This window comes from Nonomuraea montanisoli (genome assembly GCF_013363975.1).
GTDB lineage: Bacteria > Actinomycetota > Actinomycetes > Streptosporangiales > Streptosporangiaceae > Nonomuraea > Nonomuraea montanisoli.
In genome coordinates, this window is record NZ_JABWGN010000002.1 from 686040 (window position 1) to 742216 (window position 56177).

Consider the following 56177-nt stretch of genomic DNA (forward strand, 5'->3'; position numbering starts at 1 on the left):
CCGCGGGGCCTGGTCGGGCTGTGGATCCGGGTCCGCGGCTACTGGAAGTCCTGGCCGTTCTCCTACTAGAGAGGGGTGACCCATGAAAGGTCGTTGCGTGGCGGTGGGGGCCGCGTTGATGGTGCTCCTTCCCGCGTGCGGCGTCATCCGGGGCGACGACGACCGGGGCGGCGGCGTCCGCGCGCCGGGGGTCACGGCCGAGCCCTGCCCCTCCGCCGTGGACAGGAAGAAGGGCTGCATCTACCTGGGCACCGTCTCCGACCTCACCTCGGGGCCGTTCGCGGCGCTCGCCGTGCCGATCACCGACGCGCAGAAGGCGTTCTGGGCCCGGGTCAACAAGGCGGGCGGGATCGGCGGGACGTACGAGGTGGACGTCACCACGTACGTGCGCGACAACAAGTACAATCCCGAGGTCCACCGGCAGGTCTACAACGAGATCAAGGACCGGGTGCTCGCGCTGGCCCAGACGCTCGGCTCGCCCACCACGGCGGCGATCCTCGGCGACCTCAAGACCAACGGCATCGTCGCCGCCCCCGCCTCCTGGACCTCGGCCTGGGAGTTCGAGGACGTCATCGTCGAGTCGGGGTCCAACTACTGCGTCGAGGCGATGAACTCCGTCGACTACGCCATGGAGGCCCACAGGCCCAGGAGCGTCATGGCCGTCCACCTGGCCGGCGACTACGGCGCCGACGCCGCCGCCGGGGCGAAGATCGCCGCCGAGCGCAACGGCCTGACCTTCACCGACGTCGAGACGCCCCCGGGCGCCACCGAGCAGGGCCGCGCCATCACCGAGATCACCAAGCGCAGGCCCGACCTCGTCATCCTCACCACCGGGCCCGCCGACGCGGCCACCATCGTCGGCCAGGCCGCCGCGGCCGGCTTCCGCGGCCGCTTCATCGGCACCGGCCCCACCTGGAACCCCGCCCTGCTCAAGTCGCCCGCCGCGCCCGCGCTCAAGGCCCTGTACGAGCAGTCGTCGCCGGGCCGGCCCTGGAACGCCGAGACGCCGGGCCACCGGGCCATGCGGGAGGCGCTGCCCGGCGTCACCCCCAACGACGGCTACACCTCGGGCTGGGCCTGGGCCTACCCCATGAAGGCGGCGCTGGAGGCGATGGTGGCCGGCGGCGACGTCAGCCGCAAGGGCCTGCTCGCGGCCGTCAAGAAGCTCAGGACCGTCGACTACGAGGGCATGCTGCCACCCGAGGCCGGCAACTACGCCGACGATCCGAACACCGCGACCTTCCGCCAGACGATCGTCAACCGGGTCGACGACAAGGCGCCGACCGGCGTGACGATCGTCAAGGACTTCTCCGTCGGTCCCACCGCCAGGGCGTACACCTTCGACGGGCCCTGCTTCGCCAAGCTCTGAACCCCGGCGCCCGCGCGGCGGCCGCGGCGGCGGAGCGTTGGGTAGGGTCACCGATATGCGCCCCTTCACGACCCGGATCTCCGCGCTCGCCGCCGTCGCCGCCCTCGCCGTCACCGCCGTGGGTTGCGCCGAGGTCAACAACACCATCGACAAGACCCAGGCATGTCTGGAGGCGCCCAAGATCGTCGCCGACCTGGGCAGCGAGATCGCCAAGCTCAAGGACGACCCCCAGGCGATGGACAAGGCCCTCGACGACGCCGGCAAGAAGCTGAACGACGTGGCCGACAAGGCGGCCAACACCACGCTCAAGGAGGCCACCGACGACCTCGCGCGCACGCTGCAGGGCATCGACGTCAAGGACGTCAACGACGCGGTGGACGCCGTGCAGAAGGTCGGCACCGACACGGCCGCCTACCTGAAGAAGGTCGCCGAAGCCTGCGGTTGAGCCCAGCCTCAACCCGGCTTCTCTAGGGGAAATGGGGACGAACTAGCTTCACAGGTATGGAGCCGGATCCCCGTTTCACGCTCGCCAACGAGCGCACGTTCCTGACGTGGCTCAGCACCGCGCTGGCCCTCAGCGCGGGCGGGGTCGCCATGGCCGCCGTGCCGGAGGGCGTCTTCGCGCCCTGGGCGCGCACCCTGCTCGCCGTCGTCCTGGTCACGCTGTCGGCGCTGGCCGCCGGCATGGCCTACCCGCGCTGGCGCAACATCCAGCGCGCGCTGCGCAGGCAGGAGCCGCTCCCGCCGCCCGCCCTCGCGGTCGTCTTCGGCGTCGGGGTGACCGCGGTCGCGGTGATCGCGCTGATCTGCATCGTGGTCGCGGCCTGACATGTCCGGGCCGGCGCACGACGACATCTGGGACCCCGGGCTGCAGAGCGAGCGCACCCGGCTGGCCTGGGTGCGCACGGCCGTGGTGCTGTCCACGGGCGGGATCGCCGCCGCCGGGCTGACCCTGCGCCACGGCCTGCCGGCGGTGACCGCGGCCGGGTTCGCGCTGGCCGCGCTGTGCGGGGGCGTGCTGCTGCTGCGCACCGGCCTGCGCTTCCGGCGGGTGCAGGAGGCCCTGCACGGCGGCCGGCCCACCGACAACCGGGTGGACGCCCTGCTGGCCTGGCTCGGCACGCTGTGCGCCGTGGCCGGCGCGTTCGCGTTCGTGCTCACCGCGTGATCATGCCTGGTGAAGGCATTGATGGTGGCTTGCCGGAAACGCCCCGCTGGGATGACACTCGGTCTAGGGGGTGAACCCATGGAAGAGGTACGCAGAGTAGTACCGTTCGAGTGCCGCCGCTGCTGGCACGTGTGGGAAGAGGAGTATCTCGTCAGGTACGGCGAGGACCGTCACGGCAACGAGCGAGTCGTCTGGAGCAAGGACGGGATCACCGTCCCGCCGCCCACCGAGGGCATGATCTGCCCCCGCTGCCACTGCCAGCAGGCCACCACGTTCCCCGACGGCTACCTGAGGCGTCATCCGGAGCTCATTCCGTCTCAGGAGCCGGCCAAGCCGGACGACAAGCCGCTGCTCAGCCCGGTCCCCAAACGGCAGCGCTACCTCTGATCCACCGGGGCCCGGGGTGCGGCGCGACGCCCCGCCCCGGGCCCTCCGAGCACATGACTCCGGCTCATGTAACGTGACAGCCGGTGAGCCTTTTCTAGCCTCAGGTGTCACAAACCACTTCTTGTGGCGTTCCGCGGGCGTGACGGAGACTCGAAACGGCGCCCGCGCTCCTGACGGAACCCGTGGCGGCGGCGCGGCGCGCGCCCGCCGCCAGGCGAGGGCGGCACCGCGGCGCGCGGGCGCCCTCCCCGCCGAGACGCACGCCGGGCCGGACCGGCGCACACGGACCGGCCCGGCGGGTCAGGTCAGCTCAGGCTCTCCAGCCAGGCCCGGTGGAGCCCGGCGAAGCGGCCCGAGGCGGCGACGAGCCGGTCCGGTGACCCGTCCTCGACGATCTCGCCCCGGTCCATCACCAGCACCCGGTCGGCGATCTCGACGGTCGAGAGCCGGTGCGCGATGATCAGTGCCGTCCGGTCGGCCAGGATGGTCCGCAGCGCCCGCTGCACCAGGCGCTCACTCGGCACGTCCAGGCTGGAGGTCGCCTCGTCCAGGATCAGCACCGCCGGGTCGGCCAGGAAGGCGCGGGCGAAGGCGACGAGCTGCCGCTGGCCCGCCGACATCCGGCCGCCCCGTTTGCCCACCTCGGTGTCGTAGCCGTCGGGCAGCGCCGCGATGAAGTCGTGGGCGCCGATGGCCCGCGCCGCCTCGCGCACCTGCCGGTCGGTGGCCTCCGGCCGGCCGAACCGGATGTTGTCGGCGACCGTGCCGCTGAACAGGAAGTTCTCCTGCGTCACCATGACGACGGCCGAGCGCAGCGTGGCCTCGTCCAGGCGGCGCAGGTCCACGCCGTCGAGCAGCACCCGGCCGCCCGTCGGGTCGTAGAAGCGCGAGATCAGCTTGGCCAGCGTCGTCTTGCCCGCGCCGGTCGCGCCGACCAGCGCCACGCTCTGGCCCGCCGGGATGGTCAGGTCGAGCTCCGGCAGGATCGGCATCTCCTCGACGTAGGCGAACCTGACCCGCTCGAAGCGCACCTCGCCGCGCGGCTCGGCCGGCGACTCCGGGTCGCGCGGCTCCGGGACCGACGGCTCCTCCTCCAGCACGCCCGACAGCTTCTCCAGCGCCGCGCCCGCCGACTGGAGCGTGTTGTAGAACTGGCTGATCTCCTGCATCGGCTCGTAGAACTGCCGCAGGTACAGCAGGAACGCGGTCAGCACGCCGACCGTGACCTCGCCGTGCAGCGCCAGCCACCCGCCGTAGAGCAGCACGCCGCCCACGGTGAGGTTGCCGATCAGCTTGATGCCCGGCATGAACAGCGCGACGAGCTGCATGCTGCGGGCGTTGGCGCCGCGGTAGTCGTCGTTGAGCCGGGTGAAGATCTCCTGGTTGCGCGGCTCGCGGCGGAACGCCTGCACCGCCCGGATGCCGGTCATCGACTCCACGAAGTGGACGATCACCAGCGCGACGGTCTCGCGCGTGCGCCGGTACACGATCGCCGACTGGCGGCGGAACCAGCGGGTGAACAGCAGCAGCAGGGGCAGCGGCAGCAGCGCCACCAGGCCGAGGTGCACGTCCAGCACCACCAGCAGCACCGCCGTGCCGAACAGCGTCAGGATCGCGGTGACCAGGCTGTCGAAGCCCGACTGCAGCAGCTCGGCGATGGCCTCGATGTCGGAGGTCAGCCGGGAGATCACCCGGCCGGAGGTGTACTTCTCGTGGAAGCTCAGCGACAGCCGCTGGAAGTGGTCGAACACCCGCCGGCGCAGCTCCAGCAGGATGCCCTGCCCGATCTTGCCGGAGAGCTGCAGGAACGCCTGCCGGGTGAGCGCCTGCGTGACCGCCGCGGCCAGGATCACGCCGATGACGGTGAGCAGCGTGGCCGGCCCGCTGCCCTTGAGCATCGGCGGGATGCCCGCGTCGATGCCGACCTTCACCAGGTACGGGATGGCCAGGCCGGCCGCGTTGGAGACGACGATGATGCCGGTGAGCAGGGCGATCGCCCTGCGGTGGGGCGAGAGCAGGTCGCCGAGCAGCCGCCGCGAGCGGGTCCGCAGCAGCACCGACACCTTCTCGGACAGCTCGTCCTGCTCCTCGGAGGCGACGCCGCGCCAGTCGGTGACCGCGGGCCCCTTGGCGGCCGGGTCGTCGGCGGGCTCGGTGGCCGTGCCGGTGGACGTGTTCGCGTCCGCGGTCAACGCAGGGCTCCTTCCGAGGGGTCGAGGTCGGCGTCCTGGGCGAGCAGCTCGCGGTAGGCGGGCACCTCGGCCAGCAGCTCGTGGTGGCGTCCGACGTGGGTGATCGTGCCGCCGGACAGCAGCGCGACCTTGTCGGCGAGCAGCACCGTCGAGGCGCGGTGCGCGACCACGATGCCGGTGGCGTCGCGCAGCACGTGCCGCAGCGCCTGCTCGACCAGCGCCTCCGTCTCGACGTCCAGCGCCGAGAGGGTGTCGTCGAGCACGAGGATCCGCGGCCGGTTCAGCACGGCCCGGGCCAGCGCGAGCCGCTGCCGCTGCCCGCCGGACAGCGACATGCCCTGCTCGCCGATCCGGGTGTCCAGGCCCCACGGCAGGTCGTGGACGAACATGGCCTGCGCGGTGCGGATGGCGTCCTCGAGCTCCTCCTCGGTGGCGTCGTGGCGGCCGAGGGTGAGGTTCTCGCGCACGCTCATCGAGAACAGCGTCGGCTCCTCGAAGGCCGTGGCCACCACCTGGCGCAGCGCGGGCAGCGTCAGGTCGCGCACGTCGTGGCCGTCGATGGTCACGCGCCCCGCGGTCGGGTCGATGAGCCGGGGCACCATCGCGGTCAGCGTGGTCTTGCCCGACCCGGTGGCGCCGACGATCGCGACGGTCTCGCCGGGCCGCACCTCCAGCCAGACGTCACGCAGCACCGGCTGCTCGGCGCCGGGGAAGCGGAACCCGACGCCCTCGAAGCGCAGGTGACCGCGCGGGGTCTCGATCACCGCGGTGCCGCCCTGGATGGCCGGGGTCGTGTCCATGACCTCCATGACCCGGTCGGCGGAGGTCATCGACTCCTGCGCCATCGCCAGGATGTAGCCGAGGCTGGCGATGGGCCACACGAGCTGGAGCATCATCGTGGTGAAGGCGACCAGCGTGCCCAGGGTCAGCGCGCCCGAGCCCACGGCCAGCGCGCCGAGCAGCAGCACCAGGGCCAGCGTGAAGTTCGGGATCACCTCCAGGAAGGTGAAGAAGCGGGCCGACAGCCGCACCTTGTCCATCGACGTGCCGTACACCTTGAGCGCGGCGTCGTCGTAGCGGTCGTAGACGTGGTGGCGCCGGCCGAACGCCTTGATGGTGCGGATGCCGATCGCCGACTCCTCGACGAGCGTGGCGAGGTCGCCCTGCTCGTCCTGCACCTGCCGGGAGATCTTGATGTAGCGCTTCTCGAAACGCATCGACACCAGCACGATCGGGACGGCGGAGGCGGCCACGAGCAGCCCCAGCGGCCAGTACATGTTCAGCAGCAGCACCGTGACGGTGGTGAGCTGGAGGATGTTCATGACCAGGAAGAGCATGCCGAAGCCGAGGAAGCGGCGGATGGTCGACAGGTCGGTGGTGGCGCGGGACAGGAGCTGGCCCGACTGCCATTCGCCGTGGAAGGCCATCGGCAGGCGCTGCAGGTGCGCGTACAGGTCGTCGCGGATGCGGGTCTCCAGGCCGAGCACGGGACCGACCTGGGTCCAGCGGCGCAGGAAGATCAGCACCGCCTCGGCGGCGCCGACGCCGAGCGCCAGCAGGCCGAGCGGCAGCAGGGCGCCGGAGTCGCCGCTGCGCACGGGACCGTCGACGACGTCCTTGCCGATGAGCGGCAGCGCGATGCTGGCGGCGATGGACAGGACCGCGACGAGCCAGATGAGCACCAGCTTGGCCACGTACGGGCGGAGGTAGGACTTCATCCGCCACAGAGCGTGGGACGAGAGCGCGGGGAGTGAGAAGGGCAGGGGACGGCGAGGTGAACGCGTATCGGGAGGCATCCCTACCAGGCTAATACGTGGGATCAACCCATTTTCGGTCCGCCGCGCTGAGGGTCAGCGGCGCCGTCATGGCCGTCGTGCTCGGCGTTCCCGCCCTTCTCCGCCTAACCGAATTGGAGCTGATATATCGCCCGAGTTAGCTTTTTCGAGCATTTGATGGGCGATTAAGTGGCCACATTTTCTGGCTCAGGAAGCCTCGTGGCTGTAGAGCGCGTTCATGGCCTGCACCAGCGGCGGGGGGTACGTGCCCGTGCCGGCCGTGGTTTTCGACCCGCCCCACTGCGCCTGCCACTGGCCGGTCGCGGTGGTCCGCATCGTCGTGTGGTTCAGCGTCCCGCCGGTGGAGTTCTTGTTGTAGATGGTCCAGTGGTGCGCGCTGTAGCCGTTCGTGGCCGACGCCCTCGCGACCGTGTCGTCGTAGGAGGAGGCGAGGAAGGTGTAGTCCGTCCCCATCTGCGACGGCGGCTGGCCGCCCAGCCACTTCAGGAAGCCGCTGCCGTCACGCATGTCGCTGCACTGCTCGTGGGTGAGGGCGCACACGTCCACCACGGCCGTGTTGATGCCCTTGTGCGGGGTGGCGAGGGTGACGATGTCCTCGATGTACAGGTACGGGGGCCAGCCGCTCGGCCAGGCCGTCGCGCCGACGTCCTGGGCGTCCATCGACACGGCGGTCAGGTCCGGGGCCTCGGAGGCCACGCCGTACCGGTTGACCCCCTCGATGGCGGCCTTGGCGATGAGGCCGCCCATGGAGTGCGCCATGACGTCCACCGGGACGCCCTTGCTGGAGTAGGAGGAGTAGACGGTCCAGGCGAGCTGGCGGCCGATCTCCTGGATGCGGGTGTCGGTCGTGCCGTTGAACTTGATGTCGCAGTTCGTGCTCTTGTTGTAGTAGCCGAACGTGTAGACGTCGGTCCACCCGTTGGCCAGGAGCAGGTCCCTGGCGTTCTGCCAGGAGCTCGCGCAGTTGGTGTCGGCCTCGCGGTCGAACCCGTGCACCAGCAGCGTCACGCGCTGCCCGTCGCCGCGCGAGGGCTCCGCCGAGGCGGGCGTCGCGCCGCCGGCCAGCACCGCGGCGGCGACGACCGACGACATGACCGCGGCCAGGCCGCACCTGAGGAGTCTGTGCATCCGCGCACTCCGTTCCGTGAGATCGCAAGCACGGTAGAGCGCGGACGATCATGCGCGAATCGGCCGTCGCGCCCGCGGGGAGCGGACGGTCCGGCGCCTCGACTAAGTCGGCGGGAACCCGCGAGTAGGTCGGTCGTACTCGGCGAGCAGGTCCAGCCCGGCGAGCTGGCCGCGGGAGGAGACGCCGAGCTTGGGGAACGCCTTGTAGAGGTGGTGTCCGACGGTGCGGGGGCTGAGGAGGAGGCGGACGCCGATCTGCCGGTTCGACAGGCCGGCGGCGGCGAGGAGGACCACCTGCCGCTCCTGCGGGGTCAGCCGCCCGAACGCCGCCGTCCGCGCCTTCTCCGCCGTTCTTGTGGTGGCCGGCTTCGCGCTCCCGGGCGGCCTCGTGTTCGCGGGCGGCCTGGTGTTCTCGGGCGGCCTCGTGTTCTCCCGCGGGGTGGCGGCCTCGCCGGCGGCCTGGAGCTCCCCGTGCGCCCGCCGCGCCCACGGGGCCGCGCCCAGCGCCTCGAACGTCGCGAAGGCCGCGCGCAGGTGCCGCCGCGCCTCCGACCTGCGGTGCGCGCGCCGCAGCCACTCCCCGTACAGCAGCGCCGTACGAGCCTCCTGGTACGGCTGCCCGGCCGGGACGGCGACGGCGCGGGCGTAGTGCCGGCCCGCCTCGTCGCCCTGGGCCAGCAGCCCCTCCAGCCGCGCGGCGACCGCCTGGGCCCAGGGCCGCCCGGAGGCCGCGGCCCAGCGCGCGTACCGGGCCGCCGGCTCCACGGCCAGCTCGCGCAGCCCGGCCCGTACGGCGGCCTCGACGAGGTCGGGCGCGGCGTGCGGCGCGACGAGGGGGTGATGGCAGGAACCGGACCAGACGGCGGCCAGCCGTTCGACCGCCAGGAGCGGCCGGCCGAGCCCCAGCTCGCACAGCCCCAGGGCCCACGCGGCGACGGCCCGGGCGACGCCGCCCGAGCCGGGGAGCTCAGGGGACTGGGCGACCAGGAGGGGGCTGACGCCGCCGCCCGTCGCGGCGAGGAGGGGGCTGACGCCGCCGGCCGCGGGGGGCAGGCGGGGGTCGATGCCGCCGCCCGTGGCGGCCAGGTGGTGGCACCGGGCCTCGTCGCCGCCCACGGCGGCCAGCCAGGCGAGGAGCGCGCGCAGGTGCGCGACCACGTGCCGATGCCCAGTCGCGTGTCGGTGCCCGATCGCGTTCTCGGGCCCGGTCGTGTCCCTGTGCCTGAGCGTGTCCCCGTGCCTGAGCGCGATCCTGTCTCCGATCGCGTTCCCCTGCCCGATCGCGGATGCCGTGCGCAGTCCCTCCGTGGCCGCCGCCTCCGCCTCCGCGTGCCGTCCGCGCAGCAACTCGGCCTCGGCGAGCAGCGTCAGGGCATCCGGGAGCACCCCGAGCAGCCCGCGGCCACGGCACCGCTCGGCCAGCAGCGTGGACAGCTCCCACCCGGCGGCCTCGTCCCCCGCGGCGAGCCCCATCCACGCGGACGTGGCGAGCAGGTCCGGGTGCTCCACGCGGGAGACCCGTACCGACTGGACCGCCGCCCGCACCGGGGAGAAATCCGTGACGTCCTGCCCCGCCACCATCCGCCCCACCACCGCCGCGCCGCCCGCGAACGCCTCCAGAACCGCACGCCCCGCACCCGGCGCCCCCGCGCTTCCCGCGTCGAGGCTGCGCCGAGGGGAGTGGGGCGCACCGCCCCCCCGGCCTTCGGCGGGCCCGGAAGGATCAGCGGAGTCGGAAGGATCAGTGGGCCCGGAAGGGGCAGCGGAGTCGGAAGGATCGGCGGGCGCGGACAGAAGGGCGGCGGCGGTGCCGGCCGCCGCGAGCTCGCCCGCCGAGGACGCCGCCCGCACGGCCCGCGCCGCCATCTCCGTCGCCAAGCGGATGTCATCGGCGAAAGCGTCCCCAGAGCTCGCCTCCCGGAAGCTCATGTCCCCAGAGCTCGCGTCCCCACAGCTCGTGCGCCCATAGCTCGCGCGTCCGGAGCTCGCGTGTTCAGCGCCCGTCAGCAGGAGGCGGGCCGCCCTCTCGGGAAAGCCGTGCGCGATCTCGACGCCCGCGCGCACCGCGGCGAGGCGGGCGCGGATGATCGGCGGCGACGGATGCGCCTCGGCGCGGTCCGCCAGGCCGGCGGCCCGCCTCGTGAGTCCCGCCTGAAGCGCCAGCTCCGCGGCGGCCAGCAGCCTCTCGGCCGCCCGCCGTGGATCCGGACTCAGCTCGCCCGCCCGCTCGTACGCGACCGACGCCTCGACCACCCTGCGCTGGTACGCGGCCGACGCCTCGACCACCCCGCCCGATGACCCCGCCCCCTCACACCGTACGGGCGGAAAGGCGTGGGCGGCGGCTCGGTGGAGGGCGGCGGCCAGGGACTCGTCGGGGGCCGTGGCGACGGCGGCCAGGTGCCAGGCGCCCCCTGACCGCTCCGGCCCGTCCTCCGGTGACAGCGCCTCGGCCAGCGCCCGGTGCGCCGCCATCCGCCGGAAGTACGGCGCGGACCGGTAGACCGCGGCCCGGAACAGCGGATGCCGGAAGGTCAGCCCGGTGGGCGAGAGGTGGACCAGCTCCTCGCGTTCGGCCGGCGCGAGGTCGGCGGGCGTGACGCCGAGCCGGCCGGCGGCGCGCAGGACCAGGTCGAGGTCACCCTTGTCGTCGGCCGCCGCCACCAGCAGCGCGGTCCGGGTCGCCTCCGGGAGGCGGTGCAGGGGCGTCTCGAACGCGCTCCGCGCCCGGCCCGACAGGGGACCGCACGAGCAGGCCAGCGGCAGCGGCCCGAGCCGGCCGGCCCGTTGTTCGGACGTCAGGGCGGCCGCGAGCTCGACCAGCGCCAGCGGGTTGCCCGCGGCCTCCTCGGCCACCCTCCGGCGCACCTGGGGCGCCAGGCCGGGGGCGTGCGCGTCGAGGAGCTCGCGGGCGGCCGCCCCGTCCAGCGCGGCCAGCGGTATCCGGGGGACTCCGGCGGCCTCGCCGAACCCGATCCCGCGCGGCCTGGGATTCCCCGGTACGCCGTCACCCGCGGCGAAGATCATGGCGACCCGCTCGCCGCCGAGCCTTCTGGCCGCGAAGAGCAGCGCGTCCGCCGACGCCCCGTCCAGGCGGTGCGCGTCGTCCACCACGCACAACACCGGCCGCTCGGCCGCCAGGTCCGCCAGCAGGCCCAGCACGGCCGGTCCCGCGAGCCGGGCCCGCGACCGGTCGGGCGCCCGTTCCACCGCCTCACGCAACGCCTCCGCCTGGGCCGCGGGCAGCCGCTCGGCGCGACCCAGGAACGGGCGGAGCAGCGGGTACAGCGCCGCGAACGGCAGCTCGCTCTCCGCCTCGATGCCGAGCGCGCGCAGGACCAGGAAGCCGGCGCGCTCCGGAGGGGCGACGCGGTCCAGCAGGGCGGTCTTGCCGATGCCGGTCTCGCCCGTGACCACGACGGCTCCGCCGCGCCCCGCCCGCGCGGAGGCCAGCAGCGCGTCGATCCGGGCCTGCTCGCCGGCGCGTCCGTACAGCATCCACCCTCCTGACGATCAAGTCAGGAGTCAGTGTGACTCCTCCCTACTCATGAGGTAAATGAGAGGGCTTCTCGCTATGCCGCACCGGCGTCGCGGAGGACCAGCCCGGCCCTCTTGATGTTGCACGCCGCGACCACGTCCGCGTTAGCGGCATACCCACATGCCACACAGGCGAAGTCGCTTTGGACCTTTCGGTTGTCTCTGCTCACCTGCCCGCACCGCGGGCAGGTGCGGGAGGTGTTGGCGGGATTCACCGAGATCAGCTCTCGACCGGCGCTCTCAGCCTTGTGCGCGAGGATGCTCAGGAACACCCCCCAGCCCGCGTCCAGAATGCTGGTATTGAGTTTGGCCTTCGCCGCTGCGCCGTTGGGCAGGAACACACCTGCCTGCTCAAGGGCGGGTTTGGCCTTGGGACTCCTGGTCATGTTCGCGATCCGCAGATCCTCGACCGCGATCACATCCGCGGTCCGGACCAGCGCGAGCGCGATCTTGTGTGCGTGGTCGGCTCGACGCCGGGCCACCGCACGGTGAAGACGGCCGATCTTCTGCGCCGCTTTGCGGCGGCGTCGCGAACCGTGCCTTGTGCCCGCATGGGCGCGCTGCGCGGCGGCCAGTTCTTTTTGCGCGGCCTCGAGGTGGCGCGGGTTGGGGATGTGTCCCTGTTCGTCGCTCACCCCGGCGAGCGGTTCGCTTGCGGTGGCGAAGTGGACCACGCCCATGTCCACGCCGATCTGACGGCCGCTCGCCGGCAGCGGCACCGCGGGCACGTCATCACAGGAGACGATCACATACCAGCGGGCGCTTTCCCGCTTGACCTCGAGCTGCTTGACCCGGCCGCGCACCGCACGATGCTGATGCACCCGGATCTGTCCGATCCCGTGCAGTCTCACGAACGTCGCGCTGGGATGCCTGGGTTGGCAGTCCCACTTCGCGCCGTCCCCCTCGACGAAGGTGATCGTGTCGAACCAGCCTCGCCCTTTGAACCGCGGATAGCCCGGCTTGCGGCCGGCTCTGACGCGGCGGAAGAACGACTCGAACGCCTTGTTCAACCGGCGTAGCGTCTGCTGCTGACTGGTGAACGACCAGCGGCCCTGCCCTGTCGGGTCATCGGCACGGATCTCTTTCAGCTGCGCGGACTGGTCGGCGTACCGGATCGAGATCTTCGCCCGACGGTAGGCTTCCCGGCGCTCTTGCAGCGCCGCGTTGTACAACGCCCGATGGTCGTCCAACATCGCGGTCAACGCGATGCGTTGTTTGACAGTGGGGCGCAGCAAGAACTTGAACGACCTACGCATCAGCGCATGCCTCCGCCCCGGCCGCCCGGCACACAGCGCCGACGAGACACCCGATCACTATAAGTCGCTCGTCGTATGAGCAGGGCGGTTTTCGGGAACGGACACTTTCGCGGTGCGCTGTCAGAGGACGAGCTGCTGCTCGCTCTGGGTGCGCCATTCGACCAGCATGACCGTGGCGTCGTCCTGGAGGCGGTCCTGCTGGTGTTCGAGAAGCGTCTGGATGAGCCGGCGCAGCGTCTCGGGCGGCGGCACGCCGTCGGCCTCGCGGCGGATGACGAAGTCCACGAACCGCTCCAGGCCGAACACCTCACCGTCCGGGCTGCGCGCCTCGATGACCCCGTCGGTGTAGAACAGCAGCCTGTCGCCGGGTTCGAGCTGGTAGCGGGCCGGCGGGTGGACGGCGCCCAGCCTGAAGCCCATGGGCGGGTCCGGCTCGGTCCTGAGGGTGGCCACCAGGCGGCCGTGGCGCAGCACCAGCGGCGGGTGGTGGCCGCGGTTGACCCACCGCAGGACGCCGGTGCGCAGGTCGAGGGCGGCCAGGACCCCGGTGGCGAACTGGGTGCCGCCGAACTGCTCGAAGACGGCCGCGTCCACGGCCTCGCCGATGGCGGTGAGGTCCACGTCCTCACGACGGGTGTTGCGGCAGGCGCCCACCGCGATCGTGGCCGTGAGTCCCGCGGCCGTGTCGTGCCCCATGGCGTCGAACACCGCCAGGTGCAGCAGGTCGCCGGCCACCGCGTAGTCGAAGGCGTCGCCGCCGGCCAGGTAGGCGGGCTCCAGAGCGGCGGTGACCACGACCCGCCCGGTCGCGAACGTCCGCACCGGCAGGAGGGTCCACAGCATCTCCGCCGACAGCTGCATGGGCTGGGCGCGCACGAGCCGCGCGTACGTGTCGCTGGTGCTGCGCTTGTTGGCCAGGACGAGCGCGGTCAGGCCGGCCAGCTGCGCCGCCCGCCACCGTACGCGCTCGTCGTCGCGGGGCACGGTGACGACGAGCACGCCGAGCCGTTCGGTGCCGTCGAGGAGCGGCAGGTACATCCGGCGCGGCTCCTGGGCGGAGGGCGGTTGCGCCGCCTCGGGCTCGTCGGTGGCGGGGCCGCTGGTGGGCCTGGTCTGGACGATGTCCAGCGTGCGGAACGCGCGGCCCGCCACGGTGGAGTCGACGCGGATGCGCTCGAACGGCGTGCCGTCGTCGTGCCGCTGTCCGGGCAGCGGCACGAGGTACTGCTGCTGCAGGTCGGCCACGTAGACGAGCACGTCGGAGAAGCCCACGTGCTCGGCGTGCCGGCTGATCAGCCAGGGCAGCTCTTCGAGCGTGGCGAGGTGATGGGCGGCGACCAGGCCGCCCAGCATGCGCTCACCGTTGTCCCGCACGCGCTCACTCCTCGTAGTCTTCGACGTCCTTTCTACCGGTGTCCTGCGGGTTTGGCACTGATGTACGGGCCGGTCCCGGGCGGTGTCCCCGGGCGAAAGGGGCGCGCCGGAGACACGCCGGTGGGCGCGCCAAAGAAACGGCAAAGGTTGACCGGCCCGCCCTGGCGCCTCATCTGGGCCGCCGGATGATGGAATCCGGGGGTGAATTCGGATGAAAACGATGAAGGAGAGCCACGAACTTCGCTGGGGCGGCATCGCGGGCATCGCGGCCGTCGTAGTGGCGATCATCGCCAGGCTCGTCATGGGCAACGCGCCCAACGTCGCCGAGTCGGCCACGACCATCGCGGGATATCTGATCGAGTACCGCACCGCGGTCATGGCGGCGTCGGTGCTGTACGGGATAGCCGTGATGCTGTTCCTGTGGTTCGGCGTGGCGCTGGCCACGGCGTTCCGGCGCGCGGACGACGCGAGTGACACGCCCACGCTGGTGCTGGCGGGTTACGTGCTCGTCTCCACGGTCATGTTCATCGGGGTGGGGATCTTCGCCGGGCTGACCTACGCCATCACCACGCACCGCGGCGCCCTGATGGCCCTGGCCGCCGGCCCGTACACCGCGCTGACCGTGATGAACATGATCTCCGGCATCGCGGTGGCGGCGACGTTCGCCGTGACGGCCGCCGCGATCATGCACACCAAGGTGTTCCCCACGTGGATGGCCTGGTTCGCGATCGTCGTGGCGGCGCTCAAGCTGCTGACCGCGCTGGGCACGGGCAGCACGGCACGGGCTCTCGCACCGGACGCGCCGCTGATGGTGGTGGTGCCGGCGGTGTTCATGGCGGTCTGGGTGCTGGTGGCCAGCTACATGCTGATCCGTGAGCACCTGCCCATGCCCGCGGCGGGCGCGCGACCGGTCATGGGGCACTAGACGAAAAACGCGGCGCCGCGCACCGGCGACGCGCCGAAGGTCCCTGACATCGCGGACGAAGGTCACCACAGCGCTCGCGGGACCGGTTTCCGGGGCATCCGGCTATTACCGTGAGCCGAGGGAAGACATCCCGTCGTGGAGATGGAGAGCGATATGTCGGATCTCGGGAGCTTCGGACGCAGGGTCGCCGAGCGGCGCGCATCGCTGGGCCTCACCCGTGAGCAACTGGCGGGCCAGGCCGGCGTCGACGCCGGGTACGTCCGGTACCTGGAGGAGCAGTCGGACTCGTCCGCGCGGGAGGTGGCCGACCGGCTGGCCGGCGCGCTGGGCACGACCGTGGCCGAGCTGCTGGACGAGACGCCGGTCGGCGCGGGCGAGGCGGCTCCGGGCGCGGACCTGGCCGAGCTGGACGAGAAGGAGTGCCTGCGCCTGATCGCGCCGGGCGGGGTCGGGCGCATCGCCTTCGAGGGCCGCTACGGCCTGACGGTCCTGCCGGTGAACTACCGGCTGTCCGACGGCGGCGCGATCGTGTTCCGGACGACGCCCGGCGGCGCGACGGACGCCGACCTGCGCACCGGCATGCGCGGCGTCGAGTACAAGGTGGCCTTCGAGGTCGACCGCGTCCACGAGCTGACCGGCGGCGGCTGGAGCGTGCTCGTGCAGGGCTCGCTGCACCACGTCACGGACGAGGAGGAGGCCGCCGCGGCGGCGACGGGCGTCGAGCCCTGGGCGGGCGGCGACCGCCGGCAGTACCTCCAGATCAGGCCGTCGCGCGTGACGGGCCGCCGCATCCTCACCGGCTGACGAGCACACCGGCTGACGACAACACCGGCTGACGGGGGACACCGGCTGACGAGAACTTCTCAGTGCCTGACCGGAACCTGGTGACCGGGGCCGAGCCGTTCGGGTACGGATCGGGGGACCAAAGACCCTAACCGGGGCGGATGCGGCTGAAGGAGGCTGGCAGGACTCGTCATTGGTTGGCCCAGTTTTCCGGAAGGTGTCGATGGCCGCCGTTCCACCAGTCGCGCCCCGTGCTACGACGGCTGAGCGCGACCGCGGTGGTGCCGGGCATGGCCGCCGCCGCGCGGCTGCGCGTCACGCGGGAGCCGGCCGGGATGTACGCGCTGACCTTCGGCGGGTTCGTCGCCTTCGGCGTCTACCTGCCGCTGTACCTCAAGGCCCTCTACGGGCTGACGGTCGCCGACGCGGCGGCCCGGACGGCCGGGTTCGTGGTGCTGGCCACGCTGGCCCGCCCGGTGGGCGGCTGGCTGTCGGACCGGCTGGGCGGCGAGCGGGTGCTGTGCTGGGTGCTGGCCGCGGTGTTCGCCTGCGCGATCGTCGTCTCGTTCGCGCCCGGCATGCCGCTCGCCACGGCCGGGTTCCTGGCCCTGGCGGCGGCGCTCGGGCTGGGCAACGGCGCGGTGTTCGCGATCCTCGGCCGGGCCGTGCCCGCCACGTCCGTGGGCAGCGCGACGGGCGTCGTCGGCGCCGCCGGCGGGCTGGGCGGATTCCTGCCGCCCATCGTCATGGGGCTGATCTACCAGGCCACCGGCTCGTACGCCATCGGCCTGATGCTGCTCGCGGCCATGGCGTTCGGCGCGTTCGTCTACTGCTGGGCCGTCCTGCGCCCGGCCGCCCGCCTCAGGACCTCGGACCCGAGGACGTCCGAGACGTGAGAGAGAACGAGACGTGAGAGAGAAAGAGACACCGCCCTGGTCGGCCCGGCCGGCCGGGCCGGCCGCATCGTCCGTGTGAACCTGCTCAAGGAGGACTCGTGAGCGATCGCGCCATCCACATGACCGCGTCGGTGCTGCTCGGCCACCCGGACGAGCGGCTGGTCGAGGCGCTGCCCCTGCTGACCATGACGGTGGACCGGCTGCCGGCCGGCGAGGCGGCCTCCCGCCTGCGCGCCTTCCTCAAGCACCTGGCCACGACCCCGCTGCCGCGGCTGGCCGAGCACTACGTGGCGACGTTCGACCTCAAGTGCCGCTGCTCCCCGTACCTGACGTACTCCACCTACGGCGACGCGCGGAAGCGCGGCATGGCGCTGCTGCGCTTCAAGCACGCCTTCCGCGAGGCCGGGTTCGAGCCGACCGGCGGCGAGCTGCCCGACCACCTGGCCGTGGTGTGCGAGCTGTCCGCGCGGGGCGGCGTCGCCCAGGCGGCCCGGCTGCTGCGCGAGCACCGGGCCGGCGTGGAGACGCTGCACCGGGCGCTGCGTGAGGAGCGCTCGCCGTACGCCGACGTCGTCGCCGCCGTGCTGGCCACGCTGCCGCCGCCGGGCGCGCGCGAGCCCGCCGCCGCCCGCCGGCCGGCTCGGGAGGGGCCGCCCGAGGAGCAGGTCGGTGTGGGACCAACGGCCCACGCATCCGGGACTTCGTCCCCGGGCGTCCCGGCGGCCCCGCGACCAGGCTGGGAGTGACAGTCCTGGGACGTGGAGGCGATGGGTGATGGGCGGACGGATCGTGGTCGGCGTGGACGGGTCCGCGCCGGCGACGGCGGCGGTGGAATGGGCCGCCGCGGACGCACGGCGGCGCGGACTGGCACTGCGCCTCGTGCACGTGTGCGAGCAGTGGGCGACGGCGGTGGGCAGCACGGAGTACTGCTCCGGCGTGCTGGAGGCGGCCGCCGAGCGGGCCCGCTCCCTCGCGCCGGACGCCGACGTGAGCACCGGCATGCTGAGCGGCGGCGTGATCGACGCGCTGGTCGGCGAGTCGGTCCTGGCCGAGAGCATGGTGCTGGGCAGCAGGGGCCTCGGCGGGTTCGCCGGGATGGTGCTCGGCTCCGTCAGCATGGCCGTCGCCGGCCACGCGGCCTGTCCCGTGGTGGTCGTGCGCGGCACCGCGGTGGTCCAGCACGGCCAGATCGTGGTGGGCTACGACGGTTCGGAGCACTCGCAGGCCGCCATGGAGTACGCCGTCGAGCAGGCGCGCGCCCGCGACGCGCAGCTGCACGTGGTCTACGCCTGGCAGCTCCCGGTCTTCTCCCCGTACGCCGCCGGATACGCCCCCCTCCTGGAGGACGCCTTCCAGCAGGAGGTCAAGATGGCCGCCGACCGGGTCGTGCCCTGGCGGGAGAAGAACCCCGACGTGCGGATCGTCGACGACCAGGTGTGCGAGCACCCGGTGTCGGCGCTGATGAAGGCGGCGCTCACCGCCGACCTCGTGGTCATCGGCTCGCGCGGGCTGGGCGGGTTCGCCTCGGCCGTGCTCGGGTCGGTCAGCCACGGCGTGCTGCACCACGTGGCGTGCCCGGTCGCGGTCGTACGCCCCCGGCAGGACCGTGCCCACAGGGAGCGTCCCGGGAAGGAGCGGACATGACCACGTCCTCGGACGGTGCCGGCCCCGACGTCCGGTCGCTGCGAGCGGAGCAGGTGATGAGCCGCGTGCTCGTCGCCGTCACGCCCGACGAGTCGCCCCTGATGGCCTGGGAGCTGATGCGCCGCGCCGGCGTCCACCACCTGCCGGTCGTGGACGGGCGGCACGTGCTCGGCGTCCTGTCGCGCGAGCGGCTGGCCGCCTCCTGGTCCGGCGGCCCGTACGAGCAGTCCGGCCGCCGGGTCGGGACGATGCTGGGACGCGAGCCGCGGCCCCGCGTCGGCCCGCGCGACACGCTGCGCCGGGTCGCGTGCGTCATGGCGGACGCCGGGGCCGACGCGGTGCCGGTGGTCTCCGAGCGCGGCCTGGTCGGCCTCATCACGGCCAGGGACGTGCTCAACGCCGTCGCGGGCCGCGCCTGCGCCGAGGAGCGGCCGGGCACGAGCAAGGACCGGCCGGGCGAGGTGATCACCGGGATGTTCCACCTCCAGCCGGTCGTGCCGCCCCGGCCGTGACCACCGGTGGGGCGGGACTTCCACCATCTCAGCGCGCTCCGGTCTTCACTGTCAACGTTGCGACGGCAGTTCACTGAAAACTTTCGTCGAAAGCTTGCAAGTCAGCGCGAAGCCACTTAGCGTCTGGGGGCATCAGGCCGATCTCTGTGCCCCCAGGAGCTGACCATGGCCCACCTTCCACGTCGCCGCTTCCTCCAGCTCGGTGCCCTCGCCGCCGGCGGCGCGGCGCTGTCCGCGTGTGGAGGGGGAGACCCGGCCGCCGCGCCGGCCGCCGGTCCCACGGGCACGGCGGCGACCGGCGACATCACGGTCTGGAGCTGGCAGGGGCCCGCCTCGATGATGAAGAAGCTCGTGCCCGGCTTCCAGAAGGCGTTCCCCGGTGTCAGGGTCGACGTCCAGGACATCGGCAACCCGGCCATCTGGGACAAGATCACCACGGGTATGGCCGCGGGGGGCCTGGGGCTCGGCGACGTGCTGCACATCGGCGTCGACTACCTGCCCGCCTACATCGAGAAGTTCCCCGGCGGGCTGGCCGACCTGCGGCCGCTCGGCGCCGACCGCCACCGCGGCGCGTTCGCCCCCGGCATGTGGGAGACCGTGAGCCGGGGCGGCAAGGTCTACGCCCTGCCCTGGGAGGCCAACTCGGCGGGCTTCTACTACCGGGCCGACCTGTTCGAGAAGGCCGGCGTGGACGTGGCGGCGCTGGGCACCTGGGACGAGGTCATCGAGGCGGGCGTCACGCTCAAGAAGAAGACCGGCGTCCAGCTCCTCGGCATCGACAAGCCCGCCTCGCAGGCCGACTCGGCCAACCTCTTCCAGATGCTGCTCCAACTCCAGGACAGCTTCTACTTCGACATGCAGGGCAACATCACGCTGGACACCCCGCAGGCGGTCACCGCGCTGACGATCATCAAGCGGCTCAACGACGCCGGACTGGTCGCCGACATGGCCGGCGGCTGGAACACGATGATGTCCTCGATCAAGAGCGGGTCGGTCGCGGTGCAGTCCATGCCCACCTGGTTCGGCGGCATCATCGAGGAGACCGCCCCTGACCAGAAGGGCAAGTGGCAGGTCCGGCTGCCGCCCGCCGTCACGCAGGGCGGCAAGGTGGCCGCCACCGTCAACTCCACCCACCTGGCGGTGGCCGGCACCAGCAAGGTCAAGGAGGCCGCCTTCGCCTTCGCCGAGTACGTGCTGACCCGGCCGGAGAGCCAGGTGGCCATCTACAAGGGCAAGGGCATCGCCCCCGCCCTGATGTCGGCCTACGACGACCCGGTCTTCCACGAGCCGTCCGCGTTCTTCGGCGGCCAGAAGAAGGGCGAGATCTTCCTGGAGGCGCTCAGGAAGCCGTCCTACGTGACCAACTACTCCGCCGACTACCCCCGGGCGCTCAAGGTGGTCACCGACGCCCAGAGCAAGGTGCTGCTCAAGGGGGCCGACCCGGCCGCCGTGCTCAAGGAGGCGGCCGACCTGCTCGCCCAGCAGACGGGCCGCAAGGTGGTGCGATGACCGCGCTCGCGGAACGGGCCGGCGCCCCGCCGGTGCACCGTGCCCCCTCCCGCCGCCGGTGGCGGGGCGCCAGGCTCGCGCCGTACCTGTTCACGGCGCCGGCACTGCTCCTGTTCGCCGCCTTCAAGCTGTATCCGATCGCGTGGGCGTTCTGGCTCAGCCTCTTCAAGACCGACGGCGGGCTGCAGACCTTCGCCGGGGCGGCGAACTATCGGCGCCTGGTGGCCGACCCGCTGTTCTGGTCGGCACTGGGCAACACCGGGATCATCCTGGTCGTCCAGGTGCCGCTCATGCTCGCGCTGGCGATCGGCCTGGCGGTGGCGCTCGACTCCCCGCTGCTGCGGTTCAAGGGCTTCATCCGGCTCGGGTTCTTCATGCCCATGGTCACCGGGCTGGTGGCCTACGGCCTGCTCTTCGCGATCCTGCTCAACCCGCAGTCCGGCCTGGTCAACTGGGTGCTCGGCCTGGCCGGCATCGGCCCTGTGCCGTGGCTCACCCACGGCCTGTGGGCCAGGGTCGCCGTCGGGCTCGCCCTGACCTGGCACTACACCGGCTACAACGCGGTGATCTACCTGGCGAGGCTGCAGGCCCTGCCCCAGGACCACTACGACGCCGCGGCCGTGGACGGCGCGGGGGCCTGGCAGCGCTTCCGGCACGTCACGCTGCCCGGACTGCGGCCCGTCGTGCTGCTCACGCTCGTCATGTCGACGATCGGCACGCTCCAGCTCTTCGACGAGCCCTACGTCATGACCCACGGCGGTCCGGACAACAGCACCATGACCCTGGGCCTGTACCTGTACGCCAACGGCTTCAAGTTCTTCGACTTCGGCTACGCCTCGGCCATCGCCTACGCCCTGACCGTCATCATCGGAATCCTCGGCCTCGTCCAGTTCAAGTTCCTCGGAGACAGGCCATGACGCGCCGGGTGATGCTGACCTCCTCGCTGCTGGTCCTGGTCGCCGTGGTGCTCGTGCCGTTCTACTGGCTCGTGGTCGGGAGCACGCACCGCTCGGCCGAGGTGTTCGGAACCCCGCCGCCGCTGCTGCCGGGCGCGCACCTGCTGGACAACCTCGCCACCCTGGAGTCCACCGTCGGCTTCAGCCGGGTGGTGCTCAACTCCACGCTGATCGCCACCCTCTACACCGTGCTCGCCGGGCTGGTGTGCACGATGGCCGGCTACGGCTTCGCGAAGTTCGACTTCCGCGGCAGGGAACCGCTGTTCGGGCTGCTGATGCTGGGCCTCATCGTCCCCAGCCAGGTGACGCTGGTGCCGCTGTTCAAGATGATGCTGGCGCTCGAATGGCTCAACACCTACCAGGCGATCGTGCTGCCGAACCTCGCGCTGCCGTTCGGGATCTTCCTGATGCGGCAGTCCATGTCCGCCCTCCCCGACGAGCTGCTGTCGGCCGGGCGGGTGGACGGCTGCGGCGAGCTGCGGCTGTTCTGGCGCGTGGTGGTGCCGCCGATGCGGCCGGCACTCGCCGCGCTCGCGATCTACCTCTTCCTCTACCAGTGGAACGACTTCGTCTGGCCGCTCATCGCGCTGCGCACGCGTGACGCCTACACGATCCCGCTGGCCATCGCCTCCCTCCAGGGGGCGAACGAGACGGACTACGGCGCCATCCTGGCCGGCACCGCCGTCGCCGCGATCCCGATGGCCCTCCTGTTCCTCCTTCTGCAACGACACTTCGTCTCCGGACTACTCGCGGGAGCTGTTAAAGAGTGAGCGTGACGACCGCCGGGCTGGTGCCCGCGCCCACCGAGCCGTTGCTCGACGACGTACGGCTGGCCGTCCTGACCGGCGCCCCGGGGACCGCAGCCCGCTGGGAGCGGACCACACGGCCCGACGGCACCGAGCTGGTGGAGATCCATTCCACGGGGGAGCTGGAGATCCGCCTCTCGGTCCCGCTCGGCGACGCGGTCGGCTTCTGGCACCCCGACGCCGGATGGACGCGCACCATCGTCGCCGACTGGGCGGGCCTGGCGAACGTCTCGCTGGTGAGCGGCGCCGTGGCCGGCTGCCTGTACGACAGCCGCGGCACGTCCATGCTGGCCTTCGCCGCGCTGGACCCGGTGCCCGAGACCATGGTGCGCTACGGCGTCTCGGAGGAGAACAAGACCTTCGTGGTGCACCTGCGCGTCACCGCGGCGGGCTCGCCGTACCGGCTGGTCTTCGCCCCCGCCTCGGCAAGCGTCGCCGCCGCGATGCGGAAGGTGCGCGGCGCGTTCGGCCGGCCCGCCCCGGCGCCCGAGGGGGCGCGCGTGCCGGTCTACTCGACCTGGTACGGCTTCAGCCAGGCGGTGGAGGCGGAGGCCGTGGAGGCCGAGGCGTCGCTCGCGGCGGAGCTCGGGTGCGGGGCGCTCATCCTGGACGACGGCTGGCAGGAGCTCGGCACGGGACGCGGGTACCACGGCGTCGGCGACTGGCGTCCGGACACCGCGAAGTTCCCCGACTTCGCCGCGCACGTCGCCCGGGTGCGCGGCATGGGGCTGGCCTACCTCGCCTGGGTCGCCCCGCTCCTGATCGGACCGCGGGCGGAGTGCTTCCCGGAGCTGTCGGCCCACGCCCCGGCGCCGGACGTCGTGCCCGGCGCGCGTGCCCTCGACCCGCGGGTGCCGCAGGTGCGCCGGCACGTCGTGGACACGTGCGTGCGGCTCGTCCGCGACTACGGGCTCGACGGCTTGAAGATCGACTTCCTGGAGACGGTGATGGCCTACGCGGGCACGCCCTCTCCCGGTGACATCGCCGACGTGGGCACGGCCATGCGCGTGCTGCTGACCGAGCTGGTGACGGCGGTCGAGGCCGTCCGGCCCGGCGCGCTGATCGAGCTGCGGCAGCCGTACACGGGGCCGGGCATGACGCCCTTCGGCGCGATGCTGCGCGCCAACGACTGCCCGGCCGACGCGGTCGCCAACCGGGTGCGGACCATCGACCTCGGGCTGCTGGCCGTGGGCGGCGCCGTGCACGCCGACATGCTCATGTGGGACCCGGCGGCGCCGGCGCGCGGCGCCGCCCGCCAGCTCATCGGCGCGTTCCACTCCGTGCCGCAGATCTCGGCGCGGCTGGGCGCGCTGAGCGGCGAGCACCGCCGGATGCTGGCGTTCTGGCTGGAGCGGTGGCGCGAGCTGCGGCCGGTGCTGCTGGACGGCGACGTCGAACCGGGCCGCCCCGACGAGCTCTACCCCGTCGTGCGCGCCGCGCTCGGTGAGCGCTGCGTGACCAGCGTGACCGCGGACCACGTGGTCCCGGTCGACGCCGGGCGGCACTCCGAGATCACCGTCGTCAACGGCACCTCGTCGGGACGGCTGGTGCTGGACGTCGAGGGACGGACGCTCCGCGCCGCGCGGATCTTCGACGCCGACGGCTCTAGGATCGAGCCGTCGGACCGGCGGCTGGGGCCAGGCCTGTGCGTGCTGGACGTTCCGCCCTCCGGCCTGGCCGATCTGGAGGTGGCACCATGAAGATCGGCATTGTCGAGGTGGCGGAGAGGGCCGGGGTCAGCGAGGCGACCGTCAGCCGGGTGATCAACCGGCGGGCCGGGGTGTCGGCCAAGACCCGTGAGGCCGTCGAGCGCGCGATGGCCGAGCTCGGCTACGAGCGCTCCACCCGCGGCCAGATCGTCGCGGTCATCACGCCCTGGCTGTCCAACCCCTTCTTCACCGACGTGGCCGAGCTCATCGAGGCTGCGCTCGCGCCCCACGGGCTCAAGGGGGTGGTCTGCCCGGCGCTGCCCGGCGGCATACAGGAGCGCGAGTTCGTCAACGCGCTGGCCGAGCACGGCGTGGCGGGAGTGGTGTTCCTGTCGGCCAGCAACACCATCGAGGGAGCCGATCCCGAGACCTATGACGTGCTGGCCGCGCGGCGCATCCCGTTCGTCGGCGTCAACGGCGGCTTCGAGGGGCACGACGCGCCGGTCCTGTCCACCGACGACCCCATGTCGGCGGAGCTGGCGGTCGACCACCTGTGGACTCTGGGGCACCGCAGGATCGGCCTGGCGTCGGGCCCCTCGGGGAACCGGCCGGCCGACCGGCGCGTCGAGGGGTTCCGTACGGCGATGACGCGCCGCGGCGCGGCCGACTCCGACGCGCCCGTGGTCAGGCAGCACTACACGATCGAAGGGGGCCAGTCGGCCACCTCGGAGCTGCTCAAGCGGGGGGTGACCGCCATCGTGGCGGCCAGCGACTTCATGGCGCTGGGCGCGTACCGGGCGGTGCTCAGAGAGGGGCTCTCGGTGCCCGGCGACGTCTCGGTCGTGGGGCACGACGGGTCGACGATCATGGAGTTCGTCGACCCGCCGCTGACCACCGTGCGCCAGCCGATCGACCGGCTGGCCAAGGAGGTCGCACGCAGCATCGTCGCGCTGGTGAGCAACCGCGACGTGCCACGGGGGGAACTGCTCTTCAGCCCCGAGCTGGTCGTGCGCGGGTCCACCGCGCCGCCCCGCAGGGCCTGACCGCCCGACAGGTCATCAGATTCCGGGAGTATCCCCATGAAGCGCAAGCTCTGCTCCGTCCTCATCGGCTCGTCCCTGCTGGCCGCCGCCGCCCTCACCCCGGCGCGGGCAGCCGAGGGCGGCCCGCTGATCGTCGTCAACCCCGGCTTCGAGAAGGGCGCCGACGGCTGGACCTTCACCCAGGGCACCGGCGTCGCCACCAACCGCCCCCATGGCGGATCCAGGCTCGTCTACCTGGACGCCGGTCCCGGGATGAGCGTCAGCCAGGCCGTCACCGCGCCGGCGGCGGGCCGCTACTCGATCTCGGCCTGGATCTCCACGGGCGGGACCGGCGGCACGTTCGCCGTGCGGCGCAACGGCGCCGACGCGGGCACCGTCACCCTGCCCTCCCGCTCCACCTACGCCCGGTACACCGTCTCCGACGTGGAGCTCGCCGCCGGCGACAAGCTGGAGATCGTCTTCGGCTCCGGCTCCGGCTGGGTCAACGCCGACGACGTCATGGTCTCGCCCGGATCGGCCGGCGGTCCGCGCGTCACCTCCTCCAACGCCGAGATCGCCGAGCTGTTCGCGTGGTCCAGGGACAAGGCCCGTAGCTGGGTGCACCAGGACGGCGCGCCGGGCCCGCTCAACGTGGACGAGCGCAAGCCCGGCGGCACCGGCGAGGGCACCTACACCACCACCTACTGGGCCGGATACGCCCACCGCACCGGCTACTACTCACGCGACTTCGCCCATCAGGTGGCCGGCGCGCACATCCTGGGACTGGACCGCGAGAACAAGACGATGCTCCGGTCCTTCGCCGCCTCGGCCACCGAGGAGCACAAGTTCTACCCGGTGTGGGCGCTGAACTTCGACGCCAAGACCTACCTGGACATCGACTACCGGTCGCCGGACTCCTTCGTCCGGGAGGTCCCGGCCACGTTCGAGCTGGTGGAGAAGGCCAACCAGGCGTTCAGGTGGACGGGCGACCGGGCCTACGTCGACGACGCGGCGCTGTGGGACTACTACCGGCACGCCACCGGGGAGTTCGTCGACCTGCACGACGGCCTGCTGCCCAACGGCCCCGTCAAGGTGGCCGAGGGCACGGGCAAGGGCATCTTCGCCGGGTCGGCCAGCTACAACGAGACCGGCGACGAGCCGTTGGCCGAGGCGGGCGACGCGATCGCCGCCCAGTACCAGGCCTACCGGGCCCTGGCCGAGCTCGCGCGGGACAAGCACGACCCCACGACCGCGCGGCACGCGGCCGAGCGGGCCAGGGCGCTCAAGAGCTACTTCAACCGGACCTGGAGCGTGAAGCCGGGATCCGGCGAGATGGTCCGCGCCTACACGGTCGACGGGACGCCCCTGACCGGGTTCGGCAAGGAGAACAGCTGGTTCATGCCGATGAAGGGCATCATCGACGCCGGGCCGCGCAACGAGGCGTACCTCGACTTCATCGACGCCCAGGCCAGCGGGGCCGGGCGGCCCGCCAACCTCGAGGCCGTCACCTACCTTCCCGACACGTTCTTCCGCCACAACCGCAACGACACCGCCTGGAAGTGGATGCGCTACGTCTACGAGCAGCGCGAGGCCGCCCACGTCAGCGGCCGCCAAGGGCTGAACGGCGACTACCCGGAGGTGGCGTTCACGCTGGTGAGCCAGACGGTCGAGGGCCTGATGGGGATCCAGCCCGACGCGCCGCGCCACACGGTCGCCACCCAGTCGCGGCTGCCCTCCGACATCGGGTGGCTGGAGGTGGCCGACGTGCCGGTGGGCGACGGCACCGTGACGGTGCGGCACGACGGCCGGACGTCCACGACCTTCACCAACGGCTCGGACCGCCCGTACCTCTGGGAGGCGCGCTTCCCGGGCGAGCACCGGTGGCTCACCGTCAACGGCCACACCGTCGCGGGACTGCCCAGGACGATCGACGGCGTGAGGTACACGGTCGCCGTGGTGCCGGTGCCGGGCGGCCGGACGGCCACCGCTCGCGTGACCGGCTGACCCAACCCCGCGTGCTCCCGCCGGGATGCGGGAGCACGCGGGGCGGGGCCGGTCAGTCGTTGCCCAGCTCCATGGCGGCGCGGTCGAGCATCTCCTCCTCCTCGGAGACCTCGCCGCGCGAGGCGATGGCCTCGGCGCCGCCCTGCGGCATCGCGCCGATCAGCCCGGTCGAGGCGGCCTGGGCGGCGCCGATGAGCGCGTGGTGGTGGGTGCCGACCATGCCCAGGCTGGCGTACTGCTCCAGCTTGGCGCGCGAGTCGGCGATGTCGAGGTTGCGCATGGTGAGCTGGCCGATCCGGTCCACCGGACCGAACGCGGAGTCCTCGGTGCGCTCCATCGACAGCTTGTCCGGGTGGTAGCTGAAGTTCGGGCCGGAGGTGTCGAGGATCGAGTAGTCCTCGCCGCGCCGCAGCCGCAGCGTCACCTCGCCGATGACGGCCGTGCCGACCCAGCGCTGCAGCGACTCGCGCAGCATCAGCGACTGCGGGTCGAGCCAGCGGCCCTCGTACATCAGCCGGCCGAGCCGCCGCCCCTCGTTGTGGTAGGTGGCGATGGTGTCCTCGTTGTGGATCGCGTTGACCAGCCGCTCGTACGCCGCGTGCAGCAGGGCCATGCCCGGGGCCTCGTAGATGCCGCGGCTCTTGGCCTCGATCACCCGGTTCTCGATCTGGTCGGACATGCCCATGCCGTGCCGCCCGCCGATGGCGTTGGCCTCCATCACCAGGTCGACCGGGCTGGCGAACTCCTTGCCGTTGATCGTGACCGGGCGGCCCTGGTCGAAGCCGATGGTCACGTCCTCGGCCGGGATCTCGACCGTGGGGTCCCAGAACCGCACGCCCATGATCGGGTCCACGGTCTCGATGCTGGTGTCGAGGTGCTCCAAGGTCTTGGCCTCGTGGGTGGCGCCCCAGATGTTGGCGTCCGTGGAGTAGGCCTTCTCCGTGCTGTCGCGGTAGGGCAGCCCGTGGGCCAGCAGCCACTCCGACATCTCCTTGCGCCCGCCGAGCTCGGAGACGAAGTCCGCGTCGAGCCAGGGCTTGTAGATGCGCAGGTGCGGGTTGGCCAGCAGGCCGTACCGGTAGAACCGCTCGATGTCGTTGCCCTTGAACGTCGAGCCGTCACCCCAGATCTGCACGTCGTCCTCGAGCATGGCCCGCACCAGCAGGGTTCCCGTGACGGCGCGGCCGAGCGGCGTGGTGTTGAAGTACGCCCGCCCGGCCGAGCGGATGTGGAACGCGCCGCAGGTCAGCGCGGCCAGGCCCTCCTCGACCAGCGCCGCGCGGCAGTCGACCAGGCGCGCGACCTCGGCACCGTACGCCAGGGCACGGGCGGGCACCGAGGCGATGTCGGGCTCGTCGTACTGGCCGATGTCGGCGGTGTAGGTGCACGGGACTGCGCCCTTGTCGCGCATCCAGGCGACGGCCACCGAGGTGTCGAGACCGCCGGAGAAGGCGATGCCGACCCGCTCGCCGGCGGGCAGGGAGGTGAGAACCTTGGACATGAGAAAAGATTATGCATTGCTACGCATGATCATGCAAAGCGGGGCGGGTAAAAGAACCCGACCGGGCCCGGACGGGCGTCCGCCGACCCCCTCGTGTCGCGGCGGGACGATGGTCCCTCCGCAGACGGGACCTCGTTCTCTGTGCGCCCGGCTTACGGAGGTGTGTCCTGAATTCGTGTACTTCCGCAACCGGAGGGGGCGGTCATGACGAATCCCGTAGTTGTGGGGATCGATGGATCTGACGCCGCGTACGCGGCGCTCGGCTGGGCGGTGCAGGACGCCACGCGCCGGGCACTGCCCCTGCGGATCGTGCACGTGCGCGAGCCCTGGAGGAGCGAGCACCCGGACGACGCGGGCGGCGGCGTGTCGCTGACCGAGCGGAGCGAGCTGCTGCTCGCCGGCGCCGAGGAACGGGCGCGGCGCCGTGCTCCCCGCCTGGAGGTGACCACGGCGCACCTCGTCGGCGCGGTCGTCGAGCGCCTGCGCACCGAGTCCGAGACGGCCGACACCGTCGTGGTGGGCAGCCGGGGGCTCGGCGGGTTCGCCGGGCTCGTGCTCGGCTCGGTCGGGCTGGCCCTGGCCGGTCACGCGCACGGCCCGGTCGTCGTCGTGCGCGCCCCCGAGCGGGGCGCCGGAGGCGGCGGCGAGGTGGTCGCCGGGTTCGACGGCTCCGCCGACGCCGAGGCCGCCCTGGAGTACGCCATGGAGCAGGCCGCCGCCCGCGGCACGCGGCTGCGCGTCGTCTACGCCCGGCACACCGTGGTCCTCGCGCCGCAGGCCGCCGGGTACGGGCCGCTGGTGGCCGGTGCGCTGGCCGACGAGGCGGCCGAGGTCGGGCGGAGGCTGCCGCTGTGGCGGGACAAGTATCCCGACATCGAGGTGGTGGAGTCGGTCATGTCCGGGCATCCCGTGCCGGTCCTGGCGGCGGCCTCCCGGACGGCCGCCCTGGTCGTCCTGGGCTCGCGTGGTCTGGGTGGCTTCGCCGCCTCCGTGCTCGGCTCGACCTGCCACGGCGTGATCCACCGGGCGCACTGCCCGGTCGCCGTCGTCCGCGCCCCCTGGAGGAGATCATGACCACCGTCGTACGCCCCGCCCGCGGGAGCGTCGTCGTCCGCGCCGTCCGGAGGACATCATGACCGTCGTCGTCGCCCCGCCCTGCCTGACCGACGTGGCCCGCCGCGACTGGGACCTGCTCCAGGCCCCCACGCCGGACCCGCCGGCGTTCGAGCCCGAGACGGCCGGGATGCTGCCCGAGCCCGCGCGGCGGTGGGTGCTGCACGCCATCGCGCCCGGCACGCCGCTGCGCCGCGGGGTCGTGCTGGACAGCCACGGCCTCATCCGGCTGAACGGCTGGCATCCCTTCCGTGCCGCCCAGGTGCTGCTGCCCCTGGAGGGCTACGTCTGGTCGGCGGGCGCCCTCTTCGGGCCGCTCACCGTGCGCGGCTTCGACCGGTACCGCGACGGGGCGGGGGAGATGCGCTGGCGGCTGTTCGACGCCGTCCCGGTGATGTCCGGAGCCGGGCCCGACATCACGCGCAGCGCCGCGGGGCGGCTGGCGAGCGAGCTGGTGCTGGCGCCCGCGGCCGCGCTCGACCCCCGGCTCACGTGGAAGCAGGCGGACGAGCGCCGGGCGATCGTCCGGGTGCCCGTCGCCGGTGAGGAGCACGAAGTGACGCTCACGGTCGCGCCGAGCGGTGCGCTGGAGGCCGTGACCCTGTCCCGCTGGGGCGCACCGGACGGCGGGCCTTACCGGCACGAGCCGTTCGGCGTGGAGGTGCTGCGGGAGGCGACGTTCGGCGGGTACACGATCGCGGCGGAGGCGCGGGGCGGCTGGTGGCCGGGCGCCGCCCGATGGGCCGAGGGCGAGTTCATCCGCTTCTCGATCGAGCGGGCCGTCTTCCGCTGACCCGCCGTTCCGCCCGCCGACCTCGTCCGGTCAGAGGCCGCGGACGCCGGTGACCTGACGCTGTCAGAGGCCGCGGATGCGGCGGCCGGTGACCTGACGCTGTCAGAGGCCGCGGATGCGGCGGCCGGTGATCTGGTGCGGGAGGATCCGGATGTACAGCTCGCGCGTGCCGCCCGCCCAGGGCGAGACCCCGGCCCCCATGACCGCGTCCAGCTCCTCCTGCTCCACCAGGTGGGCAGGGCCCTGGACCAGCACGCTCCACCCTTCGCGCCGCGCCTCGTCGATCTGGTCCACCTCGAACCCGATCTTGACCTCCACGCCCTCCAGGCCCGTGCGCAGCGTCCGGTCCATCTGGCCGCCCTGAGCCGTGCGGAAGACGAGCGCGCCCTCGTGCAGCTTGTAGTTCACCGGCAGCACGGTCGGGCCGTCCGGCCCGGCGAAGGCGACCCGGCCGATGCCGCCCGGCGCGATCAGGCGCAGGCACTCGTCGCGGTCCAGCTTCTCCAGCACGGGCGTCAACCGGGCGACGCCCGGGCCGGGTGGCCGGTCGGCGGCGCCGCCCAGCAGCTCGCCGGGGGAGATCCCGAGCGCCCCGGCCAGCCGGGTCAGCGCGCCGGTGGCGATCGTGTCGGGGTGCTCCTCGACGTACTGGATGTACCCGGGCGCCATGGCGGCGCGCTCGGCGAGCTCCTCGCGCGTCAGCCCCCGGCGCTCGCGGTGGTAGGCGATGCGGCGGCCGAGGTCGCCGGTCATGACCGGCCCCCTTGCTCGCCCGAGCCCACCGTGGTCTGGCGCGTCTCGCCGTCCCCGGCGCCGGCGTACGGGACGCGGCCCGTCACCGACAGCTCCGCGAGGTCCTCCACGACGATGCCCGCGCCCGCCGCCCGCAGCGCCGCCCCGCGCTCGCCCGACCGGTCGACGCCCACCACCAGGGCGAACCCGCCGCGCCGCCCGGCCTCCACACCCGGCAGCGCGTCCTCGACGACGGCCGTCCGCCCGGCGGGCGTCCCGAGCCGGCGGGCCGCCTCCAGGAACAGCGCCGGGTCCGGCTTGCCCGCCAGCCCGAGCCGGGCGGAGTCCACGCCGTCCACCGTCACGTCGAACAGGTGGGTCAGCCCGGCCGAGCCCACCATGGCCCGGCAGTGCCGGCTCGCCGACACCACCGCAGTGCGGCAGCCGCGCCGCCGCAGCTCGTGGAGCAGGGCGACGGTCGAGGGGAAGGCCGCCACGCCGTGCCGCCCGATCTCGGCCACGAACAACGCGTCCTTGGCCAGCCCCAGCCCGTGGACGGTGGCGGCGTCCGGACCGTCGTCCGGGCTTCCCTCGGGCAGCGTGATGCCGCGCGAGGCGAGGAACGTGCGCACCCCGTCGAGGCGCGGGCGCCCGTCGACGTGGCGCAGGTAGTCGTCGCGGACGTCGAAGGGCGCCGAACGTCCGCGCAGGAAGGCGTCGAAGACGTGCTTCCACGCGGCCGCGTGGACCCGCGCCGTGTCGGTGACCACGCCGTCGGTGTCGAACACGACCGCGTGAACGGTCGCGAGGTCGATGGCGGCCATGCCCAGGACGGTACCCGCGATCCCGGCATTTGAGACATGCGCCGCGCCGGCCGCAGAGGACCTTGGGCCTCCGCACGCGGGACGTTCGCCGCTGCCCGGCGCCGGGGCGGGGAGAGGAGCCTGGGAGGAGGAAGCAAGGAGAGAGGTGGACACCATGGCACTGGAAGTGAAGGACGTGATGGGCCGCGTGGCCATCGCCGTCCTGGAGGACGCGTCGTTCAGCGAGATCATCGGCGCGATGAGGCGGTTCGCCGTCGGCGCCGTCACCGTCATCGACGCCGAGCGGCGGCCCGTGGGCGTGGTGTCCGAGGACGACCTCCTGCTGAAGGAGAGCGACCCCGTCGGGCACAGCGTCTCCATGTTCGAGTCCCACCGGCGGCACGAGGAGCACCACAAGGCGGCCGGCGTCACGGCGGCCCAGCTCATGACCTCCCCGGCGATCACCGTCACCCCGGACACGCCGCTGCGTGAGGCGGCGCGGCTGATGCGCGACCGGCGCGTCAAGCAGCTCCCCGTGATCGATCCCGTCAGCGGGCGCATCGCCGGCACCCTGCACCAGCGGGACGTGCTGCGCGTCTTCACCCGCCCGGCCGCCGACCTGCTCGCCGACATCCAGGCCCGGATCCCGGACCTCGCGGCGTACGCGATCGAGATCGACCAGGGCGTCGTGACCATCAGGGGCAGGTGCCGGCGCAGGTCGCAGGCCATCGCGCTGGAGCGGACCATCCGCGGCATCGAGGGCGTGGTGGACGTCGTCTCCCGGCTCGACCACGAGGAGGAGGACCTCCTCGTCGTCCCGCCGCTCCTCTGAGCCGTCCGCGCCTCCGAGCCTCTGAGCAGGCAGAACGCGGCAGGAAAAAATCTCGGGGAAAAGTCGCGGGGGGATGTCGAGAACCCGCGAGCGGCTCCGACCAACCGGTGAACGACGGCCCGGTGGCACACCGGGCGGTCACCGAACCGACATCAAGGAGCCGGCGTCATGCGGAAGATCATCTACTACGTCCACACCTCTCTCGACGGCCACATCGACGGCCCCGACGGGGAGTTCGACTGGCCCGCCGTCGGCCCGGAGATGTTCGCCCACTCCGACGAGCTGACCGCCCGGGTGGACACCTTCCTGTACGGGCGCGGCGTGTGGGAGGTCATGTCGGGCTACTGGCCGAACGCCGAGGCGTACTCCGACGACGAGCACGACCTGAAGTTCGCCCCGATCTGGCGGTCCACGCCGAAGGTCGTCTTCTCCACCACCCTCGACAAGGCCGACTGGAACACCCGGATCGCCGGCGGCGACCTGGCCGAGGAGGTCACCGAGCTGAAGCGTCAGCCCGGCAAGGACATGCTGCTCCTCGGCGGTTCGGCGCTGGGGGGCGAGCTGGCGCGGCTCGGCCTGATCGACGAGTACCACGTCGTGGTCCACCCGGTCGTGCTCGGCGGCGGGCGGCCGTTGCTCGCCACGCGGGAGCGGCGCGCTCTGCGCCTGGTGGAGACGCGCACCTTCGACGGGCGCACGGTGCTGCTCCGCTACGTCCCCGCAGGCGACGGCGACGAGGGTCGCGGGAGTCTGTGAGGCGGGTGGCGGCTCGGCCCCGGACACCTCAGCGCAGGCGGCGCAGCAGGGGCGACGGCTGGGGGTCGCAGGGCGCGACCCGGATCCGGGCGTCCACCGTCACCGCGCCGTCCGGGGAGACGATCACCGGGTTGAGGTCCAGCTCGGCCACCTCCGGCAGCTCCTCCAGCAGCCGCCCCACGCGGACGACCTGCCGCGCCAGGGCCGCCACGTCGGCGGGTCGCGCGCCCCGGTAGCCGTGCAGCAGCGGCGCGCACCGCAGCTCGCCGATCATCTCCGTGGCCGCGGCGGTGGTGACCGGCGGCACCCGGAACGCCTGGTCGGCGACCAGCTCCGCGGTGACGCCGCCCATCCCCACCATGACCAGCGGCCCGAACACGGGATAGTTGACCCCGCCCACGATGATCTCCACGCCGGGCGGCAGCATGGGCTGCACGGTCGCGCCGGTCATCCCGGGCCCGATCCGGGCCGCCATCTCCTCGTACGCCTCCCGGACCTCCTCCGGCGCGCGCAGCCCGAGCCGGACCCCGCCGACGTCGCTCTTGTGGACGGGACCGGCGGCCTTGAGCACCACCGGCAGGCCGAGCGACACGGCGGCCGCGGCCGCGGCGTCCGGCCCGTCCGCGTCCACCGACGGGACGAGATCGAGCCCGTAGCAGCCGAGCAGGCTCATGGCGGCCGCGGGGGACAGCCAGCGCCCGCCGGGACTTGCGGCCAGCTCGGCCCGGACGAGGGCGCGCGCCCGCTCACTCCCGGCGGGCGGCGGCTCCTCGGGCGCCTCGGCGGGACGCGCCCGCCACTCCGCGTACCGTACGGCGTGCGCGAGCGCCTCGACGGCCTGCTCGGGAAAGGCGTAGCCGGGGACGCGGCCCTCGATGAGCCCGTCGTGGCCGACGCACGCGAGCACGGGCTTGCCCGCTCCGTGCGCGCCGCCGTCGTCGCCGCCGGCGATCCTCTCGGCGGCCCTGGCGATGGCGCGGCGGGTCTCCTCCGGCCCGGACCCGAACGGCGGCGTGTAGACGACGATGACCGCGTCCACGTCGGGCGATCCCGCCACGGCCTCGACCGCCGCGCCGATCTCGGCGGCGAGCGCCTCGGCCGTCAGGTCGACGGGGTTGCCCACGGCCGCCGCCCCGCGGGCCCGCACCAGCCCGGCGGGCAGCTCGGGCACGACGAGGCCGTGCCGCTCGCAGGCGTCGGCGGCCATCGCCTGGGGACCGCCCGAGTTCCCCACGATGGCGACGCGGCGACCCCGGGGAAGGGGCTGGGAGGACAGCAGCCGGGCGGTGCCGATCAGCTCGTGGACGCTGTCCAGCCGGATCGCGCCCGCGGCGCGGACGAGCGCGTCCACGGCCACGTCCGGGGTGGCCTTGGCGGCGGTGTGGGAGCGGACCGCCCGGCTCCCCGCGCCGGTCCGGCCGCTCTTGACGAGCAGGACGGGCTTGGCGGCCGACACGCGGCGGGCGATGCGGGCGAACCGGCGCGGGTTGCCGAACGACTCCAGGTAGAGCGCGACGACGTCCGTGTCCGGGTCGTCCTCCCAGTACTCCAGCAGGTCGTTGCCGCTGACGTCGGCCTTGTTGCCCACCGAGACGAACGACGACACCTCCAGCCGCTCCAGCAGCGCCGCGCCCACGGCGCCCGACTGCGACATCAGCGCCACGCGGCCCCGGGAAGGGGTGATCGGCAGGAAGCTCGCGTTGAGGCGGGCGCCGGTGTTGACCACGCCGAGGCAGTTGGGGCCGATCAGCCGCATCCCCGCGGTCCGGCAGATCCGCAGCAGCTCGGCCTCGGCCCCGGCCCGCCCGGCCTCGGCGAACCCCGACGTCACCACCACCAGCCCCGCCACGCCGGCCTCGGCGCAGTCCCGGGCGACGTCGAGCACGCGCTCCGGCGGCACGGCGACCACGGCGAGGTCCACGGGGCCGGGCACGGCGCCCATGTCCGGGTGACAGGCCAGGCCGGCGATCCGGTCCGCCTTCGGGTTGACCGGGTGGAGCGGCCCGGCGAAGCAGCCGTCGACCAGGTTGCGCAGCACCCGGTGCCCCACGCCGCCGGGGTCGCGGCCGGCGCCGATGACGGCCACGGACCGGGGCGCGAGCACGTGGGCCAGCGACGCGCGCTCGGCGACGTGGTCGCGCGCCTCGACGCCGGCCCGCAGGAGGGCCGTGGGCCGGCAGGACAGGGCGACGCGCAGGGTGCCCGAGCCGGCGTGGCGGGTCGTGTCGAGCCCGAGGGCGGACAGCACATCGATCATGGCCCGGTTCTCGGCCAGCACGTCGGCGACCAGCTCCCGCACGCCGTGCGCCGCCGCGTCCAGCGCCACGTGCTCCAGCAGCAGCGTGCCGAGCCCGTGGCCGTGGACGGCGTCGTCGAGCAGGATGGCGAGGTCCGCCCGGCCGTCGCCGTACGGGATGTACTCGGCGACGCCCACCAGCCTGCCGCGCACGGTCGCCACCAGGGCGCGCCCCTCGTACCCGGGGCCGGTGACACGGTCCATGTAGGCGTGGGCGGTGTTGCGGCCGCCGGTGAAGAAGCGCAGGTAGGCCGAGCGTTCCGACGAGCGGTCCACCAGCTCGTGCAGGGCCCGCCGGTCGCCGGGGCACAGGGGGCGGACGTGCGCGATGCCGCCCTGCCGCAGGAGCACGTCGTACCCGGCGTCGGGACCGGCGTCGCGGGCGGACTCCCGCGCTGATCCGATGCGGGCGTCAGACATGGGAGATCTCCAGGTCGCGGACGGGGCGGCGCAGGGCGCGGGCCACGTACGGGCCGTACCCGAGCCTGATGATCATCTGGGGGTGGCCGCGCCTGTGGCGCGGGTCGCGACGGCCGCGCATGTCGCGCAGGTCGAGAGGCTGGTTGAGGAACGACGCCGACACGCCGTGCAGGGCGGCCACCAGGAGCATCCGTTGCAGGGCCTGACCGGCGCGCAGCCAGTCCACGGGGCGGTCGCCGGGGGTCGTCAGCACGGCGATCTGCGGGTGCCGTTCGAACCGGGCGCGCCCGCCGCGCCGCCCGAAGGAGCGCACCGGCGCCGGCTCCCCGGCCGGGCGCGGCCCGCGCACGTACGGCGGGAGCCCGTCGTGGCGCGGCTCGTACAGGGACGGCGGGAGCCCGTCGCGGCGGGGCTCGTACGGCGACGGACCGCGCCCGTCGCGGCGGGGCTCGTAGGGGGACGGGCCGCGCCCGTCGCGGAGCGGACCGGGCATCGTCCAGGCGGCCAGCTCGGCCTGGTAGTCGCGGTCGCGGGCCAGCTCGTCGTCGGCCGTCGCGGCCTGGTCGAGGACCTCCTCGGCGCCGGGACGGTCGAGGAGCACGAGGTTGGCACCCTCCCGCGACGCGGCGATCCGCAGGGCGGCCAGCACGTCCGGCGGCACCGGCTCGGCGGAGAACGGCTCGCGGTTGGTGCGCCGCCGCCAGATCAGGTCGTACAGCTCGCGCCCGCCGGGACGGCCGCCGGGGGCCTCGGCGGCGCGGACGGCGGCCAGCAGGTGCGGCTCGTCCTGACCGCCGGGCAGCAGCCACACCACCGGCCGGAACCCGGCCGCGCGCACGGCGAGCCGGAGGTTGAACAGGGCCGCGCCGCAGCTCACGTGCTGCGAGCGGCCGCGCGGGTCGCTGACCCGCAGCCGCCGGTCGGGGTCGGCGAGCAGCTCCACGAACGCGTGGCGGACGACGTCGAAGCGCCACGGCTGGGTGTTGAGCACCGACGGCGCCTGGCCCGCCGCGGCGAGCAGCCGCCGGACCCCGGCTTCCGTGGTCATCGGAGTGGCGGCGGGCGCGGCGGTTCGGCCGGCCGTGACCGTGGCGGCGTGCGCGGCGTGCGCGGCGGGCGCGGCGGACCGGGTGGCCGCGGTCGGAGCGGTCGGAGTGGACATGGCGTACCTCCCGACCCGACCCTCCCGCGGGCCCGGGGCGCCCGGCAGAGCCGGAGGACCCGCGTGATCGCGCCGAAGGTCCCACCGGGCAGGGAGGACCAAGGTCCCGTCGGCCGGGGCCGGGTGACCCTACGTGACGGCCTGGCCGATGCCGGAACCTTGCCGCCATGGATGTCCTTGATCTCTCGCGCTGGCAGTTCGGCATCACGACCGTCTACCACTTCCTGTTCGTGCCGCTCACGATCGGCCTGTCGGCCGTCGTGGCCGGGCTGCAGACGGCGTGGCACCGCACCGGCAGGCAGGAGTACCTGCGGCTGACGCGGTTCTGGGGGCGTCTGTTCCTCATCAACTTCGCGATGGGCGTGGTGACCGGCATCGTGCAGGAGTTCCAGTTCGGCATGAACTGGAGCGCCTACTCCAGGTTCGTGGGGGACGTGTTCGGCGCGCCCCTCGCGATGGAGGGGCTGGTCGCCTTCTTCCTGGAGTCCACGTTCCTGGGGCTGTGGATCTTCGGCTGGGACAGGCTGCCGAAACGGGTCCACCTGGCCACGATCTGGCTGGCCGCAGTCGGCACCACCCTGTCCGCCTACTTCATCCTGGCCGCGAACTCCTGGATGCAGCACCCCGTGGGCTACCGGATCCACGACGGCCGGGCGGAGCTGACCGACATCTGGGCGGTGCTGACCAACTCCACCACGCTGGTCACCTTCCCCCACGTGCTGTTCGGGGCGTTCCTGACCGTGGGCGCGTTCGTCCTCGGCATCAGCGCGTGGTTCCTGCTGCGCGGCCGGGACGTGGACCTCTTCCGCCGCTCGGCCCGCCTCGCGCTGGTCGTCAGCCTGGCGGCCGGGATCGGCGTGGCCGTCTCCGGGCACTGGCAGGCGCAGATCATGACCCGGCAGCAGCCGATGAAGATGGCCGCCGCCGAGGCGCTGTGGGAGGACGAGACGTCGGCCGGCTTCTCGCTGTTCGCGGTCGGCGACGTCGAGAACGGCCGCAACCACGTCAACCTGCAGATCCCGTACGGCCTGAGCCTGCTGTCCACCGACACGCCGCACGGCCGGGTGGAGGGCATCAACGACATCCAGGCCCGCTACCAGGCCCTCTACGGCCCCGGCGACTACCGGCCGGTGGTCGGCCTGGCCTACTGGTCGTTCCGGCTGATGATCGGGTTCGGGGCGCTGTCGGCGCTGCTCGCGCTGGCCGGGCTCTGGCTGACCCGGCGCGGCCGGGTCCCGGCGGGCCGCTGGGCCCACCGCGCGGCCATCGCCGGCATCGGCCTGCCGTTCCTGGCGAACTCGCTCGGCTGGATCTTCACCGAGATGGGACGCCAGCCGTGGACCGTCTTCGGCGTCATGCGGACCTCCGCGGCGGTCTCGCCCGGCGCGGACGTCACGTCGGTGGCCATCACCCTCGCCGGGTTCACCCTCGTCTACGCCGTGCTGGCGGCCATCGAGGTGCGGCTGCTGCTGAAGTTCATCCGCATCGGCCCGCACGAGCCCGAGGCCGACGCCGAGCCCGCCGCCCCCGCCCTGGCCTACTGAACGCCCGCCGCCCCCGCCCCGGCCTGCTGAACGCCCGCCGCACGCCCGCCCGAACGCCGCGCAAGAGCTTGTGAGGACACGTCGTCATGGAACTCACCACCGTCTGGTTCGCCCTCATCGCCGTCCTGTGGACCGGCTACTTCGTCCTGGAGGGCTTCGACTTCGGCGTCGGCGTCCTGCTGCCCTTCCTGGCCCGCGGCGAGGCCGACCGGCGCGCCGCCGTGGGCACGATCGGCCCCGTCTGGGACGGCAACGAGGTGTGGCTGCTGGTGGCGGGCGGCGCGACCTTCGCCGCCTTCCCCGAGTGGTACGCCACCCTGTTCAGCGGCTTCTACCTGCCGCTGTTCCTCATCCTGCTGGCGCTGATCGCCCGCGGCGTGGCCCTCGAGTACCGCGGCAAGAGCGACGGCACGCGCGGCTGGGACCGGGCCTTCTTCTGGGGTTCGCTCGTCCCGGCGCTGCTGTGGGGCGTGGCCTTCGCCAACATCGTGCGCGGGGTCCCGCTCGACGCCGGCCACGAGTACACCGGCACGCTGCTGACCCTGCTCAACCCGGTCGCGCTGCTCGGCGGCGCGGCCACGTTGCTGCTGTTCACGCTGCACGGCGCGGTGTTCCTCGCCCTGCGCACCGTCAGTGACCTGCGCCGGCGCGCGATCCGGGCGGCCCGGGTGCTGGCCCCGGTGGCCCTGGTCGTGGTGACGGCGTTCCTGGTGCTCATCCGCTCCGGTGCGCTGTCCTGGGTCGCGGTCGCGGTGGCCGTCGCCGGCCTCCTCGGCACCGTGGCCGCCACGGCGGCCGGCCGCGACGGCTGGGCGTTCGCCGCCAGCGCCGCCGGCATCGCGGCGTTCACCGCCACGCTGTTCACGAGCCTGTGGCCGGACGTCATGCCCGCCCTCGACCCGGCCAACAGCCTCACCGTGGCCAACGCGGCCTCCTCGCCGTACACGCTCACGGTGATGACCTGGGTCGCCGCCGTCTGCACGCCGGTCGTGCTCGCCTACCAGGCGTGGACGTACTGGGTGTTCCGCCGCCGCCTCACGGGCGAGCCGCCGCGCGCGGCCCTGCACTGACCTGCGTGCGAAGGTCCCGGCGGCGGAGGCACAGGGCCCCTCCGCGCGGGACCTTCGGCCCTGCCCGCGGCGTCGCTCCCGTGATGGTCTGGTCTCATCACCTCTGGGAGGTATCGCCATGATCACCCGTACGGCAGAGCACCGGGAACGCGTCATCCAGGGAGCGCTCGAAGCGGCGCGCTGGGCGCCGTCCGTGCACAACACCCAGCCGTGGAGCTTCGCCGTCTCCGGCGAGGAGATCAGCCTGCGCGCGGACGTGGACCGCAAGCTGCGCCTGGGCGACCCCTCCGGCCGCGAGCTGCTCATCAGCTGTGGCGCCGCCCTGTTCACGATCCGTACGGCGCTGCGCTGCGAGGGCGTGGAACCGGTCGTGCGGGTGCTGCCGGACCCGGACCGCCCCTCGCTCGTCGCCACGATCACGCTGGGTGAGCCTGCCGAGCCCGACGACCGGGTGCGCGCGATGGGCCGGCAGATCGAGCGGCGGCGCACCCACCGGGCCGGGTTCACCGACCTGCCGGTGCCCGAGCGGCTCATGGACGGCCTGGTCCGCGAGGCCAGGATCGAGGGGGCCAGGCTGACGCCGGTCCGCGCGCCGGTCGCGGTGACGATGCTCGCCGCCCTCACGCAGGCCGCGCAGGGCGCTCAGTCCCAGGACCGGGTGCTCACCCTGGAGGTCATCCGCTGGGCCCGGCCGCCGGGCAGCTCCCGCCGCGACGGCGTGCCCGCCGAGGGCTACCCGCGCACCGCGCCGCCCACGGACCCCGACTTCCCGCAGCGCGACTACGCCTGGCGGCACGAGTGGGGCAGCGAGGCCGACCTCAGCCGCTCCGCGTCCGTGGGCGAGGTGGCGCTGCTGACCACGACCGGCGACACCCGCGAGCAGTGGATCGCGGCCGGTCAGGCGCTCCAGCGGACGCTGCTGCACGCCTGCGCCCACGGCGTCAGCGCCGCCTTCCACACGCAGGCGCTGGAGATGTACCACCTGCGGGAGTTCCTGCGCCACGAGCTGTGCTCCGACGAGTACCCGCAGATGATCATGCGGCTGGGCATCACGTTCGACGACAAGGAAAGTGTCCGCCGATCCCTGGCCGAGATGCTCCAGTGACGTGCGGACCCCGGTGGGCGGGGGTGCGAAACTGGTCGTATGACGCAAGGGGAGCACCGCCCGTTGATGCCCAACATGCGCCTGGACGAGCTCCTGGCGGAGCTCCAGGTCCGCCTCAACGCGGTCCTGGCCACCCGTGACCGGGTCCACACGCTGCTGGAGGCGGTCGTCTCGGTCGGCAGCGACCTCGATCTGGAGACCGTGCTGCGGCGCATCGTCCAGACGGCCACCAACCTGGTCGACGCCAGCTACGGCGCCCTCGGCGTGGTCGGCCAGGAGAGCACGCTGCTCCAGTTCATCCCCGTCGGGCTGACGGAGGAGGAGATCGCCCGGATCGAGCACTGGCCGCACGGCCTCGGCCTGCTGGGGCTGCTCATCAAGGACGCCAGGCCGCTGCGGCTGGGCCGCATCTCCGACCATCCCGAGTCGTACGGGTTCCCGCCGGGTCACCCGCCGATGGGCACGTTCCTCGGCGTGCCCGTGCGCGTCCGCGACGAGGTGTTCGGCAACCTCTACCTGACCGAGAAGCGCGGCGGGGGAGAGTTCGACGAGGAGGACGAGGCCATCGTCATCGCGCTGGCCACCGCCGCCGGCGTCGCCATCGAGAACGCCCGCCTGTACGAGGAGACGCGGCGGCGCGAGACCTGGCTGGAGGCGTCCTCCGACGTCACCACCCGCCTGCTGTCCGGGGCCGACCCGCGCGAGGTGCTCGCCCTGATGGCGGCCCGGGCGCGCCAGATGACGGACGCCGACCTGGTCCAGGTCCTCCTGCCGGGGCCGGACGACGGCGCGCTGCGGGCCGAGGTGGTCGAGGGCGAGCTGCCGCCCGAGGCGGCCGGCCTGGCGTACGAGCTGACCGGCTCCGCCGCGGGCGAGGTGTTCACCGGCGGCCGGGCGCTCAGCGCGGGCGACCTGCTCGACGCCGAGTCGCCGCTGCGCGCGCTCGGCTACGGTCCCGAGCTGCTGATGCCGCTCGGCGCCGGGCAGACCGTACGCGGCGTGCTGGCCCTGGCCAAGCGGTCCGGGCGGCTGCCCTTCAGCGGCTCGGAGCTGCGCATGCTGGAGGCGTTCGGCGGCCAGGCGGCGATCGCGCTGGAGCTGGCCGAGGCGCGCCGCGACGCCGAGCGCCTCACGCTGCTGGAGGATCGCGACCGCATCGCCAAGGACCTGCACGACGTGGTCATCCAGCGGCTGTTCGCCATCGCCATGACGCTCATGAGCACGGTGCGCCTCGTGGAGCGCCCCGAGGCGTCCGCCAGGCTCCAGCACGCCATCGACGAGCTGGACGAGACGATCCGGCAGATCCGCTCCACCATCTTCGCCCTGCAGAACGTGCCCGACGTGGCCGCGCCGAGCCTGCGCGCCCGCGTGGTGGACCTGGTGGAGTCGGCGCGCGGCCACCTCGGGTTCATGCCCGGCCTGCGCATGGAGGGCCAGCTCGACCACCGCGTGCCCGAGGAGCTCGCCGAGCAGTTGCTGGCCGTGCTGCGCGAGGCGCTGTCCAACGTGGTGCGGCACGCCAAGGCGTCGCGGGCCGACGTGTCGGTGGAGGTCGTGGGCGACCACCTCACGCTCACCGTGCGCGACAACGGGGTCGGGCTCACCCGGGACGGGCGGCGCAGCGGCCTGCGCAACATGGAGGAGCGCGCCGTCGCGCTCGGCGGCGACTTCGACCTCAGCTCTCCGGACGAGGGGGGCACCCGGCTGTGCTGGAGCGTCCCCGTGTGACCCGCGGCCGAGCGGCTGCGGCCGAGCGGCCGAGCGGCCGAGCGGCTGTGACCCGCGGCCCGGCGGCGCTTCAGGCGTGGGTGATCTGCCGGCCCGTCACCTGCTCCATGTCCACCACGATGTAGTGGTTGCGCTCACCCGGCGCCCAGGCGGCCGGCGACAGCTCCGACAGCCGCGCGATCTCGTCCGGGTCCCGTACGGCCCGGGCGCGGCCCACGGCGGTCACGGACCAGCCGGTCCGCCGGTCCACGTCGAACTCGTCGGCCTCGAACGCCACCACGGCGTGCCGGGTGGCCGCGGCCAGCTTCGAGCCGGTGCTGGTGCGGATCACCACGCTCTCGCCGTCGAGGCGGAAGGTCACCGGCTGCACCGCGGGAAGGGCGTGGTCGGTGAACACGATCCGCCCGATCGGCGCGCGGGACAGCAGGCGCAGGCACTCCTCGCGCGTGAGCACCCGCAGTCCGGACGAGTCCAAGGTGTACATGTCTCCAGGATCGGCGGCCGGGCCGTTCGTGCTCAGGGCCGAAGGTCCCGTCGTCGCCGCCGTTCGGCGCCGAACGCGGGCAGCCGAGCGTCGCGTGAGGCCGTCAGTCGCGCTTGTCGGCGCGCAGGCGGGCGGCCAGCGCGGCGGCCTGGGTGCGGCGCTGCATGTTGAGCTTGGACAGCAGGTTGGACACGTAGTTCTTGACGGTCTTCTCGGCGAGGAACAGCCGCTCGCCGATCTGCCGGTTCGTCAGGCCCTCGCCGATGAGGTCGAGGATGTGGCGCTCCTGGTCCGACAGGGCGGCCAGCGGGTCCTGGCGGGTGGCCTGGTCGCGCAGCCGCTGGAGCATCGCCGCCGTGGTCTGCGGGTCGAGCAGCGACTGCCCCGAGGCCACCGTGCGGACCGCGCCGACCAGGTCGGAGCCGTGGATCTGCTTGAGCACGTAGCCGGACGCCCCGGCCATGACCGCGTCGAACAGCGCGTCGTCGTCCGCGTACGAGGTGAGCATGAGGCACGCCAGCCCCGGCAGCCGCGAGCGGGCCTCCCGGCACACGTCCACCCCGCTGCCGTCGGGCAGGCGAACGTCCAGGACCGCCACGTCGGGCTTGAGCGCGGGGATGCGGGCCACCGCCGACTCGGCGGTGCCGGCCTCGCCGATCACCTCGATGTCGTCTTCGGAGTCCAGCAGGGCGGCCACGCCCCGCCGCACCACCTCATGATCATCGACGAGGAACACACGAATCATGACTCCGACGCTAACCGGCGGCTCGGGCCTTCCGGAAGGGCCGAAGGTCCTCAAAAGCCGCGTGTCCTGGAGTTGGCGGGCCGCGGGGTGCCCGCGGCGCCGGTGGGAAGGACTCGAAGGGGGCGAACGGGGGAGGACATCGATGATCGTCGCTGGTGTGGACGGGTCGCGGGCCGGGCTGGAGGCCGCCGGATGGGCGGCGGCCGAGGCGGCCCTGCGCGCGGCGCCGCTGAAGCTCGTGCACGCCCTGCCCGCCTGGGCGTGCGCGCCCGCGGACGGCCGGTACGCCGAGGTGGCCCGCTGGATGCGCGAGGGCGGCAGGACCGTGCTGGCCGCGGCCGAGGAGCGGGTGCGGCGCGAGCGGCCGGAGGTCGCCGTAGAGGCCGCGCTGCTGCCCGGCGACCCCCGGGCCGCCCTGGTGAAGGCCGCGGCGGGCGCGGACCTGCTGGTCATCGGCGGGCACGGCCTCGGCGGCGTGCGCGGCATGCTCGTGGGGTCGGTGGCGTACGGCGTGGCGGGTCACGCGCCGTGCGACGTGGTCGTGGTGCGCGAGGCGGCGGCGCCGGCGCGCGGCGAGGTGGTGGCCGGAGTGGACGGCTCGTCGTCGTCCGGCCGGGTGCTCGGCTTCGCCTTCGCCGAGGCGCGGCTGCGCGGGGCGACCCTGCGGGCCGTGCACGCCTGGGCCTGGCCGCGGATCGGCGGGTTCCCGCCGGCCGACCCGGAGCGGGAGGGCGACGAACTGGCCGCGCTGAAGGCCGCCCTGGCCGACCGGCGGGAGCGTCACCCGGACGTGCCGGTGGTCGAGGAGGTCGTCCACGGGCATCCGGTGGCCGTGCTCCTTCAGGCCGCGAAAGGGGCGGACCTGCTGGTCGTGGGCTCCCACGGCCACGGGACGTTCGCCGGCATGCTGCTCGGCTCCGTCAGCCAGGCCATGCTGCACCACGCGCCCTGCCCGCTCGCCGTGGTCCGCGGCGGAGACTGACCGCCGCCCGCCGCCCGCCGCCCGCGGTCCGAGAGCCGTTTTGTCGTGTTCCGCGCTAATCGCGGCGGCTGATCCGGAAATGCGATCTTCCCCACGGCGGTCCGGAGTAGGATGACGTCGGACCCGACCCGTACGGCGTTCGGATCGAAGGAGGCGCCCCCGTGAGCGAGCTGGAGCGAGTGCCGCCGGGCGTGGACCCCCGCGTCCCGAGTGTCGCCCGGGTCTACGACTACCTCCTGGGCGGCAAGGACCACCTCGCGATCGATCGCGCCTTCGCCGACAAGCTGCTCGCCGTCGCGCCCGAGACGCGGCTCGTCGCCCGCGCCAACCGGCTCTTCCTCGTCCGCGCCGTCCGTCACCTGGCCCGGCGGGGGGTGCGCCAGTTCCTCGACCTCGGCACCGGCATCCCGACCTCGCCGAGCGTCCACGAGGTGGCCCGCGCGCTCGCGCCCGACAGCCGGGTCGTCTACGTCGACTACGACCCCGTCGTACGCCTCCACAGCGAGGTGCTGCTGGCCAGCTCGCCCGGCGTCGAGGCCATCCAGGCCGACCTGCGCGAGCCCGGCGCCATCCTCGGCGACCCGCGTGTCACCCGCCTGATCGACTTCTCGCAGCCGGTCGGCGTGCTCATGGTCGGCATCCTGCACTTCATCCTCGACAGCGAGGACCCCGCCGGCATCGTGGCGGACTTCCGCAAGTGGATGGCGCCCGGCAGCCACCTCGTCGTCACCCACGCCATGGCCGACAGCTCGCCCGAGGCGATCGCCCAGCTCAGCACCGCGACGGCCGGCACGTCGGCGCAGTCGGTGTTCCGCACCCGCGAGGAGGTGCTGCGGCTGACCGAGGGGTTCGAGCTCGTCGGGCCGGGCCTCGCGCCGGTCCACGAGTGGCGGATCCCGGGCGAGGAGGAGGACGAGTCGCCCATCCCGCTGCTGGAGGGCGTTCCGGCGGTCCGCATCGACGCCGCCGTCGGCCGCCTGGTCACCCCCGCCGAGCCCGGCGGCCTCTGACCCGCCGAGCCTGTCAGGGGCCGGTCCGGAAGGCGGTCGCCCGGCCGGGCGTGAAGCGGGCTCTGCCGGGTAGCCGGACGGGGAGGAAGCGCCACACCCTTTTCCGAGGGAGGCTCTCGATGGACACCCCGCGAACCAGAGCGGACCGCACACCCGTCCAGATCGCCGCACTCATCGTCGGAGCGGTGTTCCTGCTGGTGGGCGTGCTGGGCTTCATCCCGGGCATCACCACGCACTACAGCGCCATCGCCTTCGCCGGTCACCACTCCGGGGCGTTGCTGATCGGCGTGTTCCAGGTGTCGATCCTGCACAACATCGTCCACCTGCTGTTCGGCATCGCCGGCATCGTGCTGTCCCGCACCTGGAGCGGGGCGCGCGGGTTCCTGATCGGCGGCGGGGTCATCTACCTGCTGCTGTGGATCTACGGGCTGATCGTCACCAAGACCAGCGCGGCCAACTTCGTGCCGCTGAACACGGCCGACGACTGGCTGCACTTCCTGCTCGGCATCGTGATGATCGCGCTCGGCTTCCTGCTGGCGCGCCGTCCGGCCCTCACCAGGTGAATCCGCCCCGGCCGGGGCCGAGCGGCTCCGGCCGGCGGCGCAGCGACCGCACGCTGTGCGCGGCGCGTCTCAGCCTGCGCCCCGCGTACGGCACGCCGCCGCCCAGCGCGGCGCCCACCGCCAGCCAGGCGCACGTGGCCCGCTCCAGCACCCACACCGGGGCGAACAGCGACGCGGTCCACGGGAACACCCGGCGGCCGCCGGCTCTGCGCCTGCCCGCCTCCGCAAGCCCCACCGCCAGCCCGGCGGCCACGGCCAGCGTCCCGAACCGGCGCCGCGCCAGCCCGGCCGCCGCCGCGGGCAGCACGGACAGGAACACCGCCAGGCGCGCGGGCTGCGCCAGGTCGTCGTACGCCTGCCGTACGCGCTGGGACCAGAACCGGGAGACGTCCGGCGGCAGGCGGCGCACGTACAGGCCGGGGGCGTGGTACTCGACGCCGCCCCGGGCGCGGACGGTGCGGATCAGCTCCAGGTTCTCGAACAGCACGTCGCCGTCGTAGCCGCCCATCGCCCAGAAGAAGGAGCGCCGGACCCCGAACGTCCCCGGGTAGTCGGCGCCGAGGGCCCGGTTGAGCAGCGTGCGGGCGGTGTCCCAGCGGGCGTGCCAGGGGAGCGGGTCGAAGTGGTTCTGCGGCCGGACCAGGTCGGCCCCGGCCAGCAGGGCGTCCATCCCGGCCAGGGCGGCGGGCTCGTAGCGGACGTCGTCGTCGGCGATCACCACGTGCTGCGCGCGGGCCAGCCGCAGGCCCGTCGTCACGCCGTTCACCTTGCCGTTGGCGAACCGGAGTCCGGGATCGGGACGCACGTGCGTCACCAGCCCGCGCCAGCGCTCGGCGTGCCGGTCGAACAGCTCGTCCCTGCTGCCGTCCACGACGATCACCCGCGCCTGCCGGGACAGCTCGCGCAGGTACGCGGTCAGCTCCTCCAGGCCCTCGTCACCGTCCCAGCGCAGGGGCAGCACGTAGTCGAGCCCGTGCCGATCCGCCGAGCCGGCCACGCGAGCCAGGACCGGCACGGGCGTCGAGCCGGGCGCGGGCGTCATGCCGGCCGCCGTGCCGGGCGCGGGCGTCGTGCCGTTCATGGGGGTCGCGCCGGCCTCGCCCGGTCCGCGGGTCTGGCGGGGCGTGCGGGTGAGACGGGTCATGCGGCTCATGCGGTGCTCGCCACCGCACTCTCCGCGCCTGCCGTCCCCGCACTCTTCGCGCCGGCCGTCCCCGCGCTGTCCGCGCAGGCCTCGAGCGGCTCCAGGGAGGACGCCCCGCGCCGCCAGCACCCCAGCACGTGCTCCGACCACAGCCGCTCCACCTCCAGGGCGCACGCCGCCCCGTACAGGATGTCGCCCGCCAGCGACGGGTCCTGCGCGGCCAGGCCCGCGCACAGGTCGTGCGCGGCGATCTGCTCGTGGACGGCGTCGGCCTGCACGTGCTCGTCGAAGAACCGGGCCGTCGCCGCGTCGCCGCCGAGCCGCCGCAGGCCCTCGGCGTACTGCCGGTTCGGCAGCGAGGACGTCATCTCCAGCGCCGCGAGATGCCCGGCCGCGGCGCCCCGCAGCCTGCGGTGCAGCCCGAACAGCGACATCACGTTGGACACCGCCAGCGTGACGCCGGGAACCCGGTCCAGGTAGGCGCCGTAGGAGTCGTCCAGGCCGAGGCCCCGCATGGTGACCCGGAACAGCTCCGCGTGCATCCGCTCCGTCCGGCCGCCGCCGTACTCGTCGGACTGGATCTCCACCAGCGCCGCCTTCGGGCCGCCGCGCAGCCGGGGGATCGCCCACGTGTGCGGGTCGGCCTCCTTGAGGTGGTACACCGAGCGGTGCGCCACGAACTCGCGGAACTGGCCCAGATCGGCCTGGCGCCGCAGGAACGCCGCCATCGACGGCCCCCCGCCGGGCGCGGTCAGCTCGGCCAGCGCCGCCCGCACCCCGCCCGGAGGCACGTCCGGCGGGCGCGGCACCGCCCGCGCCAGGGCCCGCTCGAAGCGCCGTTCGAGGACGGCCCGGAAGGCCAGCAGCGACGGCTCCCACTCCCAGCGCGGATCGACGCCGTCGAAACCCTGGTAGTGCAGCTCGTAGCAGGTGAACAGGGCGAGCTGGAGGTCCGCGTCGCCCAGCTCGCACGCCACCCGGGCAGACCCTCCCTCCGGCGCGGAGGAGGCGGCGAACGCGTCACCCGCCCACGAGCCCAGGAACGGGCCGGTGAAGGGATGCTCGCCCGTCGGCGGGTCCAGGGACGGGGCTGCGGCGAGGCGGGCGAACAGGGCCGCAGTGACGGGCCCGCGGGGACGCGGCAGGCGCATCACGCCTCCCCGGTCAGCCGGTAGACCGACACGTGCGCCCGGCTGTCGTCGCCGAACGGCGCGCCCTCCCAGTCGGCCCAGCGCGACTCCAGCGTCATGCCGGCCAGGCGGCCCATCAGGTCCAGCTCGGCGGGCCAGGCGTAGCGGTGGTTGGCGGGCAGCAGCCGCAGCCCCTCATCCGTCATGCGGACGCGGGTCGTGTACATCATCTGGGTGGCGGGCGCCAGGCGGGCGGCCTCGGCGGTGACGGCCTCCTCCGACAGGGACAGCAGCCGCAACGCCGGCCCGCGCGCGAAACCGCTCAGATCCGGCACCCACGCCTCCACCACGAACCGGCCGCCCGGCTCCAGATGCCCGGCCGCGTTGCGGAAGCACTCCACCTGGGCGTCCTGGGACGGCAGCGCGAAGATCGTGTTCGCGGTCAGGACCACCAGGGCGAACCGGCCCTCGACCCGGGTGGCCGAGAAGTCGCCGACGGCCACCGGGATGCGGTCGCCGCCCGGCTTGCGCCGCAGCTCCGCGACCATCTCCGGCGAGCCGTCCACACCCGCCACGGTCAGCCCCCGGGCCGCCAGGGGCAGTGCGAGGCGTCCCGTCCCGATCCCGAACTCCAGCACCGGCCCGCCACCGGCCAGCCGGAACAGCCGCTCGACGGTCGCCTCGGTCGGCAGGTCCCGGGCGGTGGCGTCATAGATGTCGGCGATGCTCCGCCCGTAGGCGGAGGCGTCGAATGCTGCCGCCATGAGACCCCCGTCCCCTCATGTTTCCGCAGGTGAAGTGCTGCCCGCGCGGTTCCGGGGCAAACTCGGCCGACCCGGGGTGGGGAACTGCCCGAGGGCGGAAAGGGGGACGCCCCGCGACGGGGTGCCGTCGCGGGGCGTCCTTCGGGGGTGGGGCGGTCAGCGTGCCGCGAAGTCCTGGGTCCAGTAGATCTGGCCCTTGGAGTTCTTGGCCGCGCCGACACCGATGAGGGTGTACTTGCAGTTCATGATGTTGGCCTTGTGGCCGGAGCTGTTCATCCACGCCTCGACCACGGAGGCCGGGCTCGGCTGGCCCATGGCGATGTTCTCGGCCCAGCCCGTGCCGCCGGTGAAGCCGGCGCCGCGGATGCGGTCCATGAAGCTGCGGCCGTCCTTGGAGGTGTGGCTGAAGTAGCCCTGCGCCGCCATGTCGGCCGAGTGGTCGTAGGCGGCCTTGTGCAGCTGCGGGTCGTGCTTGAGCGGCTGGCAGCCGCCCTTGGCCCGCTCGGCGTTGGTCAGCCGGACGACCTCGTTCTCCTCCGTGCTGCCGACCGTGCCGGACGTCGAGGTGGAGGTGGGGGTCGGCTTCGTGGTGGCCGTACGGGTCGGCGTCGGGGTCACCGTCCTGGTCGGCGTCGCGGTCGCCGTACGGGTCGGCGTCGGGGACGCGGAGGACGTCGGCTTCGGCGACGGCGTCCGGGTCCCGCTGGGGGACGGGGAGACCGTGGCCGTGGCCGTGGCCGTCGCGGTGGCGGTCGCGGTGGAGCTCGACGTGGGCGACGGGGACGGCGTCGCCGCGGGGTCGCAGGTCAGCTTGACGGCCTTGGACTTGCCGCTGTTGCCGCGGTAGTCGGTGGCCGTCGCGTAGTAGGTGCCCGGCCTACAGGCCATGGAGATCGTCAGGTGGTTGACGCGGCCGCGCGCCGCGGCGCTCCTGACGACCGGGTCGTCGCCCGGCACGGCGCGCAGGATGCGGACACGGACCAGCCCGGGGCGGGTGCAGTCCTCCCGGACGACCGACGCCTGGATCCGGCCGGCGGTGCTGAGGGTGGGCTCGTTGACGGTCAGGCGGCACGCGGCCAGGGACACCGACTCGGCGTGAGCGGTGGCCACGGGCGCGGAGAGCGCCGCGACGCTGACGAGGCCGGCGAGTACCCCTAGGGGTCTACGCATATGGGGTTTCCCTCCAGTTTTGCGGTAAGGCTGGATGGACTCCGCATTCTGTCGGGATCTAACAGCCGTGTCATGAAATTCCGGATATTTGGGTGACCAGAAGAGATCAGAGAGACCCAGGGGGTGGTCCGCGGCGCGGCCCGGAGCGGCCTACGATGTGATCGTGACCAGCAGCCCCCGGCGTGTGGCGCGCGCGTCCGCCCGTGGCGGGGCCGTCCCCAGCATCCGCGACGTCGCCGCCGCCGCGGGCGTGTCCCACCAGACCGTCTCGCGCGTCCTCAACGACTCGCCCCGGGTGAGCGCCGAGACCCGCGCCGCGGTGCTCGCCGCCATCGACCGGCTCGGCTTCCGCCCCAACCGCGCCGCGCGCGCCCTCGGCCTCGGCCGCGCCCACGGCGTGACCGTCGTCATGTCCGACACCATGCTGTACGGCTACGCCTCGACGCTCCAGGGCATCGAGGAGGCGGCCAGGGTGGAGGGCATGGCCGTGGGGGTGCGCGTCGTCGAGTCCGACACGCCGGGCGACGTCAAGCAGACCGTCGACTACGTCAGTGACCCCAGCGCGGGAGCCGTGGTGGTCATCGCGTTCGACCCGTCGGGCACGGCGGTGCTGGAGGCGCTGCCCCCGCACCTGCCCGCGGTCGCCGCCACCGAACCGGCCGCCCCCGACACGGGCCGGGTCGCTCTCGCCCTCGACGAGCGCGGCGCCGCCGCCGACGCCACCGGGCACCTGCTCGCGCTCGGTCACCGCACCGTCCATCACGTCGCGATCCCCTCGGAGGGCCGCTCCGGCGGGCGCCAGGCGGGCTGGCACGACGCGCTGCGGCGGGCGGGCGCCCCGGTGCCCGAGGTCATCGACTGCGGCTGGGACGTCGCCGGCGCCTACGAGGCGGGCCGGCGCCTGCTGGCCGACGACCCCGAGGTGACGGCCGTGCTGTGCGGCAACGACGACATCGCGCAGGGCGTGCGCCGGGCCCTGTACGACGCGGGCAAGGACGTACCGGGGGACGTGAGCATCGTCGGCTTCGACGACATCCCGGGCTGCGCGTACTGGACGCCGGCGCTGACGACGGTGCGGATGGACTTCGCGGGCCTGGGCAAGGCGTGCTTCCGGGCGGCGGTGGCCGAACTCCTGGGACAGCCGCAGCCCACCCTCACCCTGACCCCGCCCAGCCTGATCATCCGCGAGTCCACAGCCGCTCCCCGCTCCCCGCGCTGACCCTCGAGATCGGCGGAGGGAGCGCGCGATCGACCGCCCCGAACGGCCGGCGTCCCCGGTGGGAGGGGCTCATCGTCACCGCCTCACTGGCGGGCCTGCGGACCGTCACCCGACCGGACTCGTCCGCCGCCCGCGCGCCCCCGCCTGGTCGCCGACCCGCCCGTCCACCGGCCGGATCCGGGCCTGCGCGGCCCCCGCCACCTCCCGGTCACCTTCGACGCGATCGTCCCCCAGCGGCTCAGGTCCCAGCGGCTCAGGTCTCAGCGGCGCAGATCCGAGCAGCTCAGGTCTCAGCGGCTCAGGCCGGCGACGAAGTTGATGGCGAGCGCGACGATGACCGTGCCGAACACGTACGACAGCAGGGCCTGGCGGAGCACGTTCGCCCGGAACGCGGCGGAGCGCAGCTCCGTGTCGGAGACCTGGAACGTCATGCCGACGGTGAAGGCCAGGTAGGCGAAGTCGGAGAACCGCGGCTGCGGCCCGGGTCCGGCGTCGTGGAAGTCCACCCCGCCGGCGCGACCCGAGTAGTACAGCCGCGCGTACCGCAACGTGTAGACGGTGTGCACCACCGCCCACGAGGCGATGACGCTGACGACGGCGAGCCCGGTGTTCAGGACGACCGCGGACGTCTCGCCGGCGCCCCTGTGGACGATCATGTAGCCGACCGCCGCCAGGCTGGCCACCGCCGCCGTGAGCAGCAGCAGGTCCGCGCCCGCGCGCGGGGCGTCTTCCCGTACCGCGTCGGCGGCGGTCGCGGCGCCGTCGAGCCGGGCGATCCGCCACCAGGTCACGAGCAGGAACACCGTCGCCGCCACGTCCCAGGCGATCAACGGCACGTACGGCGGCGGCATCATCAGCGGGGCCACGGCGAGAGCCAGCACCCCGGCGGCGGCGGCGATCAGGGTGGTCCGGCGCGGCGAGATCCCGACCGGCCCTGACGTCCCCTTCGGCCGCATCGCGGGTCACCACCCACCACTTTCCGACCTCCCTTCTCAGCCTACGGCTCCGGGCGACCCGACCATCGACGGCCTGGCGTCGTTCCCCTGCGGAAATGAGCCGGTAACGATCCGGCAAAGAAGGGTTCCTCTGGGTGCGTGTTACCGCTCACACTTACGCCAACGGAGTGGATGTGACCGGTCACATGACCGTAGCCGAGGAGTTGTGCCCATGCCCGCTGACGTGATCCAGACCTTGCGCTGGGGCCATGACGCCCTGACGGCGGTGGTGGAGATCCACCCCGACCGCCCCGTGGCGCTGCGGGGGCTGGCGGCGCCGGGCGGCAGGGCGGCGGGCGGGGCCGGCGCGCCGGCGCAGCCGCTGGTGGAGGTGCTAATCCCCGGCGCGGGCCGCCGGCGGGCGTCGCAGCGGCTCTCGGAGACCGCCGTGGGCTGCCGGCTGCGGTACGCGGGGGCCGAGCAGTCGCGGGAAGGCGGCTGGCACGTGCTGCGGCTCACCCTGCGTGACGACGGCACGGGCCTGGCCGCCGAGCTGACGCTTCGCTCGTACGAGGGCGTGTCCGCCTGCCAGGCCCAGGTCCGCGTGACGAACCAGGGGACGGCGCCGGTGCTGCTGCTGGGCGTCACCTCGTTCGCGGCGGGCTTCCTGGGCGGCCACCCCGGCGACCTCGACGTCCTGTACGCCGACAGCGAGTGGCTGGGGGAGGGCCGCTGGACCCGGCGGCCGCTCGGCGAGCTGGTCCCCGACCTCGGGCTCGACGGTCACGGGCAGCACGGCCGGGGCGCGTTCGCGCTGACCAGCTCGGGCACCTGGTCGAGCGGCCGGCACGTGCCGATGGGCGGGCTGGTGGACCGGCGCACGGGCGAGGCGTGGGTGTGGCAGATCGAGCACAACGGCGCGTGGCGCTGGGAGCTGGGCGCCCGCCGGGACGGCGTGTACGTCGCCGCGAGCGGCCCCACCGACCTCGACCACCAGTGGAGCCAGACACTGGCCCCCGGCGAGTCGTTCACCACGGTCCCCGTCTCCGTGGCCGTCTCCCCGCCCGCCGACGCCACCGACTCCCCGGACGAGACGGCCGCCGCGCGGCGCGCCGACGGTCTCGAAGGCGCCGTCGCCGCGCTCACCGCGCACCGCCGCGCGCTGCGCCGCCCGCACCCCGACCGCGCCACCCTGCCCGTCGTCTTCAACGACTACATGAACACCCTCATGGGCGACCCCACCACCGCCAAGCTGCTCCCGCTGATCGAGGCCGCAGCCTCCGCCGGGGCCGAGGTGTTCTGCGTGGACGCCGGGTGGTACGACGAGGACGGCGGCTGGTGGGACAGCGTCGGCGCCTGGCGGCCGTCCCGGACCCGCTTCCCCGGCGGCATCGAGGAGGTCCTCGGGCACATCAGGGCCCACGGCATGACCCCCGGCCTGTGGCTGGAGCCGGAGGTGATCGGCGTGCGCAGCCTGATGGCCGACGAGCTGCCCAAGGAGGCGTTCCTGCAGCGCGGCGGCGAGCGGGTCGTCGAGCACGGCCGCTACCACCTGGACCTGCGTCACCCCGCCGCCGTCGAGCACCTCGACGGGGTGGTGGACCGGCTGGTGGGGGAGCTGGGCGTCGGCTACTTCAAGCTCGACTACAACATCAACCCCGGCGCGGGCACCGACGTGGACGCCGGCAGCGCCGGCGCGGGCCTGCTCGCCCACAACCGCGCCCACCTGGCCTGGCTCGACGGCGTCCTCGACCGGTATCCGGCGCTGGTGCTGGAGAACTGCGCCTCGGGCGCGATGCGGATGGACTTCGCGATGCTGTCACGGCTGAACCTCCAGTCGACCAGCGACCAGCAGGACTTCCTCCGCTATCCGCCGATCGCCGTGGCCGCGCCGCTCGCCATGCCGCCGGAGCAGGCCGCCAACTGGGCCTACCCGCAGCCGGAGATGACGGACGAGGAGGTCGCGTTCACGATGTGCACCGGCGTCCTCGGCCGGCTCTACCTGTCGGGCAACCTGCACGCCATGAGCCCGGAGCGGCTCGCCCTGGTCCGCGACGGGGTGCGGCTGCACCGGGCGCTGCGGCCGGACGTGGCGGCGTCGGCGCCGTGCTGGCCGCTGGGGCTGCCCCGCTGGGACGACCCGTGGTGCGCGCTCGGCCTGCGCGCCGGCGAGGTCACCCATGTGGGCGTGTGGCGGCGCCCCGGCGCGGACGAGAGGGTGGTCCTGTCGTTCCCGCACCTCGCCGGCCGGGACGTCCGGGTACGGGTGGCCTATCCCCGGCAGGCGTCCGGCTGGGAGCACTCCTGGAACCCGGCGACCGGCGAGCTGACCGTGACCACCGCCGTCGCCGCCCCCACCGCCCGCATCCTCCACCTTCGCCCTGAGTGACACCCCATCGCCCCCCATGGGATTGTCCGGCACGATAGTGGCCGGACACGGACAAAGGAACCACACCGTGAAACTGGCACCGCGCCTCACCACCGCCGCCACGGCCACCGCGCTGCTCGTCCTGACCGGGTGCAGCGACCCCGCCTCCGGCCCGGCCGCCCAGGCCGGGGACGCGACCCCCGCCGCCTGGCCCTCCCCGACGGCCCGGCTCGACGGCGTCACGCTGACCATCTGGGCCGCGCAGAACAGCACCACCGTGCCTGAGCAGGTGACGGCCGCCTTCTCCACGGCCACCGGCGCCAAGGTCGACGTCGTCACCATCCCCGACCCGTACGAGCAGGGCGTGCAGACCAAGGTGGCCACGGGCGACAAGCCCGACCTGGCCTTCTGGCAGCCCACCGCGTCCATGCTGACCGCCTTGAACGCCCGCGCCAACCTCCAGTCCCTCGACGACGCCCCCTGGCTCTCGACGATGTCGCCCGAGCTGCGCGACATCACGGGCCTGCTGGACAAGACCCGCTACGCCGCCCTGATCACCAGCCCGGCCGTCGAGGGCGTCTACTACAACAAGGAGGTCCTCGCGGCGAACGGCGTCACCGAGCCGCCCAGGAACTTCGGCGAGCTGGTCGAGGCCGCGCGCAAGCTCAAGGCCAAGGGCGTCACCCCGTTCTTCGAGATGGCCGGCGACAAGTGGGCGACCCAGTGGTGGGTGCAGGTCCAGCTCGCCGACGCCGCCCGTGACGGCCTCTGGGACCGGATCAACACCGGCAAGGAGACCTTCAACGACACGTCCATTGTTAACGCAATCAAGACCTACAAGTCGCTCATCGACGAGGGGCTGTTCAACGCCGACATCAAGACCGCCACCTTCGAGGAC

At 73.4% G+C, this 56177-nt stretch carries 50 protein-coding genes (2 of these 50 cut by a window edge); 32 read left to right on the forward strand and 18 right to left on the reverse strand.

The window, feature by feature from the left end:
• The 6 genes from HTZ77_RS06580 to HTZ77_RS06605 all read left to right on the forward strand — a co-directional run.
• Positions 1-69: the 3' end of a branched-chain amino acid ABC transporter permease gene (locus HTZ77_RS06580; RefSeq protein ID WP_175588497.1), read on the forward strand. Its footprint begins 1032 nt before the window's first position; 69 of the gene's 1101 nt are visible here — the last part of the coding sequence; its start codon lies beyond the left edge, outside the window; the stop codon is at positions 67-69.
• Between the two features lie 28 nt (positions 70-97).
• Positions 98-1369, forward strand: a complete 1272-nt coding sequence (locus HTZ77_RS06585) for an ABC transporter substrate-binding protein (protein ID WP_328808453.1) — start codon at positions 98-100, stop codon at positions 1367-1369.
• Between the two features lie 55 nt (positions 1370-1424).
• Positions 1425-1814 carry a hypothetical protein gene (locus HTZ77_RS06590; RefSeq protein ID WP_205302113.1) on the forward strand — a complete coding sequence of 130 codons (390 nt, stop codon included), beginning with the start codon at positions 1425-1427 and terminating at the stop codon, positions 1812-1814.
• 56 nt (positions 1815-1870) lie between these two features.
• The gene (locus tag HTZ77_RS06595) at positions 1871-2197 is read left to right on the forward strand and encodes a YidH family protein (protein ID WP_175588498.1); all 327 of its coding nucleotides are present in this window, start codon (positions 1871-1873) and stop codon (positions 2195-2197) included.
• 1 nt (position 2198) lies between these two features.
• Entirely contained in the window at positions 2199-2537 is a 339-nt protein-coding gene (locus HTZ77_RS06600; protein ID WP_175588499.1) for a DUF202 domain-containing protein, read from the forward strand.
• A 78-nt stretch (positions 2538-2615) separates the two neighbouring features.
• Positions 2616-2924, forward strand: coding sequence for a hypothetical protein (locus HTZ77_RS06605; RefSeq protein WP_175588500.1), 309 nt, complete (start codon positions 2616-2618; stop codon positions 2922-2924).
• Between the two features lie 305 nt (positions 2925-3229).
• Here the strand turns inward: HTZ77_RS06605 and HTZ77_RS06610 are convergent, their stop codons facing one another.
• The 6 genes from HTZ77_RS06610 to HTZ77_RS06635 form a co-directional block, all read right to left on the reverse strand.
• On the reverse strand, positions 3230-5116 hold the full coding sequence (locus HTZ77_RS06610; RefSeq protein WP_175588501.1) for an ABC transporter ATP-binding protein: 1887 nt from the start codon (positions 5114-5116) through the stop codon (positions 3230-3232).
• On the reverse strand, positions 5113-6834 hold the full coding sequence (locus tag HTZ77_RS06615) for an ABC transporter ATP-binding protein (RefSeq protein WP_235994343.1): 1722 nt from the start codon (positions 6832-6834) through the stop codon (positions 5113-5115). Before HTZ77_RS06615 ends, HTZ77_RS06610 begins: the two co-directional genes overlap by 4 nt.
• A 264-nt stretch (positions 6835-7098) precedes the next feature.
• A complete protein-coding gene (locus HTZ77_RS06620) occupies positions 7099-8040 on the reverse strand; it encodes an esterase/lipase family protein (protein WP_175588503.1) in 942 nt (313 codons plus the stop codon).
• 102 nt (positions 8041-8142) lie between these two features.
• Positions 8143-11535: a helix-turn-helix transcriptional regulator gene (locus HTZ77_RS06625; protein WP_175588504.1), complete on the reverse strand. Its 3393-nt coding sequence runs from the start codon at positions 11533-11535 to the stop codon at positions 8143-8145.
• A 74-nt stretch (positions 11536-11609) separates the two neighbouring features.
• Positions 11610-12830, reverse strand: a complete 1221-nt coding sequence (locus HTZ77_RS06630; RefSeq protein WP_175588505.1) for an RNA-guided endonuclease InsQ/TnpB family protein — start codon at positions 12828-12830, stop codon at positions 11610-11612.
• 120 nt (positions 12831-12950) lie between these two features.
• The gene (locus tag HTZ77_RS06635) at positions 12951-14204 is read right to left on the reverse strand and encodes a PP2C family protein-serine/threonine phosphatase (protein ID WP_328808454.1); all 1254 of its coding nucleotides are present in this window, start codon (positions 14202-14204) and stop codon (positions 12951-12953) included.
• A 211-nt stretch (positions 14205-14415) separates the two neighbouring features.
• On the opposite strand from HTZ77_RS06635, the gene HTZ77_RS06640 reads away from it, so the two are divergent.
• The 12 genes from HTZ77_RS06640 to HTZ77_RS06695 all read left to right on the forward strand — a co-directional run bounded on the left by HTZ77_RS06640 (position 14416) and on the right by HTZ77_RS06695 (position 26910).
• Positions 14416-15129 (forward strand): hypothetical protein, encoded by a 714-nt coding sequence (locus HTZ77_RS06640; protein WP_235994344.1) that lies wholly within the window; start codon positions 14416-14418, stop codon positions 15127-15129.
• A 153-nt stretch (positions 15130-15282) separates the two neighbouring features.
• Positions 15283-15933, forward strand: coding sequence for a helix-turn-helix domain-containing protein (locus HTZ77_RS06645; protein WP_175588506.1), 651 nt, complete (start codon positions 15283-15285; stop codon positions 15931-15933).
• 230 nt (positions 15934-16163) lie between these two features.
• On the forward strand, positions 16164-16808 hold the full coding sequence (locus tag HTZ77_RS06650) for an MFS transporter (protein WP_328808455.1): 645 nt from the start codon (positions 16164-16166) through the stop codon (positions 16806-16808).
• 98 nt (positions 16809-16906) lie between these two features.
• Entirely contained in the window at positions 16907-17554 is a 648-nt protein-coding gene (gene narJ / locus HTZ77_RS06655; protein WP_328808456.1) for a nitrate reductase molybdenum cofactor assembly chaperone, read from the forward strand.
• 28 nt (positions 17555-17582) lie between these two features.
• Positions 17583-18452 (forward strand): universal stress protein, encoded by an 870-nt coding sequence (locus tag HTZ77_RS06660; RefSeq protein ID WP_175588507.1) that lies wholly within the window; start codon positions 17583-17585, stop codon positions 18450-18452.
• Positions 18449-18964, forward strand: a complete 516-nt coding sequence (locus HTZ77_RS06665) for a CBS domain-containing protein (protein WP_175588508.1) — start codon at positions 18449-18451, stop codon at positions 18962-18964. Before HTZ77_RS06660 ends, HTZ77_RS06665 begins: the two co-directional genes overlap by 4 nt.
• A 165-nt stretch (positions 18965-19129) precedes the next feature.
• A complete protein-coding gene (locus tag HTZ77_RS06670; protein ID WP_175588509.1) occupies positions 19130-20473 on the forward strand; it encodes an ABC transporter substrate-binding protein in 1344 nt (447 codons plus the stop codon).
• Positions 20470-21390 carry a carbohydrate ABC transporter permease gene (locus HTZ77_RS06675; protein WP_175588510.1) on the forward strand — a complete coding sequence of 307 codons (921 nt, stop codon included), beginning with the start codon at positions 20470-20472 and terminating at the stop codon, positions 21388-21390. The genes HTZ77_RS06670 and HTZ77_RS06675 overlap by 4 nt, the downstream gene beginning before the upstream one ends.
• Complete coding sequence (locus tag HTZ77_RS06680) at positions 21387-22199, forward strand: carbohydrate ABC transporter permease (RefSeq protein ID WP_175588511.1); 813 nt, start codon at positions 21387-21389, stop codon at positions 22197-22199. Before HTZ77_RS06675 ends, HTZ77_RS06680 begins: the two co-directional genes overlap by 4 nt.
• Positions 22200-22201: 2 nt before the next feature.
• Positions 22202-23935, forward strand: a complete 1734-nt coding sequence (locus tag HTZ77_RS06685) for a glycoside hydrolase family 36 protein (protein ID WP_205302114.1) — start codon at positions 22202-22204, stop codon at positions 23933-23935.
• Positions 23932-24927, forward strand: coding sequence for a LacI family DNA-binding transcriptional regulator (locus tag HTZ77_RS06690; protein WP_175588513.1), 996 nt, complete (start codon positions 23932-23934; stop codon positions 24925-24927). The genes HTZ77_RS06685 and HTZ77_RS06690 overlap by 4 nt, the downstream gene beginning before the upstream one ends.
• Positions 24928-24963: 36 nt before the next feature.
• Entirely contained in the window at positions 24964-26910 is a 1947-nt protein-coding gene (locus HTZ77_RS06695) for a carbohydrate-binding protein (RefSeq protein ID WP_175588514.1), read from the forward strand.
• A gap of 52 nt (positions 26911-26962) precedes the next feature.
• Here HTZ77_RS06695 and argG read toward each other — a convergent pair whose 3' ends face one another.
• Positions 26963-28411 carry an argininosuccinate synthase gene (gene argG / locus HTZ77_RS06700; protein ID WP_175588515.1) on the reverse strand — a complete coding sequence of 483 codons (1449 nt, stop codon included), beginning with the start codon at positions 28409-28411 and terminating at the stop codon, positions 26963-26965.
• A 204-nt stretch (positions 28412-28615) separates the two neighbouring features.
• Between argG and HTZ77_RS06705 the strand changes: the two genes are divergently transcribed.
• Entirely contained in the window at positions 28616-29485 is an 870-nt protein-coding gene (locus tag HTZ77_RS06705; RefSeq protein ID WP_175588516.1) for a universal stress protein, read from the forward strand.
• A gap of 58 nt (positions 29486-29543) precedes the next feature.
• Positions 29544-30317, forward strand: coding sequence for a DUF6544 family protein (locus tag HTZ77_RS06710; RefSeq protein WP_175588517.1), 774 nt, complete (start codon positions 29544-29546; stop codon positions 30315-30317).
• 102 nt (positions 30318-30419) lie between these two features.
• On the opposite strand, the gene HTZ77_RS06715 is transcribed toward HTZ77_RS06710, so the two are convergent.
• Positions 30420-31070 carry a pyridoxamine 5'-phosphate oxidase family protein gene (locus HTZ77_RS06715; RefSeq protein WP_175588518.1) on the reverse strand — a complete coding sequence of 217 codons (651 nt, stop codon included), beginning with the start codon at positions 31068-31070 and terminating at the stop codon, positions 30420-30422.
• Positions 31067-31873 (reverse strand): HAD family hydrolase, encoded by an 807-nt coding sequence (locus HTZ77_RS06720; RefSeq protein ID WP_175588519.1) that lies wholly within the window; start codon positions 31871-31873, stop codon positions 31067-31069. Before HTZ77_RS06720 ends, HTZ77_RS06715 begins: the two co-directional genes overlap by 4 nt.
• Before the next feature lie 154 nt (positions 31874-32027).
• Between HTZ77_RS06720 and HTZ77_RS06725 the strand changes: the two genes are divergently transcribed.
• Complete coding sequence (locus HTZ77_RS06725) at positions 32028-32684, forward strand: CBS domain-containing protein (protein ID WP_175588520.1); 657 nt, start codon at positions 32028-32030, stop codon at positions 32682-32684.
• Positions 32685-32852: 168 nt separating this feature from the next.
• Positions 32853-33440 (forward strand): dihydrofolate reductase family protein, encoded by a 588-nt coding sequence (locus tag HTZ77_RS06730; protein ID WP_175588521.1) that lies wholly within the window; start codon positions 32853-32855, stop codon positions 33438-33440.
• Between the two features lie 28 nt (positions 33441-33468).
• Here HTZ77_RS06730 and HTZ77_RS06735 read toward each other — a convergent pair whose 3' ends face one another.
• Together HTZ77_RS06735 and HTZ77_RS06740 are read right to left on the reverse strand one after the other, a co-directional pair.
• Entirely contained in the window at positions 33469-36156 is a 2688-nt protein-coding gene (locus tag HTZ77_RS06735) for a bifunctional acetate--CoA ligase family protein/GNAT family N-acetyltransferase (protein WP_175588522.1), read from the reverse strand.
• Positions 36149-37318: a nitroreductase family protein gene (locus HTZ77_RS06740; RefSeq protein ID WP_175588523.1), complete on the reverse strand. Its 1170-nt coding sequence runs from the start codon at positions 37316-37318 to the stop codon at positions 36149-36151. The genes HTZ77_RS06735 and HTZ77_RS06740 overlap by 8 nt, the downstream gene beginning before the upstream one ends.
• A gap of 167 nt (positions 37319-37485) precedes the next feature.
• On the opposite strand from HTZ77_RS06740, the gene HTZ77_RS06745 reads away from it, so the two are divergent.
• The 4 genes from HTZ77_RS06745 to HTZ77_RS06760 all read left to right on the forward strand — a co-directional run bounded on the left by HTZ77_RS06745 (position 37486) and on the right by HTZ77_RS06760 (position 42765).
• Positions 37486-38862: a cytochrome ubiquinol oxidase subunit I gene (locus tag HTZ77_RS06745; RefSeq protein ID WP_175588524.1), complete on the forward strand. Its 1377-nt coding sequence runs from the start codon at positions 37486-37488 to the stop codon at positions 38860-38862.
• A gap of 86 nt (positions 38863-38948) precedes the next feature.
• On the forward strand, positions 38949-39932 hold the full coding sequence (gene cydB / locus HTZ77_RS06750; RefSeq protein WP_175588525.1) for a cytochrome d ubiquinol oxidase subunit II: 984 nt from the start codon (positions 38949-38951) through the stop codon (positions 39930-39932).
• Between the two features lie 118 nt (positions 39933-40050).
• Entirely contained in the window at positions 40051-41037 is a 987-nt protein-coding gene (locus HTZ77_RS06755; RefSeq protein WP_175588526.1) for an Acg family FMN-binding oxidoreductase, read from the forward strand.
• 39 nt (positions 41038-41076) lie between these two features.
• Positions 41077-42765 carry a sensor histidine kinase gene (locus tag HTZ77_RS06760; protein ID WP_175588527.1) on the forward strand — a complete coding sequence of 563 codons (1689 nt, stop codon included), beginning with the start codon at positions 41077-41079 and terminating at the stop codon, positions 42763-42765.
• Between the two features lie 70 nt (positions 42766-42835).
• On the opposite strand, the gene HTZ77_RS06765 is transcribed toward HTZ77_RS06760, so the two are convergent.
• On the reverse strand, positions 42836-43249 hold the full coding sequence (locus tag HTZ77_RS06765; protein WP_175588528.1) for a pyridoxamine 5'-phosphate oxidase family protein: 414 nt from the start codon (positions 43247-43249) through the stop codon (positions 42836-42838).
• Between the two features lie 103 nt (positions 43250-43352).
• Positions 43353-43994, reverse strand: coding sequence for a response regulator transcription factor (locus HTZ77_RS06770; RefSeq protein WP_175588529.1), 642 nt, complete (start codon positions 43992-43994; stop codon positions 43353-43355).
• A 142-nt stretch (positions 43995-44136) separates the two neighbouring features.
• On the opposite strand from HTZ77_RS06770, the gene HTZ77_RS06775 reads away from it, so the two are divergent.
• The 3 genes from HTZ77_RS06775 (at position 44137) to HTZ77_RS06785 (ending at position 46549) form a co-directional block, all read left to right on the forward strand.
• Positions 44137-44976 carry a universal stress protein gene (locus HTZ77_RS06775; RefSeq protein ID WP_175588530.1) on the forward strand — a complete coding sequence of 280 codons (840 nt, stop codon included), beginning with the start codon at positions 44137-44139 and terminating at the stop codon, positions 44974-44976.
• A gap of 161 nt (positions 44977-45137) precedes the next feature.
• A complete protein-coding gene (locus HTZ77_RS06780; protein ID WP_175588531.1) occupies positions 45138-45986 on the forward strand; it encodes an SAM-dependent methyltransferase in 849 nt (282 codons plus the stop codon).
• A 119-nt stretch (positions 45987-46105) separates the two neighbouring features.
• Positions 46106-46549: a DUF4383 domain-containing protein gene (locus HTZ77_RS06785; protein ID WP_175588532.1), complete on the forward strand. Its 444-nt coding sequence runs from the start codon at positions 46106-46108 to the stop codon at positions 46547-46549.
• Here the strand turns inward: HTZ77_RS06785 and HTZ77_RS06790 are convergent.
• The 4 genes from HTZ77_RS06790 to HTZ77_RS06805 all read right to left on the reverse strand — a co-directional run bounded on the left by HTZ77_RS06790 (position 46539) and on the right by HTZ77_RS06805 (position 50757).
• Complete coding sequence (locus tag HTZ77_RS06790) at positions 46539-47693, reverse strand: glycosyltransferase (RefSeq protein WP_235994345.1); 1155 nt, start codon at positions 47691-47693, stop codon at positions 46539-46541. The genes HTZ77_RS06785 and HTZ77_RS06790 overlap by 11 nt on opposite strands.
• A 5-nt stretch (positions 47694-47698) precedes the next feature.
• Entirely contained in the window at positions 47699-48844 is a 1146-nt protein-coding gene (locus HTZ77_RS06795) for an iron-containing redox enzyme family protein (RefSeq protein WP_175588533.1), read from the reverse strand.
• Positions 48844-49587, reverse strand: a complete 744-nt coding sequence (locus tag HTZ77_RS06800; protein WP_175588534.1) for a class I SAM-dependent DNA methyltransferase — start codon at positions 49585-49587, stop codon at positions 48844-48846. The genes HTZ77_RS06795 and HTZ77_RS06800 overlap by 1 nt, the downstream gene beginning before the upstream one ends.
• Before the next feature lie 156 nt (positions 49588-49743).
• Positions 49744-50757, reverse strand: a complete 1014-nt coding sequence (locus HTZ77_RS06805) for a CAP domain-containing protein (protein ID WP_205302115.1) — start codon at positions 50755-50757, stop codon at positions 49744-49746.
• 163 nt (positions 50758-50920) lie between these two features.
• Here HTZ77_RS06805 and HTZ77_RS06810 point away from each other — a divergent pair, with 163 nt between their 5' ends.
• Positions 50921-51976 carry a LacI family DNA-binding transcriptional regulator gene (locus HTZ77_RS06810; RefSeq protein WP_205302116.1) on the forward strand — a complete coding sequence of 352 codons (1056 nt, stop codon included), beginning with the start codon at positions 50921-50923 and terminating at the stop codon, positions 51974-51976.
• A gap of 290 nt (positions 51977-52266) precedes the next feature.
• Here HTZ77_RS06810 and HTZ77_RS06815 read toward each other — a convergent pair whose 3' ends face one another.
• On the reverse strand, positions 52267-52932 hold the full coding sequence (locus tag HTZ77_RS06815; RefSeq protein WP_175588535.1) for a DUF1345 domain-containing protein: 666 nt from the start codon (positions 52930-52932) through the stop codon (positions 52267-52269).
• A gap of 211 nt (positions 52933-53143) precedes the next feature.
• Here HTZ77_RS06815 and HTZ77_RS06820 point away from each other — a divergent pair, with 211 nt between their 5' ends.
• Positions 53144-55300, forward strand: a complete 2157-nt coding sequence (locus tag HTZ77_RS06820; RefSeq protein WP_175588536.1) for an alpha-galactosidase — start codon at positions 53144-53146, stop codon at positions 55298-55300.
• A 67-nt stretch (positions 55301-55367) separates the two neighbouring features.
• Positions 55368-56177, forward strand: the 5' portion of a protein-coding gene (locus tag HTZ77_RS06825; protein ID WP_205302117.1) for an ABC transporter substrate-binding protein. 516 nt of this gene lie beyond the right edge of the window; the window shows 810 of its 1326 coding nt (coding positions 1-810); its start codon is at positions 55368-55370; its stop codon lies off the right edge, out of view.

Bases quoted from the DNA above. Each gene is read 5' to 3' on its own strand.
- HTZ77_RS06590 (WP_205302113.1), top strand. From the start codon at position 1,425: ATGCGCCCCTTCACGACCCGGATCTCCGCGCTCGCCGCCGTCGCCGCC.
- HTZ77_RS06595 (WP_175588498.1), top strand. From the start codon at position 1,871: ATGGAGCCGGATCCCCGTTTCACGCTCGCCAACGAGCGCACGTTCCTG.
- HTZ77_RS06600 (WP_175588499.1), top strand. From the start codon at position 2,199: ATGTCCGGGCCGGCGCACGACGACATCTGGGACCCCGGGCTGCAGAGC.
- HTZ77_RS06605 (WP_175588500.1), top strand. From the start codon at position 2,616: ATGGAAGAGGTACGCAGAGTAGTACCGTTCGAGTGCCGCCGCTGCTGG.
- HTZ77_RS06615 (WP_235994343.1), bottom strand. From the start codon at position 6,834: ATGAAGTCCTACCTCCGCCCGTACGTGGCCAAGCTGGTGCTCATCTGG.
- HTZ77_RS06620 (WP_175588503.1), bottom strand. From the start codon at position 8,040: ATGCACAGACTCCTCAGGTGCGGCCTGGCCGCGGTCATGTCGTCGGTC.
- HTZ77_RS06625 (WP_175588504.1), bottom strand. From the start codon at position 11,535: ATGCTGTACGGACGCGCCGGCGAGCAGGCCCGGATCGACGCGCTGCTG.
- HTZ77_RS06630 (WP_175588505.1), bottom strand. From the start codon at position 12,830: ATGCGTAGGTCGTTCAAGTTCTTGCTGCGCCCCACTGTCAAACAACGC.
- HTZ77_RS06640 (WP_235994344.1), top strand. From the start codon at position 14,416: ATGAAAACGATGAAGGAGAGCCACGAACTTCGCTGGGGCGGCATCGCG.
- HTZ77_RS06645 (WP_175588506.1), top strand. From the start codon at position 15,283: ATGTCGGATCTCGGGAGCTTCGGACGCAGGGTCGCCGAGCGGCGCGCA.
- HTZ77_RS06660 (WP_175588507.1), top strand. From the start codon at position 17,583: ATGGGCGGACGGATCGTGGTCGGCGTGGACGGGTCCGCGCCGGCGACG.
- HTZ77_RS06665 (WP_175588508.1), top strand. From the start codon at position 18,449: ATGACCACGTCCTCGGACGGTGCCGGCCCCGACGTCCGGTCGCTGCGA.
- HTZ77_RS06670 (WP_175588509.1), top strand. From the start codon at position 19,130: ATGGCCCACCTTCCACGTCGCCGCTTCCTCCAGCTCGGTGCCCTCGCC.
- HTZ77_RS06675 (WP_175588510.1), top strand. From the start codon at position 20,470: ATGACCGCGCTCGCGGAACGGGCCGGCGCCCCGCCGGTGCACCGTGCC.
- HTZ77_RS06680 (WP_175588511.1), top strand. From the start codon at position 21,387: ATGACGCGCCGGGTGATGCTGACCTCCTCGCTGCTGGTCCTGGTCGCC.
- HTZ77_RS06690 (WP_175588513.1), top strand. From the start codon at position 23,932: ATGAAGATCGGCATTGTCGAGGTGGCGGAGAGGGCCGGGGTCAGCGAG.
- HTZ77_RS06695 (WP_175588514.1), top strand. From the start codon at position 24,964: ATGAAGCGCAAGCTCTGCTCCGTCCTCATCGGCTCGTCCCTGCTGGCC.
- argG (WP_175588515.1), bottom strand. From the start codon at position 28,411: ATGTCCAAGGTTCTCACCTCCCTGCCCGCCGGCGAGCGGGTCGGCATC.
- HTZ77_RS06705 (WP_175588516.1), top strand. From the start codon at position 28,616: ATGACGAATCCCGTAGTTGTGGGGATCGATGGATCTGACGCCGCGTAC.
- HTZ77_RS06710 (WP_175588517.1), top strand. From the start codon at position 29,544: ATGACCGTCGTCGTCGCCCCGCCCTGCCTGACCGACGTGGCCCGCCGC.
- HTZ77_RS06715 (WP_175588518.1), bottom strand. From the start codon at position 31,070: ATGACCGGCGACCTCGGCCGCCGCATCGCCTACCACCGCGAGCGCCGG.
- HTZ77_RS06720 (WP_175588519.1), bottom strand. From the start codon at position 31,873: ATGGCCGCCATCGACCTCGCGACCGTTCACGCGGTCGTGTTCGACACC.
- HTZ77_RS06725 (WP_175588520.1), top strand. From the start codon at position 32,028: ATGGCACTGGAAGTGAAGGACGTGATGGGCCGCGTGGCCATCGCCGTC.
- HTZ77_RS06730 (WP_175588521.1), top strand. From the start codon at position 32,853: ATGCGGAAGATCATCTACTACGTCCACACCTCTCTCGACGGCCACATC.
- HTZ77_RS06735 (WP_175588522.1), bottom strand. From the start codon at position 36,156: ATGTCTGACGCCCGCATCGGATCAGCGCGGGAGTCCGCCCGCGACGCC.
- HTZ77_RS06740 (WP_175588523.1), bottom strand. From the start codon at position 37,318: ATGTCCACTCCGACCGCTCCGACCGCGGCCACCCGGTCCGCCGCGCCC.
- HTZ77_RS06745 (WP_175588524.1), top strand. From the start codon at position 37,486: ATGGATGTCCTTGATCTCTCGCGCTGGCAGTTCGGCATCACGACCGTC.
- cydB (WP_175588525.1), top strand. From the start codon at position 38,949: ATGGAACTCACCACCGTCTGGTTCGCCCTCATCGCCGTCCTGTGGACC.
- HTZ77_RS06755 (WP_175588526.1), top strand. From the start codon at position 40,051: ATGATCACCCGTACGGCAGAGCACCGGGAACGCGTCATCCAGGGAGCG.
- HTZ77_RS06760 (WP_175588527.1), top strand. From the start codon at position 41,077: ATGACGCAAGGGGAGCACCGCCCGTTGATGCCCAACATGCGCCTGGAC.
- HTZ77_RS06765 (WP_175588528.1), bottom strand. From the start codon at position 43,249: ATGTACACCTTGGACTCGTCCGGACTGCGGGTGCTCACGCGCGAGGAG.
- HTZ77_RS06770 (WP_175588529.1), bottom strand. From the start codon at position 43,994: ATGATTCGTGTGTTCCTCGTCGATGATCATGAGGTGGTGCGGCGGGGC.
- HTZ77_RS06775 (WP_175588530.1), top strand. From the start codon at position 44,137: ATGATCGTCGCTGGTGTGGACGGGTCGCGGGCCGGGCTGGAGGCCGCC.
- HTZ77_RS06785 (WP_175588532.1), top strand. From the start codon at position 46,106: ATGGACACCCCGCGAACCAGAGCGGACCGCACACCCGTCCAGATCGCC.
- HTZ77_RS06790 (WP_235994345.1), bottom strand. From the start codon at position 47,693: ATGACCCGTCTCACCCGCACGCCCCGCCAGACCCGCGGACCGGGCGAG.
- HTZ77_RS06795 (WP_175588533.1), bottom strand. From the start codon at position 48,844: ATGCGCCTGCCGCGTCCCCGCGGGCCCGTCACTGCGGCCCTGTTCGCC.
- HTZ77_RS06800 (WP_175588534.1), bottom strand. From the start codon at position 49,587: ATGGCGGCAGCATTCGACGCCTCCGCCTACGGGCGGAGCATCGCCGAC.
- HTZ77_RS06805 (WP_205302115.1), bottom strand. From the start codon at position 50,757: ATGCGTAGACCCCTAGGGGTACTCGCCGGCCTCGTCAGCGTCGCGGCG.
- HTZ77_RS06815 (WP_175588535.1), bottom strand. From the start codon at position 52,932: ATGCGGCCGAAGGGGACGTCAGGGCCGGTCGGGATCTCGCCGCGCCGG.
- HTZ77_RS06820 (WP_175588536.1), top strand. From the start codon at position 53,144: ATGCCCGCTGACGTGATCCAGACCTTGCGCTGGGGCCATGACGCCCTG.